This window comes from Streptomyces fradiae (assembly GCF_041270065.1).
GTDB lineage: Bacteria > Actinomycetota > Actinomycetes > Streptomycetales > Streptomycetaceae > Streptomyces.
In genome coordinates this window covers 6,027,021-6,084,691 of the sequence record NZ_CP065958.1, presented here as the reverse complement: position 1 = coordinate 6,084,691, position 57,671 = coordinate 6,027,021, and the positions used below count along the sequence as shown (strand labels likewise).

The following is a 57,671-nucleotide window of genomic DNA, read 5'->3' as shown; positions in this document are numbered from 1 at the left end:
CGTCGGCGAGCCGGCGGGCGAGGTCGCCGGTGTGGTAGATCCGGCGCTCCGGGGTGAAGGGCTCCTCCCCCGTGGTGTGACGTGCGGGGAAGGGGTCCTCGGTGAACTTCTCGGCCGTGAGCTCCGGCCGGTCGAGGTAGCCGCGGGCCACCCCGACGCCGCCGATGCACAGCTCGCCGGGCAGGCCGGGGGGCTGGAGGCCGCCGTGCGCGTCGACCACGTACAGGACGGTGTTGTCGATGGGCAGGCCGATGGGCACCCGGCGGACCGGCTCGTCCGGCGCGGACGGGCAGTCGTGGTACGACACGTCGACCGTCGCCTCGGTGGGCCCGTACAGGTTGACCAGGCGCGGGGCGCCGGGACCGGCATCGGTAGCGGTACCCGCGCCGAACACCCGGTTGAACTGCTCGACGCGCGCCGCCGGCAGGGCCTCCCCGCTGCAGAACACCGTGCGCAGCGAGCCGGCCCGGGCGCGGAGCTCCGGCGAGACCTCCAGGAGGTCGAGGAAGGGGCCGAGCATCGAGGGCACGAAGTGCAGCACGGTCACTCCGCGGTCCTCGATGGTCGCGAGGATCTGCCGCGGGTCGCGCTGGCCGCCGACCGGCAGCAGGGCCAGGCCCGCGCCCTCGATCGCCCACCAGAACAGCTCCCAGACGGAGACGTCGAAGGAGATCGGCGTCTTCTGGAGCAGCACGTCGTCCGCGCCGACCGGATAGGCCCGCTGCATCCAGGCCAGCCGGTTGACGACCGAGTGGTGCTCGACCATGACGCCCTTGGGCCGCCCGGTGGAGCCGGAGGTGTAGATGACGTACGCGAGGTCGCGCGGGCCGGCGTGCGGCGGGAGCGGTCCGTCGGGTCCGGTGAGCAGTTCCGCCACGGTCAGCGGCGGCTTGCCGGCCGCCGCCCCGTGCAGGGTGGTGCCGGAATCGGGGTCGGAATCGGGGTCGGGGTCGACGAGGACGGCGGCGGCCCGGCTGTCCTCCAGGAGCAGCCCGATCCGCTCGGCCGGGTAGCCGGGGTCGACGGGCACGTAGGCGCCGCCCGCCTTCAGGACGCCGAGCAGTGCGACGAGCAGCCGGGGCGAGCGCTCCATCAGGACGGCGACCCGGTCGCCGGTGTCGACGCCGTGCGCGCGCAGCCCGCGGGCCACCTGGTTGGAGCGGGCGTCGAGTTCGGCGTACGTCAGGGTGTGGGCGCCGTCCGCGCTGGTGACGGCGGTGCGGTCCGGGGTACGGGCGGCCTGCGCGGCGATCAGCGCGTGCAGGGTGGTGTCGTCGGCGTACGGGACGCGCGGGCCCCGGGAGTCGTGGACGAGGTCGGCGTACCCGGCCTCGCTCAGCAGCGGCAGGGTGACGGCCGGCTGTTCGGGCCGCTCGACACCGGCGCGGATCAGGGTGAGCAGCTGGTAGGCGACGGCGGTGATGGGCAGGTCCTCGTCGAAGACGTCGAGCGCGTAGTCGAGGTCGAGCCGCAGGTCGGCGTCGTCGTCGAAGGCGTGGATCATCACGGACAGCGCGTCCTGGGCGTGCACGGGTGCCTGGACGGTGGTCTCGGCCGTGACGCCGGGCAGGGCCACGGGGCGCGGGAAGCGCAGATAGGACAGGGTGACGTCGAAGAGGCGGCGGGATCCGGCGCCGGTGGCCGGGAGTTCGCGCAGCACGTCGCCGAGCGCGAGCCGCTCATGGCGGCGCAGGGTGTCGGTGCCGGTGCGGATCCGGGCGGCCAGCTCCGGCAGGCTCGCCCCGGCGTCGACGGCCACACGGACCGGGAGGCTGTTGGCGACCTGGCCGACGACGGCCTTCTCGGCCTCGGACGGGCGGTTGAGGAACGGCACGCCGAGCACGGCCTCGTCGGCGCGGTGCGCCCGGGCGAGGTAGGCGGCGAAGGCGGCGGCGACGAAGGCGAAGGGCGAGCTGCCGAGGGCGCGGATCCGGCGGACCAGGGCGGCGTCCACGGTGACGCTGTGCCGGCCGCGGAGCACGGGCGCCTCGCCGGCGGCGACGGTACGGGTGAAGAGCGCGGGCGCGACCCCGGCGAGGGCCTCACGGTGGTGGGCGCGGTCCTCCTCGTGGGCGGCGGAGGCGCGGTAGGCGGCCTCGGCGTCGAGGAGCGTCGCGACAGAAGGGGTGGGGGTCCCGGCACCGGCAGGCTCCGCGCCGGTCGTACGGCGGAGGTACTCGTCGTGGACCTGGCGCAGCACGAGGTTCAGCGCCCAGGCGTCCGCGATCAAGTGGTGCACGTTCAGGAGGAGATGGACCACGCGCTCGCTCTCGCGCAGCACGGCGGCCGTGAACATCCGCGAACGGCGCAGCGCGAAGGGGCGGTTGAAGGAGTCCCGGCGGCGGGCGGCGCAGGCCGCGGCGGGGGCCGGCGCGTCGGAGTGGTCGGCGTACTCCACCCAGGGGGCGGTGTCCTCGGTCGCGAGCCACTGGAAGGGGACGCCGGCGGTGTCGTCGAAGCGCAGCGAGAAGGCGTCGTTGGCCCGGAGGACGTGCTCCAGGGAGGCGCACAGGACATCGGTGTCCAGCTCCCCGTCCAGCCGTTCGTGGAGGAGGACGTTGAACTGAGGGTCGGCGGCGGTGGCGGATTCGGCAGCCCAGATATCGCGCTGATAGGCGGACAGCGGGAGCTGACGTGAAGTGAGCATCGGCCTTCCTTCGATAATTCAGGCTCAGGGGATTTCGTTGCCCGATGCTCGTGAGCCTACGTTTCACGTGATCCGATCCACCACTACTCGATCGAGTAGTCGCCGACCACTCGATCAGGTAGTGGCCTGCCAAGGGACTATCACGGGGTCCGTCACGTGGTCTGTCACAGTGGCGTGAAGTCGACGGATAATTCCGGGAATTGGCATGGCGATTCGCTAGCATCGCCGCCATGACCCCTTCACCTCCTTCCTCGTTGGCCCGCTCCGTGTGGGGAACCGGCCCTGGCCTGCTGCTCGCGCACGGCGCCGGCAGCGATGTGCGGGACAGCTTCGGTCCGGTGATCGGCACTCTCGCCGAATCCAGGACCGTGGTCGGTCCCGATTTTCCGGGCTCCGGTTCCACCCCTCTCGCGGATCGCGCATTGAGTCTTGACATACTCGCCGACGAAATCGTGGAAAGCGCCGTGCAATCCGGCGTGCACTCCTTCGCCATTTCCGGTTTCTCGATGGGTACGACGGTGGCGGTACGGGCCGCGGTGCGGCATCCGGAACGGGTGACCGCCCTCGTGCTTTCCGCCGGCTTCGCCTTCCCCAATCCCCGCCTGCGGCTCGCGATCGACACCTGGCGGTCCTTGGGCCGGAGCGATCCCGCCGGCCGGGACCTGGCCGCCTATCTGTCCCTGATGGTCGGCGGGCCCGACTGGCTGGACGAGCGCTCCGGCGCGGAGATCGAGGAGCAGCTCGGGCTCTTCGCCGCGGGCATGCCGCCCGGCGCGGACGCCCAGCTGGCGCTGTTCGACCACATCGACGTGCGGCCCGATCTGGCCGCGATCCGGGTGCCCGTCCTGGTCGTCTCCCCGGCCCGGGATCTCCTCATCACACCTCTTCACTCCCGTGAACTCGCGAACGGAATCCCGGGGGCCGAGCTGGCGGTCCTGGACTGCGGGCACGCCATCGCCGCCGAGCGGCCGGCCGAATGGGCCGAGCTGATCCGGAAGTTCCTCGACCGTGTCGACGGCCTCGGGGTGTGACCCCTCCGGCCGGCGGTGGTCGGGTTGGCGGCGCCCCGGGGACGAGGGAATGCCCCGGAGCGCCGCCGGCTCATGGAACCGGTCCCGCCGGTCAGTGGCGCTCGCCGGTCAGAGGCGCCCGGCGGCCGGTGCGCGGCCCACGGCCGTCACCACCAGGGCGCCGGCGGCGAGGGCCGCCCCCAGGTACATGACGGCCTCGATGCCGGAGCCGTCCGCCGCGAGGCCGCCGACGAACGCGCCCAGCGCGATCGAGCCGTTGAACACGCCGACGAACAGGGCGGACGCGGACTCGCGGGCCTCGGGGGCCGCCGCGAGCAGCCAGGTCTGGGTGGACACCGAGACCCCGCCGTACGACACGCCCCAGACCGCGAGCAGCACCGTCGCCGTGACCACCGACCCGCCGATCAGCGGCATCAGGCAGACCGTGGCGGCGAGCACCAGGCTGATCGCCAGGAGCGCGCCGCGCGGAGTGCGCGAGGCGAGAGCGCCCGAGGCGAAGTTGCCGAGCACGCCGGCGACGCCGTACACGAGCAGGAGCGTGCCGATCACGGACGCGCTGGCTCCCGAGATCTCCTCGAGGGCGGGGCGTACATAGGTGTAGGCGGCGAAGTGGCCGGTGACCAGGAGCAGCACCACGCCGAGGCCGGTGGCCACCCGCGGGTTGCCGACGAGCCGCAGCACACCGCCGAGCCGGATCTCCTGCTCGGCGGGCAGCTTCGGCAGCAGCACCGCCAGGGCCACGAGGACCACGAGCGCGAGACCGGCGACGGTGACGAACGCCGTCTGCCAGTCGGCGAGTTCGCCGATGTACGTGCCGGCCGGGACGCCGAGCACGGAGGCCACGGCGATCCCGCTGAAGACCAGCGAGGTGGCCGGGCCGACGGACTTGCCCGGGACGAGCCGTACCGCGAGACCGGCGGCGATGGCCCACACTCCGCCCATGCCGATGCCGACCAGGACCCGGGCCGCGACCATCACGGCGAAGTGCGGGGACCAGGCTGCCAGCAGATTCCCGATGATCAGCACCGCCATCAGACCGCACAGCACCGGGCGCCGGTCGAAGCGGCCGAGCGCCGGGGTGAGCAGCGGCGCGGACACCGCGCCCACCAGACCCGTGATGGTCAGGGTCAGTCCTGCCGTGCCCTCGGTGACCTTCAGCGCCTCGCCGATGGGCGTGAGCAGCCCCACCGGCAGCATCTCGGACGTGACCACGGTGAACGTCGCGCCGGCGACGGCGATCACGGCGGGCCAGCCGCCGCCCCGGGGTTCCGGAGCCTCCGGGGTCACCCCTGCGATTTCCTCTGTCTGTGCCATGAGTTCAGCCAACCCGCCGCGACCTGCGGGAACAACGCCCAATCCCTCATGCTTCGATGAGCCCGGCTACTTGATCGATTCCCCCGGCCCGCCTGGCGGACCGGCCGCCCGCCCGGGTAGACAACGTCAGGGACCGCGGCGCAGAAGGGGAGACCATGAGCAGTCTGGACATCCGCGAGCTGGAGGCCTTCCTCGTGCTCGCCGAGGAGCTGCATTTCGGCCGGGCGGGCGAGCGGCTCTATCTGTCCCAGAGCCGGGTCAGCCAGCTGCTCCGCTCCCTGGAGAGCCGGATCGGCGCCCCGCTGGTGGAGCGGACGAGCCGCCGGGTGGGCCTGACGCCGCTGGGCGAATCCTTCCTGTCCTCGCTGCGTCCGGCGTACGAGGCGCTGCGGAGCTCCGTCGACGAGGCCCGGGCGGCCGCCCGGAACGTCGACGGGGTGCTGCGGATCGGCTTCCAGGGCACGGTGGACGACTATCTGGCCCGGGCCATCACCGGGTTCGAGGAGCGCTATCCGCAGTGCGCGATCGAGGTGGCGGAGATCGCGCTGTCCGATCCGTTCGGGCCGGTCCGCCGCAAGGAGGTGGACTGCGCGGTGGTCCTGCTGCCGGTGGCGGAGGAGGACCTGCTGCTCGGGCCGGTGTTCTCCCGGCAGCCGCAGACCCTGGCGGTCTCCGCCCGGCATCCCCTCGCGGGGCGCGCGGCGGTGTCGGCCGAGGAGCTCGCGGACTGCCGGCTGATCGGCATCCAGGACTCCGCCCCCGAGTACTGGCGCCTGGCCCAGGCTCCCCGCGAGACGCCGGAGGGCCGGCCGATCCCGGCCGGCCCCCTGGTCAACACCCTGCAGGAAGGTCTCTCGCTGACGGCCGCGGACCGCGGCGCGATGCTGCTCTGCCGCTCGACCGCCGAGTACCACGGCCACCGCGGATCCATCGCCTTCGTCCCGGTCGAGGGCCTCCCGGACTCCCTCCTCGGCGTGGTCCTGCGCCGCCGGACCGGGACCCCGCAGGCACAGGCCTTCGCGGAGGTGGTCGCCGAGACCCTCGCCGAGGAGCGGGGCTGAAACCTGTCCGGTGTACGGCTCAGCGGGCGAGCGCTCCGGCGGGCTCGGCCGTCCGGGCGGAACGGGTGAGCAGATACGGCGCGACGAGCAGCACGGCGGACAGTGCGGAAGCCCCGGCGAAGAGCAGGAAGTTGGAGCTCACGCCGTAGCCGCCGTCGAGCAGCCAACCGGCCATGGTCGGCGCGATCACGGCACCGATCCGGCCCGCGCCGAGCGCGAACCCGAGGGCCGTGCCGCGCAGGATCGGCGGGTAGTGCCCGGCGACCGCCGAGATGATCAGGCACTGGGTGCCGTGGGTCCCGACGCCGGCGAGGATCAGCGCTCCGTACACGACGAGGATCGAGGACGGATACGTCACCAGGGAGGCCAGCCCGATCGCGGCGCAGGCGGCGCCGATGATCGCGCTGCGCAGCGGGCCGATCCGGGTGGCCACCCACGCGGTGATCGCCGAGCCCGCGACCGCGCCCAGGTTGAGGGCGAGCAGATAGGTGAGGGGGTTGCTGCCGAGGTCGAAGCGCGGCTCGCTCGCGGTCAGCTTCGGCAGCCACGTACCCAGGCCGTACCAGGCGAACAGGGTCGCGACCGTCGCGGCGCCGAACAGCAGCGTCGCCGGCAGGAACGGCGGGCGGAGCACGGTGCTCAGGGCGGGGCGGTACGTGGCCGGGGCGGCGGTCGCAGCGGCATCCCCGGCCGGGGCGTCCTCGGCCGCGCCGAGCCCGTACCGCGCCTCGACGGCCCGGGCCTCGTCGACACGGTTCTTGCTGCGCAGCCAGACGGCCGACTCCGGCAGCCAGCGGCCGAGGGCGGCCACGAGCAGGAAGCCGCTGAAGGCGAAGAGATAGAGCGCCTCCCAGCCGAGCGCCGGCAGGGTGGGGATGCCGATGATCGCGGCGAGCGCGCCGCCGATGGGGACGCCGGACATCATCGCGGTGGCGCCGACCGAGCGGAACCGGGCCGGGACGAACTCGGCGGCGAGCGCGTTCGCGGACGGCACCAGACCGCCGAGGCCGAGGCCGGCGACGAAGCGCAGCACGCCGAAGACCTCCGCGTTCGGCGCGAGGCCGCACAGGCCGGTGAACAGCGTGAACCAGGTGACACAGGCGAGGATGGTGCGCCGCCTGCCCAGCCGGTCGGCCAGGTTGCCGGCGAACAGCGCGCCGACGAGCATGCCGGCGAACGCGAGGCTGCCGATGGTGCCGGCCTGGCCGGGGGTGAGCTGCCAGCCCGGCTCCTTGAGCAGGGCCGGGATGGTCGTGCCGTAGACGATGAGGTCGTAGCCGTCGAAGACGACGATCAACCAGCAAAGGCCGATGACGAGGGCGGCGGGTCTCCAGGGCGCGGCCGCTTCGACGGGGCCGCTCTTCGCTGTGCTCATGGTCACAAGGTGCCTGCGGGCACCCCGACGGAACAGAAGATTCCGCAGAGCAGAATCTGCGGAGAACACGCCGTGAAGCAGGGGTCCGGCCGTGCACCGGCGGGCCGGGCGGGGCGAGCCGGGCGAGTGGCCTCAGTTCATCGTGACCGGCAGGACGTCCGGCGACAGGGCCGCCGCGCGCGCCGTCGCGCTCGTCATCCGCTTGCGGTGGTGGCGCCGGCACAGCACTTCGTAGCCGACCTCGTCGCCCGCGTTGACGTCGCCGACCACGACCTGCGCGCCCTCGACGACCATGGCGCCGCCGACGGTGCGCGCGTTGTGCGTGGCCCGGGCGCCGCACCAGCACAGGGCCTCGACCTGGAGCACCTCGACCCGGTCGGCGAGTTCCACCAGGCGCTGCGAGCCGGGGAACAGCTTGGAGCGGAAGTCGGTGGTGATGCCGAAGGCGAAGACGTCGAGCTCCAGGTCGTCGACCACTCGGGCGAGCTGGTCGATCTGCTCGGGGGCGAGGAACTGCGCCTCGTCGCAGATGACGTAGTCGCAGCGCCCGCCCTTCGACAGATGGGTGACGAGGTACGCGTAGAAGTCGAAGCCCTCGGCGGCCTCGACGGCGTCGGTGACCAGGCCGAGGCGGGAGGACAGCTTGCCCTCGCCGGCCCGGTCGTCCCGGGTGAAGATCATGCCCTCGAGGCCGCGGGCCGAGCGGTTGTGTTCGATCTGAAGAGCGAGGGTGCTCTTTCCGCAGTCCATCGTTCCGGAGAAGAACACCAGCTCGGGCATGGGAGGTCGAGGACCTTTCGAAATCGGGGGACGGTGGGGAAGGAGAGGGGGCCGCGGGCCTCAGGTACGCACTTCGAGCAGCGGCACCAGCTGCTCCTCCGGGGTCATCGAGCCGTGCATGCCGGTCATGGCGGACTCGTTGGGCTCGTTGACGGAGGCGGTGATGGCGAGGGGGCCCTGGGCGGCGGCGACCACGTCGCCGATCCGTCCGTACACCCGCTCGTCGATCGTGTCGCCGAACCAGCCGAGCGCGACGGCCTCCTCGCGGCTCGCCACCCAGAAGCGGTCGCCGATGACCTCCTGCCAGCAGGTCAGGACGTCGGACGCGGCGCCGGGGACGGCGTAGACGTGCCGGGCGCGGCCCTCGCCGCCGAGCAGCGCGACACCGGCCCGCAGCTCCCAGTCCTCGTCGAAGTCGAGCCGGTGGTCCTCGTCGAAGGGGATGTCCACCATGCCGTGGTCGGCGGTGACGTAGAGCGCGGAGCGCGGCGGGAGCTGTTCGGCGAGTCGCTGGACCAGCCGGTCGACGAACATCAGCTGGCCGCGCCAGGCGTCGGAGTCGATGCCGAAGCGGTGTCCGGCGCCGTCGAGTTCGCTGTAGTACGTGTAGACGAGCGAGCGGTCGCCGGCGGCCAGCTGCTCCGCTGCCAGGTCCATCCGCTCCTCACCGGAGAGGCGCCCGTGGAAGGTGCCGCCGCTCAGCGCGATCTTGGTGAGCGGGGTGTCCTGGAAGGCGGGCGAGGAGACCTGGGCGGTGTGGATCCCGGCCTGGTCGGCGAGCCGGAAGACCGTGGGGTACGGCTGCCAGACCTGCGGCGGCGTCCACGGCTTCCAGCGCAGCTGGTTCATCAGTTCGCCGGTGTCGGGGTTGCGCACGGTGTAGCCGGGCAGTCCGTGGGTGCCGGGGAAGCGTCCGGTGCCGACGGAGGCGAGCGAGGTCGCGGTGGTGGCGGGGAAGCCGGCGGTGATCGGGTGGCCGGTGCCGCCGCGCGAGGTGCCGAGCAGCGAGGTCAGATAGGGCGCCTCGTCGGGGTGGGCGAGGATCTGTTCCCAGCCGAGCCCGTCGATGAGGAAGACGCAGTTGCGGTCGGCGGGCGCGAGCTCCGTGATCCGCGGGGTGCAGCCGGGCACGCCCTGTCCGGCGACCAGGGTCGGCAGCAGGTCGCCGAGCGAGCCGGTGCCGTACTCGGGGAGCGGCGCGGTGGCGGGGTCGAGCGGCTCCGGCTCGTCAGGCCAGCCGTGTGCGACGGCGGTGGGCTGCACCATCAGCGGGCGGCCGGGGTCGTCGCGGTGGCCTCGGAGAGCGCCTGGGCGAAGGCGAGGGTCTGCTTGACGGTGTCCGGGCCGTCGCCGGCGTCGCTGACCCGGAGGCTGAGGTCGTCGGCGGTGGAGCTGCCGGTGTAGCCGTGGTCGGCGTCGCAGTTGGGGTCGCCGCAGGCGGCCGGCTCCAGGTCGATCCGGGAGACGGCGCCCCAGCCGATGGTGAGGACGACCTCGCGGGGCAGGGTGCCCGGGGTGTACGCCTCGGGGTTGGCGACGACGCGGCTGACGACGATGGAGGAGATCCGGTCGAGCTTCACGGACTCGGTGGAGGTCGTGGCGTACGGCGTCGGGGAGCTGTTGTCGGCGGACTGCTCGTCGGTGTGGCTGACGATGAAGCGGTTGGCCGTGAGGACGAGGACGGTGACGTGCCGCCGGACCTCGTTGGCGTCGAAGGTGGTCTCCTGGTGGACCACGTACGACGTGACGGCCTCGCCGCCGACGGCGGCCTCCACCGCCTCGGCCACGAGGGCCGGGTAGTAGCCGCTGCGCTCGATCGCCGCGCGCAGCCCCTGGGTCGTCGTACCGGTCTTCGCCATGGACTCCATCCTACGGGGCTGCGGGGCCCCCTCCGGCCGCTGCGGGCCGCCCGTGGCGCCGGTCACGACGGGCCTTCGTAGACGGGGAGGCTGCGCGGGCCGAGGTCGGTGCGCGGCGGGGGTGGGGCGAGGCGGAGGGTGGCGCCGAGGACGGAGAGGCCGCGCGGGGCGACGACCACGGGTTCGAGGGAGACGGCGACGACCTCGGGGTGGTCGTCGACGAGGCGGGAGACGCGCAGGAGCAGCTCCTCCAGGGCGGGGGTGTCGACGGGGGCGGAGCCGCGCCAGCCGAAGAGGAGGGGGGCGGTGCGGATGGAGCGGACGAGTTCGGCGGCGTCCCGGTCGGTGGCGGGGACGAGCCGGTGGGAGGTGTCGCCGAGGAGTTCGGAGGCGGCGCCGGCCAGGCCGAAGGAGAGGACGGCGCCGACGGCCGGGTCGATGGCGGAGCGCACGACGGTGTCGACGCCGCGCGGCACCATGGCCTGGACGACCGGCTGGAGCTCCGCGGGCTTGCCGAGGGTCTCGGTGAGCTCGGCGTAGGCGGTGCGGAGTTGTTCCTCGGTGGCCAGGTCGAGCCGGACCCCGCCGAGGTCGGGGCGGTGGCGCAGGTGGGGTGCGGTGGTCTTGAGGGCGACCGGGTAGCCGAGCCGGGCGGCGGCCCGTACGGCCTCGTCGGGGCCGGGCGCGGGGAGCGTGGGCAGCACCTCGATGCCGTAGTGGCCGAGCAGCGCGCGGGTGGTGTCGGCGGCGAGGGTGACGCCGCGCGGGTCGGCGTCCGGCCCGCCGAGGGCCCGCTCGACGAGCGCGGCGGCGCCGGCCTCGTCGATCCGGTCGAACTCGGGGACCCGGCCGGGGTCGGCGGCCTGGCGGCGCCACTGGGCGTAGCGGACGGATTCGGCGAGCGCGCGGACGGCGCGTTCGGCGGCGGGGTACGCGGGGATGACGCCGGGCTCGGGGGCGTATGGGGGTGCGGCATCCGGAGCGGCGGACTCCGTTGGTACGGATTCCTGCGGTACGGATTCCGGCGGTACGGGAGGGGCGGCGGGCCCGGTGGGCGGCGCGGGCGCGGCGGTCGGCGCGGAGGCCGTGGGCGCGGGCGCCGCGCGGCGGGCCGGGGCGGTGCGGGTGGCCTCGGACAGGGCCTCGGCGAGGGCGCCCATCTCGACGTGCACGACGACCACGGGCTTGGCGGGTCCGGGCGCGGCGGCGACGGCGGAGCGCAGGGCCGCGGCGAGGACCTCGCCGTCGCCGGACTCGGTGGCCCCGTTCTCCCCCACCCAGGGGATCGCGGTGACGACGACGGCGTCGCAGGCGTCGGAGGCGAGGGCGGCGGTGAGCGCGGCACGGAAGTCGGCGGGGGTGGCGCCGGTGGTGAGGTCGAGCGGCCGCTGCGGGCGCAGGCCCTCGGTGAGGCAGGCGTCGTAGGCGAGCAGGCCGAGGGACTCGGAGTTGCCGAGGATGGCGACGCGGGGGCCGGCGGGCAGCGGCTGCTCGGCGAGGAGCAGGCCGGCGTCGACGAGTTCGGTGACGGTGTCGACGCGGATCACCCCGGCCTGGCGCAGCAGCGCGGAGACGGTGGCGTGCGGGATGCGGGTGACGGGGACGCGGTGGCCGGGCGGGGCGCTGCCGCTGTGCCGGGCGCCCTTGACGACCACGACGGGTTTGACGGCGGCGGTGCGGCGGGCGAGCCGGGTGAACTTCCGGGGGTTGCCGATGGACTCCAGGTAGAGGAGGACGACGTCGGTGGCCGGGTCGTCGTACCAGTGCTGGAGGAGGTCGTTGCCGGAGACGTCGGCGCGGTTGCCGGCGGAGAGGAAGGAGGAGAGGCCCGCGCCGCGCCGGTGGAGTCCGGCGAGCAGGGCGATGCCGATGGCGCCGGACTGGGTGAAGAGCCCGATCCGGCCGGCGGCCGGCATCTGCGGGGCGAGGGAGGCGTTCAGCCGGACGGACTCGGCCGTATTGATGATTCCGAAGGCGTTGGGCCCGATGATCCGCATGCCGTACGAGCGGGCCTGGCGGACCAGGGCGCGCTGGCGCTCGCGGCCCTCGGGGCCGCTCTCGGCGTAGCCGGCGGAGAGCACGACGAGGCCGCGCACGCCGTGCTCGCCGCAGGCGGCGACGGCTTCGGGGACGCGCTCGGCGGGGACGGCGACGACGGCGAGGTCGACGGGCGCGCCGATGGCGGCGACGGAGTGGACGGCGGGCACGCCGTCGATCTCGTGCGGTCCCTCGCCGAGGGCGGCGTTGACCGCGTGGACGCGGCCGGTGTAGCCGGCTTCGAGGAGGTTGCGCAGGACGGTGCGGCCCACGCCGCCGGGGGCGCGGCCGACGCCGATCACGGCGACGGAGCCGGGGGCGAGGAGGCGCTGTACGGAGCGGGCCTCGGCGCGCTGTTCGCGGGCGCGCTGGACGGCGAGGGAGCGGTCGGTGGGCTCCAGGTCGAGGTGGAGGCGGACGGCGCCGTCCTCGAAGCTGCGCTTCTGGGTGTAGCCGGCATCCGTGAAGACCTTGATCATCTTGCTGTTGGCGGGCAGCACCTCGGCGGCGAAGCGCCGGATGCCGCGCTCGCGGGCGACGGCCGCGATGTGTTCCAGGAGGGCCGAGGCGACGCCCCGGCCCTGATGGGCGTCCTGGACGAGGAAGGCGACCTCGGCCTCGTCGGCCGGGGAGGAGGCGGGGCGGCCCTGCTCGTTGATCCGGTCGTAGCGCACGGTGGCGATGAACTCGCCGCCGACGGTCGCCGCGAGGCCGACCCGGTCCACGAAGTCGTGGTGGGTGAAGCGGTGCACGTCCTTGGCGGACAGGCGCGGGTAGGGCGCGAAGAAGCGGTAGTACTTCGACTCGTCCGAGACCTGCTCGTAGAAGCTGACCAGCCGGTCGGCGTCGTCGGCGGTGATCGGCCTGATCCGCGCGGTGCCGCCGTCCCGGAGGACCACGTCCGCTTCCCAGTGGTCCGGATACGCGTGCTCCGGCCGCTCCGACTGCTCAGACCCGCTCTGCATGGGGCTCAGCCTACGGCTGAGGTCGGACAGTGGCACGGGTCGCGCGGCCCTGGGGTGCCGGGCAAGGTAGGGAAGGCCGAACGGCCGTCAGGCCGGGGCCGAAGGTCGGTACGGGAGCACGCCGCCACCCGTGAGAGACTGGTCTAGACAACCGCTGAAAGTTGAAGGGCTACCACCATGGCTGAGCGCCGCGTCAACGTCGGGTGGGCCGAGGGCCTGCACGCCCGCCCCGCCTCCATCTTCGTCCGTGCCGCCACGGCATCCGGCGTCCCCGTGACGATCGCCAAGGCCGACGGCAACCCGGTCAACGCCGCCTCCATGCTCGCGGTGCTCGGCCTGGGTGCGCAGGGCGGCGAGGAGATCGTGCTCGCTTCGGACGCCGACGGCGCCGAGGCCGCGCTCGACCGCCTGGCGCGACTGGTCGCCGAGGGCCTGGACGAGCTCCCCGAGACGGTCTGACCCGCCGCCTCCCCGACGACGGATCGCGCGAACGGCCGCGTCACCGGTTCTCCCGGCGGACGCGGCCGTTTCGTCTCTCCCGGGCCCGCCCGGAAATCCGCAGCGGAATTCTCACGGGCACCGAATGTCCGGGCAGCACGAAAAAGGCCCAGGAATGACCCGGGAATGACGCAGGAATTCCCGCCTCTTTGTATACGGCGCCTCTGTTAATTCCGCGGTCCCGCACTGTGTACGGCATGTTGCGAAACCCTCACGCGCGCCCGGTCCCCCTGTTTCGGGCGGTGCCGCGGCAGGGCCCGCTCCACGTGCAGCGCGGTCAGCGCCCGGGCCCGCTCGGCGTCCCGGCGGGCCACCGCGTCGACGATCGCCCCGTGCTCGGCCCAGGTCTCGGCGGGCCGCTCAGCCGGCTCGACCGCGTACATCCAGGCGATCTTGTGCCGCAGCTGGGTGAGCAGCGCGGTGAGCGGCGGGCTGCCGGAGGCCTGCGCCAGCGTCTCGTGGAACCAGCCGCCGAGCGCCGCCAGATCCTCGCCGCGCCCGCCCCTGGCCCGCTCCTGCCCGAGCCTGACCAGGCCGCGCAGCACCTTGAGGTGGGCCTCGGTGCGCCGCTGGGCGGCCCGGGCGGCGCCCAGCGGCTCCAGCAGGGACCGCATGTCGAGCAGGTCGGCGGCCTCCTGCTCGCCGGGCTCGGCGACCTGGGCGCCGGCGTGCCGGCGGGTCACCACGAAGCCCTCGGACTCCAGGGTGCGCAGCGCCTCGCGGACCGGGACGCGGGAGACTCCGTAGCGGCGGGCCAGCTGTTCCTCCGTCAGCCGGGCGCCCCGCGCGTACACCCCGGAGACGATGTCGTCCCGGATCGCCGTGCATACCGAATGCGCGGGAATGCGCATGTCCGACCTCCGTTTTCCGCCGCGCGACAGCCGTCGAGCACCGCCTGTCCGGCGACTCTATTGCAGGACGCCGGAATTTCCGACGGCGCCCACGGGAAAGGGACGCAAAAAAGCCCCGGCTCGTTTCGAGCCGGGGCTTTTCGCCGGATGCGGGCTTTACACCGGATGTGGGCTTTTCGCCGGTCGCGACCGTCAGACGTTCACGCCGCGGGCGCGGAGGTAGCTGATCGGGTTGATGTCGGAGCCGTACTCCGCGGTGGTGCGCGCCTCGAAGTGGAGGTGCGGGCCGGTGGAGTTGCCGGAGGAGCCGGAGATGCCGATCTGCTCGCCGGGGGTGACCTTCTCGCCGACGGAGACGGTGAGGGCGGAGAGGTGGCCGTACTGGGTGTACGTGCCGTCGTTCATCCGGATCACGATGTTGTTGCCGTACGCGCCGCCCCAGCCGGCCTCGACGACGGTGCCGGAGCCGACGGAGACGACCTTGGTGCCGTAGGCGGCGTGGAAGTCGATGCCGGAGTGGCTGCCGGAGGACCAGAGCGAGCCGCCGGTCTTGTAGCCGGTGCTCACGTACGAGCCGGCCACGGGGAGCTGGAAGGAGGCGAGGCGCTTGCGCTCGGCCTCGCGGGCCGCGCGCTCCTTGGCCTCGCGGATCTCCTTGGCGCGGGCCTCGGCCTTGCGCTTGGCCTCGGCGGCGGCGCGGACGCGGGCGGCCTCCTCGGCGGCGGCCTTCTCCTGGGCGGCGGCCTGCTCGTCGACCCGGTCGGTGAGGGACTCGTCGAGGACGACCTGGGTGAGGCCGGTGTCCTCCGGGGATGCGCCTTCCGTGTCGGCGGCGAGCGCCGGGGAGGCCAGGGTGCCGATGACACCGGTGGTGGCGAGTGTCGCGACGCCGGCGAAACCGGCGCTGCGGCGCGCCAGCCGACTCGGGGCACGGTGCTTCCCGGTGGCACGGGTGAACGCCATGTAGTGGCTGATCCTTTCCTTCCCTCTCGCCTACCGGGTTAGCTGACGGGTTCGGAGCAGGAAGGTCTCCTACGGGCCCCTCCGCGCGGAGCGAAGGCGTCCGATTCACCCCAGGGACTGCGTGTGGGTCCCCGGCTCCCCAGGCTCGCGCCTTGCGGGGACTCGGCGATGACTGTCCGTTGCCGCGGATGCGGCGTCGAGCGGTGGCCGGACAGCCGCATCGACGCTAGGCCGATCGTCTTTCAATAACCAAACGGACACGGGTTTTTGTAAGACATGCCACAGGGCATTCACTTACACTCGGCAGCAATACGGACAAAGGGGAGGACCCCGACGAACCAGGTCGTCGGGGTCCCGTGACGGCGTCTCAGGCAGCCCGGTGCAGTCCGGTGCAGCTCGCGGGCAGCCGGTGACAACGGCTCAATCAGCCGGTGACGACGCTCACTTCACCGATGCCCAGGGCCCGCACCGGCTCCGCGATCTGCGCCGCGTCGCCGACGAGCACGGTCACAAGCTGGTCCACCGGGAAGGCGTTGACCACCGCGGCGGTCGCCTCCACGGTGCCCGTGGCGGCGAGCCGCGCGTACAGGTGCGCCTGGTAGTCGTCCGGGAGGTGCTGCTCGACCTGGTCGGCGAGCGTCCCGGCGACGGAGGCGGCCGTCTCGTACTTCAGCGGGGCCACGCCCACCAGGTTCTGCACGGCGACGTCGCGCTCCGCGTCCGTCAGACCCTCGGCCGCCAGCGTGCGCAGCACCTTCCACAGGTCGTCGAGGGCCGGGCCGGTGTTGGGGGTGTCGACCGAGCCGCTGATGGCGAGCATCGACGCCCCGTTGCCCTCGCCGTCGGAGCGCAGCACCTGGCCGAACGCCCGTACGCCGTAGGTGTATCCCTTCTCCTCGCGCAGGACGCGGTCCAGGCGGGAGGTGAGGGTGCCGCCGAGGCAGTACGTGCCGAGCACCTGGGCCGCCCAGACGCTGTCGTGGCGGTCGGCGCCGACGCGGCCGATGAGCAGCTGCGTCTGGACGGCGCCCGGCCGGTCCACGATGACGACCCGTCCCGTGTCGTCGGCGGTGACCGGCGGCATCGGGCGCGGGGCGGCGGGCTTGCCGCTCCAGGCGCCCAGGGTGTCGGCGAGCACCTGGTCCAGGTCGACGCCGGTGAGGTCGCCGACCACGACGGCGGTGGCGGCGGCCGGGCGGACGTGCGCGTCGTAGAAGGCGCGGACGGCGGCGGCGTCGATCGCGGCGACGGTCTCCTCGGTGCCCTGGCGCGGCCGGGACATCCGCGAGGCGGCCGGGAACAGCTCCTTGGAGAGCTGCTTGGCGGCGCGGCGGGCCGGGCTGGCCGTCTCGTGCGGGATCTCGTCGAGGCGGTTGCGCACCAGGCGTTCGACCTCGGTCTCGACGAACGCCGGGGCGATCAGGGCCTCGGAGAGCAGGCCGAGCGCCTTGGGCAGCCGGGAGACCGGGACCTCCAGGGAGACCCGTACGCCCGGGTGGTCGGCGGCCGCGTCGAGGGTGGCTCCGCAGCGCTCCAGCTCGGCGGCGAACTCCTCGGCGGTGTGCTGGTCGGTGCCCTCGGACAGGGCCCGGGCCATGATGGTGGCGACGCCGTCGAGGCCCTGGGGCTCGGCCTCCAGCGGCGCGTCGAGGAAGATCTCGACGGCCACCACCTGCTGGCCGGGGCGGTGGCAGCGCAGCACCGTGAGCCCGTTGTCGAGCGCGCCGCGCTCCGGGGCCGGGAAGGCCCAGGGCTTGGCCTCGCCGGCCTGCGGCTGCGGGTGGAAGGTCATGCTCGTCAAAGACGCGGCAGCGTCGGTCACTGGTCCGCTCCCTCTTCCTCGTCGCTGTCGGTCTCCTCGGCCGTGCCGCCGACCGGCTCGTAGACGAGCACGGCGCGGTTGTCGGGCCGCAGCTGGGCGGCGGCGACCTCGCGGACCTCGTCGGCGGTGATGTCGAGGACCCGGTCGACGGCGGTCAGGGCCAGCTGCGGGTCGCCGAACAGCACGGCGTAGCGGCAGAGTTCGTCGGCGCGGCCGGCGACGGTGCCGAGCCGGTCCAGCCACTCGCGCTCCAGCTGGGCCTGGGCGCGCTCCATCTCCTCGGCGGTCGGGCCCTCGGCGGCGAACCGGGCCAGCTCCTCGTCCACGGCGGTCTCGATCTGCGGGACCTCGACGCCTCCGGAGGTCTTGACGTCCAGCCAGCCGAGCGAGGGCGCGCCGGCGAGCCGCAACAGGCCGAAGCCGGCGGCGACGGCCGTGCGGTCGCGGCGGACCAGGCGGTTGTGCAGCCGGGAGGACTCGCCGCCGCCGAGCACGGTCAGGGCGAGGTCGGCCGCGTCGCACGCGCGCGTGCCGTCGTGCGGCAGCCGGTAGGCGGCCATCAGCGCACGGGCCGGGACCTCCTCCTCGACGACCTCGCGCAGCTGCCCGCCGATGACCTCGGGCAGCGAGCCGTCGCGCGGCTCGGGCTTGCCGTCGTGGCCGGGGATGGAGCCGAAGTACTTCTCCACCCAGGCGAGGGTCTGCTCGGGGTCGATGTCGCCGACGACCGAGAGGACCGCGTTGTTCGGCGCGTAGTACGTGCGGAAGAAGTTCCGCGCGTCCTCCAGGGTGGCGGCGTCCAGGTCGGCCATCGAGCCGATCGGGGTGTGGTGGTACGGGTGACCGTCCGGGTACGCGAGGGCGGTGAGCCGCTCGAACGCGGTGCCGTACGGCACGTTGTCGTAGCGCTGGCGGCGCTCGTTCTTGACGACGTCCCGCTGGTTCTCCATGGACTCGTCGTCCAGGGCGGCGAGCAGCGAGCCCATCCGGTCGGCCTCCAGCCAGAGCGCGAGCTCCAGCTGGTGGGCGGGCATCGTCTCGAAGTAGTTGGTGCGCTCGAAGCTCGTGGTGCCGTTGAGCGAGCCGCCCGCGCCCTGCACCAGCTCGAAGTGGCCGTTGCCGTGGACCTGCTTCGAGCCCTGGAACATCAGGTGCTCGAAGAGATGGGCGAGACCGGTGCGGCCCTTGATCTCGTGCCGGGAGCCGACGTCGTACCAGAGGCAGACCGCGGCGACCGGGGTCAGGTGGTCCTCCGAGAGCACCACGCGCAGGCCGTTGGCCAGCCGGTGCTCGGTCGCTGTCAGGCCGCCGGAGCCGGCCTCGGCCGCAGCCGTGTGACCCATGGGCATGTGTCCCCTTCGATCGCGATCGGGAAAAAGTCCTGCCACTGTATGCAAGCGCGCCGACACCTGGCGAAGTTCCCGGCCCTCCCGGATGTCCCTCTTCCGGGTCGCGGTCGGCGTTGTCGGTGCCACGGTCCACAATGGTCCGCGTCAGATCAACCTTGTTGGTGAAGGAGCCGCAGCCGCGATGGCCCGCCGCAGCACGAAGACACCGCCGCCGGACGACGCGTTCGAGGAGCGAATCCTCGACATCGACGTCGTTGACGAGATGCAGGGCTCCTTCCTCGAGTACGCGTACTCGGTGATCTATTCGCGTGCGCTGCCCGACGCCCGCGACGGCATGAAGCCGGTGCAGCGGCGCATCGTCTACCAGATGAACGAGATGGGCCTGCGGCCCGACCGGGGCTTCGTCAAGTGCGCCCGGGTCGTCGGCGAGGTCATGGGCAAGCTGCACCCGCACGGCGACGCGTCCATCTACGACGCGATGGTGCGCATGGCGCAGCCGTTCTCCATGCGGGTGCCGCTGGTCGACGGCCACGGCAACTTCGGCTCGCTCGGCAACGACGACCCGCCGGCCGCCATGCGGTACACCGAGTCGAAGATGGCGCCGGCGGCGCTGCTCATGACGGAGTCCATCGACGAGGACACCGTCGACTTCGCGCCGAACTACGACGGCCAGGAGCAGGAGCCGGTCGCGCTCCCCGCCGCGTATCCGAACCTGCTGGTCAACGGCGCGTCCGGGATCGCGGTCGGCATGGCGACCAACATGCCCCCGCACAACCTGGGCGAGGTCGTCGCCGCCGCCCGGCACCTGATCCGCTATCCGAACGCGGACCTGGAAGCGCTGATGCGCTTCGTGCCCGGCCCGGACCTGCCGACCGGCGGCCGGATCGTCGGCCTGTCCGGCATCAAGGACGCCTACGAGTCGGGCCGCGGCACCTTCAAGATCCGCGCGACCACCACGATCGAGACGGTGACGGCCCGCCGCAAGGGCATCGTCGTCACCGAACTGCCCTTCACGGTCGGCCCCGAGAAGGTCATCTCCAAGATCAAGGACCTGGTCGGCTCCAAGAAGCTGCAGGGCATCGCCGACGTCAAGGACCTCACCGACCGCGCCCACGGCCTGCGCCTGGTCATCGAGATCAAGAACGGCTTCGTGCCGGAAGCCGTCCTGGAGCAGCTCTACAAGCTGACGCCGATGGAGGAGTCCTTCGGCATCAACAACGTGGCGCTGGTCGACGGCCAGCCGCTCACCCTGGGCCTCAAGGAGCTCCTGGAGGTCTATCTCGACCACCGCTTCGAGGTCGTGCGGCGCCGCTCCGAGTTCCGCCGCGGCAAGAAGCGCGACCGGCTCCACCTGGTGGAGGGCCTGCTCGTCGCGCTGCTCGACATCGACGAGGTCATCCGGCTGATCCGGGAGAGCGAGAACTCCGCGGAGGCCAAGGCGCGCCTCATGGAGCGCTTCTCGCTGAGCGAGATCCAGACGCAGTACATCCTGGACACCCCGCTGCGCCGGCTCACCAAGTTCGACCGCATCGAGCTGGAGACCGAGCGCGACCGGCTCACCGGCGAGATCGACGAGCTGACCGGGATCCTGGAGTCCGACTCCGAGCTGCGCAAGCTGGTGTCGGCGGAGCTCGCGGCCGTCGCGAAGAAGTTCGGCACCGACCGGCGCACGGTCCTGCTCGAGTCGGCGGGCGCGCCGGTCGCGGCCACGTCCCTGGAGGTCGCGGACGACCCGTGCCGGGTGCTGCTCTCCTCCACCGGCCTGCTGGCCCGTACGGTGACGGAGACGCTGCCGGCCGCGCACGACGGCAAGCGGACCAAGCACGACGTGATCGTCTCCTCGGTGGCGGCCACCCAGCGCGGCGACATCGGCGTGGTGACCTCGGCCGGCCGGCTGCTGCGGGTCGCCGTGATCGACCTCCCCCAGCTGCCCGACACGGCCGCCGCGCCGAACCTGGCGGGCGGGGCGCCGCTCGCGGAGTTCGTCTCCCTGGAGGCGGACGAGACGGTGCTGTGCCTGACCACCCTCGACGAGGAGTCGCCCGGTCTCGCCCTCGGCACCCTGCAGGGCGTGGTCAAGCGCGTCGTGCCGGACTACCCGGCGAACAAGGACGAGCTGGAGGTCATCACCCTCAAGGACGGCGACCGGATCGTCGGCGCGACCGAACTGCGCACCGGTGACGAGGACCTGGTCTTCATCACCTCCGACGCCCAGCTGCTGCGCTACCAGGCCTCCCAGGTGCGGCCGCAGGGCCGTCCGGCGGGCGGCATGGCCGGCATCAAGCTGGCGGCCGGCGCCGAGGTGCTGTCCTTCACGGCGGTGGACCCGGCCGCGGAGGCGGTGGTGTTCACGGTGGCCGGCTCGACCGGCACGCTGGACGCCGAGACCGGTTCCTCGGCGAAGCTGACCCCGTTCGACCAGTACCCGCGCAAGGGCCGCGCCACCGGCGGTGTGCGCTGCCAGCGCTTCCTGAAGGGCGAGGACCTGCTGGTCTTCGCCTGGGCGGGCGCCACCCCGGCCCGCGCCGCCCAGCAGAACGGCACCCCGTCCGAGCTCCCGGAGCCGGACCCGCGCCGCGACGGCTCGGGCACGCCGCTGGCGAAGCCGGTCGAGGTGGTGGCCGGCCCGACGGGCTGACCGGCAACCGGCACGTACGCCGACGCCCCTGGTCTCGCGCCTAGCCGCGCGGGACCGGGGGCGTCGTCGTACGGTCAGTCCCGCGGACCGTAGGTGGCCGCGATGCCGGCGACGATGATCCGCAGGCCCTCCTCGAAGCCGCTGTCGTAGTCGCCGAAGAGCTCCGCCCCGGCCTGGGCGGCGAGCGGGTAGGCGGCCATCCGCTGGGCGCGCTCGGCCACGTCGAAGCCCTCGCGCCGCTCGCCCGGCACCGGTTCGGTGCCCTGTTCCTCGGTGACGAAGCCGAGGGTGAAGAGGTACGCGGTGGTGCTCGCCCGCACCGCGTCGCGCAGCGAGAACCCCGCGTCGACCAGCGCGCCCAGCTCGCGCTCCATGTCCGCGGCGTGGTCGGTCCCGGTGAACCGGGCGCCGCTGTAGACCTTGGCGCCGTCGCGGTAGCGCAGCAGCCCGGCGCGCAGGCCCCGGTTGACCGCCAGGATCCGCTCCTGCCAGCTCACGTCCCCGGCGGGCCGGGCGGCCGGGTCGGCGACCATCTGGCGGTACATGACCGTCGCCATCTCGTCCAGCAGCGCCTGCTTGTTCTTGAAGTGCCAGTACAGCGCCGGGGCCTGGACGTGCAGTTCCTGGGCGATCGCCCGCAGCGTGAGGCCTTCCAGGCCGCGCTCGTTCAGCAGGCGCAGGGCGGTCTCCGCCACCTGCGCCGGATCCAGCCGGGTCGTCTTCTTGCTCGCCACCGGCTCACCGTATCCCCTTGACAATTTAACAGCGTTAAGGAGATGCTCCGGACGTCGGAACTTAACACCGTTAAGGACGGGGATACGGTCATGGACAAGAGCACGGACACGGGTGCGGACACGGGTGCAGACACGGAGGTCGTCATCGTCGGAGCGGGCCCGACCGGGCTGGTCCTGGCGATCGACCTCGCCCGTCGGGGCGTGCGCGCACTGCTGGTGGAGCAGGCCGAGGGCCTCTTCCCCGGCTCCCGGGGCAAGGGGCTGCAGCCGCGCAGTCTGGAGGTGCTCGACGACCTGGGCGTGCTGCCCGCGGTCCTGGCGGCGGGCGCGCCGTACCCGCTGATGCGCGGCTGGGAGGGCGCCGAGCCGCAGGGCGAGTGGGACATGATGGCCCGCTCGGAGCCGACCGAGCAGGTCCCGTACGCGAACGTGCTGCTCGTCCCGCAGTTCCGCACCCAGGAGCTGCTGTACGAGCGGCTGCGCGAGCTGGGCGGCTCGGTCCGGTTCGGCACGGCCCTCACCGGCTTCCGGCAGACCGGGGACGCGGTCGAGGCGGAGCTGTCCACCGGGGAGACGGTGCGGGCGGCGTATCTGGTGGCCTGCGACGGCGGCCGCTCCACCGTGCGGCGCGCGCTCGGCATCGGGATGACCGGGGAGACCGTCGACCCGCGGCCGATGCTCGTCGCGGACGTGCGGCTCGCGCCCGGCACCGTCGTCGACCGCGGCAACTGGCATCTGTGGGCCACGGCGCCGGGCGGCGGCGTGGCGCTGTGCCCGCTGCCCGGTGGTGAAGCCCGTGACGAACCCGGTGACGAACTCTTCCAGCTCGTGGCCGGGTTCGAGGACGAGTCGGCGGTCGTGGACACCTCGCCGGAGGGGGTACGCGCGCTGCTCACGGCCCGCACCCCGCTGGCGCCGGAGGACGTGGCGGAGGTCCGCTGGTCCTCGGACTTCAGGGCCCGGGCGGCGATGGCGGACCGGTTCCGGGACGGCCGGATCTTCCTCGCCGGGGACGCGGCCCATGTGCACTCCCCCGCCGGCGGCCAGGGCCTCAACACGAGCGTCCAGGACGCCTACAACCTGGGCTGGAAACTCGGCCGGGTGCTGCGGCACGGCGCCCCGGCCGCGCTGCTCGACTCCTACGAGGCCGAACGGCAGCCGGTCGCCGCCGACGTCCTCGGCCTCAGCACCCGCCTCCACCGCGCGAGCACCGCCGGCCGCGCGGCCCAGCGCGGCTCCGAGGTCCAGCAGCTCGACCTCGGCTACCGGGACTCGCCCTGGTCCGTGGAGACCCGCCCCGGTCTCCCCGAGGACGCCCTGCGCGCGGGCGACCGCGCCCCGGACGGTCCGTACGGAGCCGGCCGCCTCTTCGACCTCTTCCGCGGCCCGCACCTCACCCTGCTCGCGGTCGGCGTCCCGCTCCCGCCTCTCCCCGCCTCCCCGTCGCTGCGCACGGCGCACCTTCCGGCGTACGAGGCGTACGGCACCGGCCTGTTCCTGATCCGCCCGGACGGCTACGTCGGCTGGGCGGGCCCGGACGCCGAAGGCCTGGACGCGCACCTGGCGAACCTGGGCGAGGCGCCGGTCGGGGCGCGGGTCTAGGCCCAGGCCCGCACTAGGGCGTGTCTTCCCTCGGCTCCTCGTCGGGCTGCGGCACGTACCGCAGGACGCCCCACATGCTGTGCTCGTCGGGTGCGTCGTCCGGTCCGTCCAGCTCGCAGCCGGCGAGTTCCTTGCGCAGGGCGGCGGCGTCGATGCCGCTGCCGATGAGGACCAGCTGGGTCAGCCGCTCCTCACCGGCCGGCCAGGGCTCGGGCCGGAAGCGCAGGAAGCGCCCGACCGCGTGGACGGTGTAGCGGTTGGCCGGATCGGCGGCGCCGAAGTCGACGAAGCCCTTGATCCGGTAGAGGCCCTCCGGGCGCGAGTCCAGGAACGCCATGAGCCGGCGCGGGTGCAGCGGGACCGGTGTGCTCAGGGAGAGGGTGTCGTAGGCGGCGTGCGGGTGGGCGTGCTCCTCGTCCTCGGAGCCGTACAGGATGTCCTCGATCGACATCTGCCCGGCGATCTCGCCCTCGGGCACCACCCGGTCGAACAGCAGCTCGGGGTCGATCCGCCCGTACGCGGCCTCGACGACGGCGCCGCGCGGGGCGAGGGCGGTGACCGTCTCCCGTACGGCACGCAGCTCCTCCGGCGCCACGCCGTCGGCCTTGTTGACCACGACGAGGTCGGCGACGGCGAGGTGGCGGTCGGTCTCCGGGTGCCGTTCCCGGGTCGCCGCGAACTCGGCGGCGTCGACCACCTCGACCAGACCGCCGTACACGATCCGCCGGTTCTCGCTGGCCAGCAGCATGCGCACGAGCTCCTGCGGCTCGGCGAGACCGCTCGCCTCGATCACGATCACGTCGAGCCGCGCCTCGGGCCGGGTCAGCACCTCCAGGTACTCGTCGAGCTCGCTCGCGTCCACGGCACAGCACAGACAGCCGTTCCCGAGCGAGACCGTGGACCCGACCTGCCCGGCCACGGTCATGGCGTCGATCCCGATGTCGCCGAAGTCATTGACCATGACCCCGATCCGCGTCCCCCGCGCACTGCGCAACAGATGGTTGAGCAGGGTGGTCTTCCCCGCCCCGAGAAACCCGGCCAGCACGATGACGGGAATCTGCTGGGTGGGCTGGCTGGTCAAGGGTCACGCCTCCGGGCCGTCGATGCCTGCACCTGCGAAGCCTCCAGAATAGGCGGGCGCCTGCGCGGGGCCGTGTTCTGCGCCCCGTCTCAGCCGAGCCCGCAGGCCCCGGCGTGCGGGGCCCGCGCGCCGACACGAGGCGAGCCGGCCCGCCGCGACACGGACCTGTCCGTGTTCCACGGACGGCGGAACGGACCCGGCGCACGGAGACCCACCGATCCCGCCGGGACCGCGAGGTCGGAGCCTTCCGAGGCGGGCGCGGTGCCTGCCCGAGGGCCGCCGACCGCGCCCCCGCACCTGAAAAGCCCGCCGGTCCCGTCAAGGCCGGGCGGCAGCAGCGCGCCGCGACGCAGCCGGGCACCGCCCCGGCGGGCGCCGCATTTCCGGTCGGCGCCCCCGTCCCCGTACCGTTTCAGCCATGAGCCCCGCACCGTCCTCCCCCGCGCGGCCGCCCGGCCGCCGGCGCAGGATCGGGTGGCCGCGGCGGGTGTTCTCGCAGGTGCTGCTGATGCAGCTGGCGATCGCGACCGGGGTGACGGTGCTGGCCACCGGGCTGTTCCTGGCCCCGTTGAGCGCGCAGCTGGACGACCAGGCGATGCGCCGCGCCCTGGCGATCGCGCAGACCACGGCCTCGCCGGAGATGGCCGCGGGCCTCGCGACCAGCCGCCCGACGCCCGACGGCCCGGTGCAGGCGGAGGCCGAGCGGATCCGGCGCTCCACCGGAGCCGAGTACGTGGTCGTCATGGATACCGCCGGTATCCGGTGGTCGCACACCGACCCCGCCCAGATCGGCCGCCGCGTCTCGACCGACCCCAGCGCCGCGCTCGCCGGGCACGCCGTGATGGAGATCGACAGCGGCACCCTCGGCCGCTCCGCGCGCGGCAAGGCGCCGTTGCGGGACCGGCGCGGGGAGATCGTCGGCGCGGTGTCGGTCGGCATCGAGTACGACAGCGTGCGCGACCGGCTCGTGGCGGCGATCCCCGGGCTGCTGCGCTACGCCGGCGGCGCCCTGGCGGCCGGCGCGCTCGCCGCGTATCTGATCTCCCGCAGGCTCCAGCGGCGCACCCACGACCTGGCCTTCTCCGACATCTCGGCGCTGCTCGCCGAGCGCGAGGCGATGCTGCACGGCATCCGCGAGGGCGTCGTCGCGCTCGACGGCGCGGGCAGGATCCGACTGATGAACGACGAGGCGCAGCGGCTGCTCGGCATCGGCCCCGAGGCCACCGGCCGCCCCCTGGAGGAGGTACTCGGCGCCGGCCGCACCACCGAGGTGCTCGCGGGCCGGGCCACCGGCGAGGACCTGGTCACGGTGCGCGGCAGCCGGGTGCTGATCGCCAACCGGATGCCCACCCACGACGGCGGCGCCGTCGCCACCCTCCGCGACCGCACCGAACTCGAACGCCTGGGCCGCGAGCTGGACTCCACGCGCGGCCTGATCGACGCGCTGCGCGCCCAGGACCACGAGCACGCCAACCGCATGCACACCCTGCTCGGACTGCTCGAACTGGAGATGTACGACGAGGCCGCCGACTTCGTCACCGAGGTCGTCGGCGTGCACCGGGCGACGGCCGAACAGGTCACCGAGAAGGTCCACGACCCGCTGCTCGCCGCGCTGCTCGTCGGCAAGGCCGCCGTGGCCGCCGAGCGCGGCGTCTCGCTGCGCGTCGCGCCCGGCTCGCTGCTCCCGGACCGCCTGGTCGACCCGCGCGAACTGGTCACGGTCGTCGGCAACCTGGTCGACAACGCCCTCGACGCCGCCTCCGGCACTCCCCACGCGCGCGTGGAGGTGGATCTGCGCGCCGACGGCCGCGCGGTGGTCCTCAGGGTCGGCGACAGCGGCCCCGGCGTGCCCGGGGAGCGGCGCGAGCTGATCTTCACGGAGGGCTGGAGCACCAAGGAGCCGCCCGCCCACGGCAAGCGGGGCCTCGGGCTGCCGCTGGTGCGCCGGCTCGCCGAGCGGCGGGGCGGCAGCGCCGTGGTCGGCACCGGCCCGGACGGCGGCGCCGAGTTCACCGTGCTGCTGCCGGACGCGCTCGTCGAGGCGCACGGCGAGCTCGCGCCGGTGGCCCCGGAGGAGGCGCGGTGATCGACGTCCTGGTCGTCGACGACGACGTACGGGTGGCCCAGGTCAACGCCGCCTACGTGGCCAAGGTGCCGGGCTTCCGGGTGGCCGGCGTCGCCCACTCGGCTGCGGAGGCGCTGGCCGCGCTGACCGCGCCCGCGCCCGCCGTGGACCTGGTGCTGCTCGACCACTACCTGCCGGACGGCAACGGTCTCGCGGTGGTACGCGAGCTGCGCGCCCTCGGCCGCCAGACCGACGTGATCATGGTGACCGCGGCGCGTGACGTGGCGACCGTCCAGGCGGCGATGCGGCACGGGGCGCTGCAGTACCTGGTGAAGCCGTTCGGCTTCGCCGGCCTCCGGGCCAAGCTGGAGGCGTACGCGGCGCTGCGCCGCACCCTCGACGGCGGCGGCGAGGCGGAACAGGCCGAGGTGGACCGGATCTTCGGCGCCCTGTCCGCCGGCCCCGTCGTCCCGGACCTGCCCAAGGGCCACTCCCCCACCACGGCCGAGCTGGTGCGGCAGGTGCTGCTCGCCGCGGACGGGCCGCTGTCGGCGCAGGAGATCGCCGAGCGGGCCGGGGTGAGCCGCCAGACCGCCCAGCGCTACCTCAAGCTCCTGGAGCGCACCGGCCGGGTGCGGCTCTCCCTGAAGTACGGCGAGACGGGCCGCCCCGAGCACCGCTACGCATGGGCGGGCCCGGCAACGGCCCGCTGAGGCGCCGGGGGGCCGGGCCGGGGCCGGGAGGGCCGGGCCGGGGCCGGGAGGGCCGGGCCGGGGCCGGGAGGGCCGGGGCCGGGAGGGCCGGGCCGGGAGGCGCCCGGCTGCCCGGACGCCCCTTTACCCCGCCCGCGCGCCTGCGCCGAGACCGAGGCGAGCGCCGTCCTTGTCCCCCGGCCGCGCGCCTGCGCCGTACCGCGCCGGGACGGACACCTCCGGCAGGTCCGGCGAGCCGGAAGACGGCGGCCGACACGCCTCGCGCGGTGTGCTCGCCGCCGCCGACACCGATGCGGTCACCGCGATCCGCGTTCCCCTGGGCGGCGCTGCGGCGCGCGACCGGACTCGGGGCCACGCGCGGGCACCGACCGGGCCGCGCCGGAAGGCGGCAGGTCCGGCGGGCCGGACGAGGCCTCGGCTCGCCGCACGCGGTGCGCTCGCCGACACCGACGCGATCACCGCGATCCGCGTTCCCCTTGGTGGCGCTGCGGCGCGTGACCGCACTCGGGGCGCGCGCGGTCACCGACCGGGCCGCGCCGGCAGGCGGCAGGCGGCAGGCCCGGCGGGTCAGCCGACGGCCTCGACACGCCTCGCGCGGCGAGCCGTCAGACCGCTCCCGCGCCCGTGAGCGCCCGTACCTCCGTCTCGGCGTGCCGGGCCTCGTCCGGGGGTTCCGGGGAGGTCACGGTGCCGAGCCAGCCCGCGAGGAAGCCCAGCGGGATGGAGACCACCCCGGGGTTCTGCAGCGGGAAGAGCTGGAAGTCGACGCCGGGGAACAGCGATTCGGGGCTGCCGGAGACGACCGGTGAGACCACCACGAGCAGCACGGCGGGGACGAGGCCGCCGTACACCGACCAGACCGCGCCCCGGGTGGTGAAGCGCCGCCAGAACAGCGAGTAGAGCAGCGCGGGCAGATTGGCGGAGGCGGCGACGGCGAAGGCGAGGCCGACCAGGAAGGCCACGTTGAGGTCGCGGGCGAGCAGGCCGAGGCCGATCGCGGCGACCCCGATGCCCGCGGCGGCGAGCTTGGCGACGGCCACCTCGCTGTGCTCCTTGGCGCTCCCGCGGCGGCGCAGCGAGGCGTAGAGGTCGTGCGCGACGGAGGCCGAGGAGGCGAGGGTGATGCCGGCGACCACGGCGAGGATGGTCGCGAAGGCGACGGCGGCGACGACCGCGAACAGGACGGTGCCGCCGGTGGATCCGGCCCCGCCGCCGAGGTCGAGGGCGAGCAGCGGCACGGCGGTGTTGCCGGCGGCGTTGGAGGCGCGGACGGTGTCGGGGCCGACGAGGGCGGCGGCGCCGAAGCCGAGGACGATCGTCATCAGGTAGAAGCCGCCGATGAGGGCGATGGACCAGACGACGGAGCGGCGGGCGGCCCGCGCGGTGGGCACGGTGTAGAAGCGCGAGAGGATGTGCGGCAGTCCGGCGGTGCCGAGGACGAGCGCGAGGCCGAGGCTGACGAAGTCGACCCGGGCGGTCCAGTCGCCGCCGTAGCGCAGCCCGGGCGCGAGGAAGTCCCGGCCGTGGCCGCTGCGTTCGGCGGCGGTGCTGAGCAGCTGGTCGACGTCGAAGTGGAAGCGCAGCAGGACCAGCACGGTGAGGGCGATGGTGCCGGCCATGAGCAGCACGGCCTTGACGATCTGGATCCAGGTGGTGGCGCGCATGCCGCCGAGCGACACGTACACGACCATCAGCGCGCCGACGCCGATCACGGTCCAGGCGCGGGCGGCGTCGCTGGTGCCGCCGAGCAGCAGGGCGACCAGGCTGCCGGCGCCGACCATCTGCGCCACCAGATAGAGCACGGAGACGGCGACGGAGGAGGTGCCGACGGCGATCCGGACCGGTCGCTCGGCCATCCGGGCGGCGACGACGTCGGCGAGGGTGAAGCGACCGCAGTTGCGGACGAGTTCGGCGACCAGCAGGAGCACGACGAGCCAGGCGACGAGGAAGCCGACGGAGTAGAGCATGCCGTCGTAGCCGAAGAGCGCGATGAGGCCGGAGATGCCGAGGAAGGAGGCGGCGGACATGTAGTCGCCGGCGATGGCGAATCCGTTCTCCAGGGGCGAGAAGAGCCGTCCGCCGGCGTAGAACTCCTCGGCGGAGCCGTGCCGGTTGCGGCTGACCCAGGTGGTGATGCCGAGGGTGACCGCGATGAACGCGCTGAACAGCAGCAGCGCCAGGGTCTGGTGGTCTCCGGTCATCGCCGCACCCCCCGGGTCATCTCCTGGGTGTCCCAGCGCAGTTCGAGCGCGGCCCGGTCCCGGCGCAGCCGGGCGTGCCGGGCGTAGGCCCAGGTCAGCAGGAAGGTGGTGGCGAACTGGCCGAGTCCGGCGACCATGGCGACGTTGACCGCACCGGTCACCGGGCGGGCCATCAGACCGGGGGCGGCGGTGGCGGCCACGACGTACGCCAGGTACCAGAGCAGGAAGGCGAGCGAGGCCGGGAAGACGAAGCGGCGGTATCGGCGGCGCACTTCCTGGAAGGCGGGGCTCCGCTGGACCTCCAGATAGACGTCCGCGGCGCTGTGGCCGTCGGCCGGGGCCGGGGCCTGCTGGTGGGGGACGGCGCCGGGCGGCGTCCCGTCCCCGTCATGCTCGCCCCAGCCGGCGGCGAGCTCGTCGTACCAGGGGTCGTCGATCCGCACCTCCGCGGATCCGCTCCCGTCGTGCTTCTCCACCGGTGAACTCTCCTTGTCAGCGAACCGTTTCGGCCGCGTGCCCAAGGATGGACAGACTGGGCGGATCCCGGACTCTTCTCCCGTCCTTCTTCACTCCATCAGGTGATGAGGCCCCGGGCACGACTGACCGGCCCGCCGATAAGTCGTATCGGGCGGGCCGGCCGGTGGAGGTGTGCGCGGGCCGGGGTCCGGCCCCGGGTGTCAGGCGTCGATGCGCGAGCGGTCCAGGGTCGCGGCGGAGCTGGTGATGAACTCCTTGCGGGGCGCCACGTCGTTGCCCATGAGCAGGTCGAAGACCTGCTCGGCCGCCTCCAGGTCGCCGATGTTGATCCGGCGCAGGGTGCGGTGGCGGGGGTCCATGGTGGTCTCCGCCAGCTGGTCGGCGTCCATCTCGCCGAGGCCCTTGTAGCGCTGGATGGCGTCCTTGTAGCGGACGCCCTTGCGCTCGAACTCGAGCAGGGTCTGCCGCAGCTCGTTGTCCGAGTACGTGTACACGTACTTGTCCTGGCCCTTCTTGGGCTGGACCAGCTCGATCCGGTGCAGCGGCGGCACGGCGGCGAAGACCCGGCCCTGCTCGACCATGGGGCGCATGTAGCGCTGGAACAGGGTCAGCAGCAGGGTGCGGATGTGGGAGCCGTCGACGTCGGCGTCGGTCATCATGATGACCTTTCCGTACCGCGCGGCGTCGATGTCGAAGGTGCGGCCCGAGCCCGCTCCTATGACCTGGATGATCGCTCCGCACTCGGCGTTCTTGAGCATGTCCGAGACGGAGGATTTCTGGACGTTGAGGATCTTTCCGCGGATCGGCAGCAGCGCCTGGAACTCGCTGTTGCGGGCGAGCTTGGCGGTGCCGAGCGCGGAGTCTCCCTCGACGATGAAGAGCTCGCTGCGCTCCACGTCGTCGCTGCGGCAGTCGGCGAGCTTGGCGGGCAGCGAGGAGGACTCCAGGGCGGTCTTCCTGCGCTGCGCCTCCTTGTGCTGGCGGGCCGCGATCCGGGTACGGGCGGCGGCGACGGCCTTCTCCAGGACGGCGCGGGCCTGGGCCTTGGCGTCCCGCTTGGTGGAGGTCAGGAAGGCCTTCAGCTCGCGGGCGACCACGGTGGCCACGATCCGGCGGGCCGCGGAGGTGCCGAGCACCTCCTTGGTCTGACCCTCGAACTGCGGCTCGGCGAGGCGCACGGTGACGACGGCGGTGAGGCCTTCGAGGGCGTCGTCCTTGACGATGTCGTCCTCGGCGACGCGCAGCAGCTTGGCCGAGCGCAGCACCTCGTTGACCGTCTTGGTGATCGCCTGCTCGAAGCCGGACACATGGGTGCCGCCCTTGGGCGTGGCGATGATGTTCACGAAGGAGCGGACCGTGGTGTCGTACCCGGTGCCCCAGCGCAGGGCGACGTCGACGCCGAGCTCGCGGGTGACCTCGGTCGGGGTCATGTGGCCGCGGTCGTCGAGGACCGGGACGGTCTCCTTGAAGGTGCCCTGGCCGGTGAGGCGCAGCACGTCGCAGACGGCCTTGTCCTGGGCGAGGAACTCGCAGAACTCGCTGATGCCGCCGTCGAAGCGGAAGGTCTCCTCGCTCTTGCCGATGCCCTCCAGGTCGCGCTCGTCGCGGACCACGATGGTGAGGCCGGGGACGAGGAAGGCGGTCTGCCGGGCGCGCTGGTGCAGCGTGTCCAGGGAGAGCTTGGCGTCCTTGAGGAAGATCTGCCGGTCCGCCCAGTAGCGCACGCGGGTGCCGGTCCGGGTCTTGGGAACGCGCTTGCCCTTGAGGAGGCCGCCGGACGGGTCGAAGGGGCTGTCGGGGCCCTGCTCGGTGAACATGCCGGGGACGCCGCGGCGGAAGCTGATGGCGTGCGTGGCGCCGTTGCGGTCGACCTCGACGTCGAGGCGGGCGGAGAGCGCGTTCACCACGGAGGCGCCGACGCCGTGCAGACCGCCGGAGGCCGCGTACGAGCCGCCGCCGAACTTGCCGCCGGCGTGCAGCTTGGTCATGACGACCTCGACGCCGGACAGACCGGTCTTGGGCTCGACGTCGACGGGGATGCCGCGTCCGTTGTCGCGGACCTCGACGGAGCCGTCGTCGTGGAGGATGACGTCGATGTGGTCGCAGTAGCCGCCGAGGGCCTCGTCGACGGAGTTGTCGATGATCTCCCAGAGGCAGTGCATCAGGCCGCGGCTGTCGGTCGACCCGATGTACATGCCGGGTCGCTTGCGGACGGCTTCGAGCCCTTCGAGGACGAGCAGGTGCCGAGCGGTGTAGTTGGAACCGTCACGGTCTGCGGTCAGCAGCGCACTGGACGGCACGGACGTCTCGGCGGTCACGCGGTTCGCTCCTCGCTGAATTTGAAATCTGGCCCGGTGGGTAAGGCACGGCGGCCCGCACCGGTTCAGAGGGTACAGAGCCCTGGTAGAGCCGTTGTCACGCCACCCTCCTGAATCTTCATGCTAGTCCAGAGTCGTATGGATGTTCGATCCCTCGATGGGGTGACGCGAACATCACGTTCCCTTCCAGGCATGAACCATTTAGGCTCCGGGCACGTCCTCATGAACAACCGGCAACCCGCCGGGAGGGCACGACCACACACAGCAATGCGAAACCCGTAGAGCGAAGCAATACGGCTCATTCGCCGCCAACCGGCAGCAGACAGCCACCTTGGGAAAAAGTTTCGAGGAAAAGCCACGAGCGGGAACGTTTTCGGCCTGGTTGGATGTTGACCCTGGTACGACAGCTCGTCGAGCTAGAGAAGAGGCGACGTGACTACTGTTCTGACCCCCGCGAGCCCCCTGACGGCCGCTGACCGCTGCGACCGCTGCGGCGCCCAGGCTTACCTGCGTGTCGTCCTTGTCAGCGGCGGTGACTTGCTCTTCTGTGCCCACCACGGGCGCAAGTTCGAGCCGGAACTCAAGAAGATCGCCGCAGAGATACAGGATGAGACGGACCGGCTCACCGACGTGCCGGCCCGCACCCAGGGCGACGACCACTGACGCCTCGCATCCCCGACGAGCCACGGGCCGGTTCCTGACGACCGGCCGACGGGCGGCCACCCCCGCAGTCTCAGGGGGGTGGCCGCCCGTTCTCGTACGCGCCGTTCTCGTACGCGCCGTTCTGGTACGTGCCTTCAGAAGTGCCGCGGCAGCAGCGCCGAGACCCGGGTGTAGACACCGGGGTTCTCCGCCTGCCCGCAGCCGCTCCCCCAGGACACCAGGCCGATCAGCCGGCCCCGGGCCACCAGCGGCCCGCCGCTGTCGCCCTGACAGGCGTCATGGCCCCCGCGGGGATCCCCCGCGCACAGCATGGTGTCGCCGCGGTACGCGGCACCGTCGCCGCCCGGATACGCCCGCTCGCAGGCCGTGTCCGGCAGCACCCGCACCCGCGCCGAGCGCAGCGACATCGCGTACGTCCCGTTGCCCGTCGTGTCGCCCCAGCCGTACACGTTGGCCGCCGTGCCCTCCGCGAGCGCAGCGTCGCCCGGGCGGGCGGGCTCGATCGCGTACGACTCGGGCAGCGCCCTCGCGAGCGTGAGCACCGCCAGATCGCCCGAGTTGGTCGACGGGTCGTAGTCCGGGTTCACCCAGGTGTCCGCCACCCGCACCTCCCGGCCGCCGTGCCCGCGCAGCGAGGTGCGTCCGGCGATCACCGAGAAGTCGGACAGCTGCCCCGGCGTCCCGCCGAGCACCTCGCGGCCCAGGCAGTGCGCGGCGGTGAGCACCTTGGTGGGGGCCACCACGACGCCGCCGCAGAACTGCCCCGCCCGGGTACCCCCGAACCGGTCACGGCTGGACAGGGCCACGACCCACGGCGACTCGGTGATCCCGGCCGGCTGCCCGCCGACCACGACGCTGTCGGCGTGCGCGGTCCCGGCCGTGCCGAGCGGCCCGGCCGCCGCCGCGATCAGGCCCAGGACTCCGGTCAAGGCACGGGTGATGGGACGACGCATGAAGCCTCCTGACTCTCCGCTGACATCTTTTCACCCAGCGTCGTCCAGGCCTGCCCACCGCGCACCCGCACTCACGCGCGAAGGACCCGGCCCCCCGAACGGGGAACCGGGTCCTTCGTACGCCTGTCGCGTCCCTGGCGGGACGGGCGATCAGTCGAGGTAGTCGCGCAGCACCTGCGAGCGGGACGGGTGACGCAGCTTCGACATCGTCTTCGACTCGATCTGACGGATGCGCTCACGCGTCACGCCGTAGACCTTGCCGATCTCGTCGAGCGTCTTCGGCTGGCCGTCGGTCAGGCCGAAGCGCATGGAGACGACGCCGGCCTCGCGCTCGGAGAGCGTGTCGAGGACGGAGTGCAGCTGCTCCTGGAGCAGCGTGAAGCTGACCGCGTCGGCCGGGACGACCGCCTCGGAGTCCTCGATGAGGTCACCGAACTCGCTGTCGCCGTCCTCGCCCAGCGGGGTGTGCAGCGAGATCGGCTCGCGGCCGTACTTCTGGACCTCGATGACCTTCTCCGGGGTCATGTCGAGTTCCTTGGCCAGCTCCTCCGGGGTGGGCTCGCGGCCCAGGTCCTGGAGCATCTGGCGCTGCACACGGGCGAGCTTGTTGATGACCTCGACCATGTGCACCGGGATACGGATGGTGCGGGCCTGGTCGGCCATGGCGCGGGTGATCGCCTGACGGATCCACCAGGTGGCGTACGTGGAGAACTTGTAGCCCTTGGTGTAGTCGAACTTCTCGACGGCGCGGATCAGACCCAGGTTGCCCTCCTGGATCAGGTCCAGGAAGAGCATGCCGCGGCCGGTGTAGCGCTTGGCCAGCGAGACCACCAGACGGAGGTTGGCCTCCAGGAGGTGGTTCTTGGCGCGGCGCCCGTCCTCGGCGATGATCTCCAGCTCGCGCTTGAGCTTGGGGGCGATCTTGTCGGAGTTCGCCAGCTTGTCCTCGGCGAACAGACCGGCCTCGATGCGCTTGGCGAGCTCGACCTCCTGCTCGGCGTTGAGCAGCGGGACCTTGCCGATCTGCTTGAGGTAGTCCTTCACCGGGTCCGCGGTGGCACCGGCGACGGCGACCTGCTGAGCGGGCGCGTCGTCCTCGTCCTCGTCGGACAGGACGAAGCCCTTGCTCTCGCCCTCGGACTCCTCCTCGTCCTTGCCGGGAGCGACGTCCTCGAGCAGCTCCTCGCCCTCGAGCAGCTCTTCGTCGTCCTTCTTCGCCGCGGTCTTCTTGGCGGCGGTCTTCTTGACGGCGGCCTTCTTCGCCACCGTCTTCTTCGCGGCGGTCTTCTTGGCCGCGGCCTTCTTGGCCGGCGCCCCGGCCTCGTCGGCCGGATCCGCGCTCTCGGCCGCCGGGGCCGCGGTGGCGGCCGAGACGGTCTTCGTCACGGTCGTCCTGGCGGTGACGGTCTTGGTGGCGGTGCGCTTGGCCGGGCTCTTCGCTGCGACGCTCTTGCGGGCGCGCTTCGGCGACTCCGCTGCACTGACCATCAGCGTCACACCCTCTTCCTCGAGGATCTGATTGAGGCTGCGCAGAACATTCTTCCACTGGGTTGGCGGAATCTGGTCGGCCTCGAAGGCCCGACGCACGTCATCGCCGGCGATCTGCCCATCAGCCTTTCCCCGCTCGATGAGCGCCATCACAGACTCGGACTCGGCGATCTCCGGCGGGAGCGTACGGGATGTGCTGGCCGACACGAACAACCTCTCGGAACGATGGAAAACGGCTTCCGGCCCCGCCCTGGATCAGGCTGGGACCGACGACCGTCGGCCGGGAATGTGCCGACGGCGCGGGCTGGACCGGGGAACTGCACAGCGCCGTGAGCGGCTGCTGTATTCCTTCCTCGGCTGTCACCTCTTAGGTCATCGCGCGGCTTCGAAGAGTGTTACGCCCAATCCGCGTGGCCCGAGTCACACCTCATTTGCGGCGAATCCGCCATGAAACATCCGGAACGGCCCGAGATCGCGCCGCCCGACCCCGGCGCGCCCGGGGACGACGGTGGTCCCCGGGCTCCGCTCGGGTCCGGCGGCACGCGCTGCGTGCGTCTCGGCGCTGCTGGTCACGGTCGGCGGATCAGTTCCCGCGCGGGGCCGGCACGACGCGCCCCTCCTCGGGGTGGACGGTCAGCAGCTGCCGCATGGCGGCCTCGGCGCCGTTCGCGTCGCCGGCGGCCAGCGCGTCGACGATCCGGGCGTGGTGCGCGAGGCAGCTCTCGCTCGGCCGGTCACAGCCGGTGGCGGGGGCGCCGGAGACCTGGAGGGCGGCGCCGACGATGCCGGACAGGTGCTCCAGCATGCGGTTGCCGGCGAGCTGGATCAGCAGGGCGTGGAACTCGGCGTCGGCGCGCGAGAAGGTGATCCCGTCACCCTGCGCGTACGCGTGGCTCATGATCTCGACCATGTCGGCGAGGCGCTGCTGGATGTCCTCGCGGCCGTGACCGGCGGCGAGCCGGGCGGCCAGCGGCTCGATGGTCCAGCGCAGCTGGTTGAGCTCGCGGCGCTGGTCGTCGCGCTGCGGGCCGAAGGCGCGCCACTCGATGATGTCGGGGTCGAGCAGGTTCCAGTCGCTGACCGGACGGACCCGGGTGCCGACGTTGGGGCGGGCGCTGACCAGGCCCTTGGCCTCCAGTACGCGCAGCGACTCGCGGACCACGGTGCGCGACACCTCGAAGCGCTGGCCGATCTCCTCGGGGACGAGGGGGCGGTCGGCGCCGAGGTCGCCGGAGACGATCATCTGGCCGAGCTGCTGGACGAGCTGGCCGTGCAGTCCGCGCCCGCGGCTGCCGGCGGCCCGGCGGCCGACCCGGCCGAGCTCCTCCGTCGCCTCCCAGACGGGCGGTCCGACGCGGTCGGCTCCGGGCGCCTCCGCGTAGGGGTAGCGGTCGAGGTCGCCCGGGGCGCCGAGGCCGGACTCGACGGGGCGGGCGGAGGTCATCATCGTGTGCGCAAGGGTAGTCACGCATCCTTTGTCGGCGTGGCTCCCGTGCCCCTTGAGGTCTTTGGTGAAAAGCACACGAAAGGGTGATCGGCACCCCCTGGGCAATTGACGATTTATCGGACATTACGGGCAATTTCCAAGGGAGTTGCCGATGAAACGGAAGCTTTCAGTCCGATTGTGATCACCAACGCGCCCTGCCGTGACGGCCCGTGAGCACATAGGCGCACAGCAGGACCGTCAACGTCAGGGTGAGAGCCACCCCGACGGGCTGCCCGACCACCCGCAGCGCCCCCATCACCCAGCGGTCGGCGGCCGAGGACCACTCCACGCTGGCGAACTCGCGGATCCGGGCCGGGAGTCCGGCGACCGAGCGGCGGGGCGCGCCCGCGAGCATCCGCTGCAGCGGCGGCGCGAAGACCACGGGCACGGCGAGCACCGCCGCCACACCGGCGGCCGCGGCCCGGAACACCCCGGCGCCGAGCAGCCCGGCCCAGGCACAGCCGATCACCAGGCCGAACCAATTCGCACACAGGGTGGGCCAGTTGTGCGGTACGGGGATCAACTCACCGCCGTAGACGAACCGCACGGCCTCCAGATCGGCCACGACGGCCAGCACCGCGAGGACCGCCCCGACGCCCGCCGCGACCGCCAGCTTGGCGAGCAGCAGCCCGAGCCGGCGCGGCACCGCGCCGCGCCCGGTGGTGAGCGCCGGATAGCGGTACTCCTCGCCGAAGGAGAAGGCACCGAGCAGCCCGGCCCCCAGCGCGGCGGGCGGCAGCGGCGAGATCCCCGGCCAGCCCGCCAGAACGGCGGGCAGCGGCGTGCGCCCACTGCGCGCGAGCAGTACGGCGAGGGTGACGGACACCAGCAGAACACCGGCCGCGACGAGCGGCGTCGAGGGCACGCCGAGCAGCCGGCGGATCTCGTAGCGCAGGGGGCGCAGGGGGGAGCGATGGGGCGCGCGATGTTTGCGGTACGCGCGGGGCGCGGGCTCGGTGCCGGTAGGTGCGGGCTCCCCGGGTACGGGCTCCGCCGGCGCGGCCGCGGCGGGCTCCGGGGGGTGCGGGGGGTGAGGGGCGGTGCGGGTCTCTCGGGTGTCGCCGGTCTCGTCGGCGAGCCGGTGGAGCAGGACGCCGTTGCGGAAGGCGCTCTCGCCGACGGTCGCGCAGTCGCTGCCGTAGACGGAGAGCCGGTTGCCGCCCTCGGTCACCACCTCCACCGGCCGCCGGGCGGACCGCGACTCCTGGGTGAGGAGGGCGGCGAGCCGCGCGGCGTGCGGGGTGCGCACGGCGACCCGGGGGCGCAGGCGGGTGCGGGCGAACTCGGCGGCGTCCTGGTCGGCGGCGAGCCGCCCGCCGTCGAGGGTGACGACCCGGTCGGCGTTGCGGGCCGCGTCCTTGGGGTCGGCCGTGGTGTAGAGCACGGTGCCGCCCTCGTCGGCGTGGGCGCGCAGGAGTTCGTACAGCCAGGCGCTCTCCCGTACGGAGAGTCCGGCGGCGGGCTCGTCGAGGAGCAGGGTGTGCGGGTCGCCCAACAGGGCGGAGGCCAGGCCCAGTCGGCGGTCCATGCCGAGCGAGAGGGTGCCGACGCGCTGGTCGTGCAGGCCGGTGAGGCCGACGGCCCCGAGCATGTCCTCCGCGCGCGAACCGGGCACCCCGGCGGCGGCGCACAGCATGCGCAGCTGACTGCGCAGGGTGCGGGAGGGATGGCCGGGCACGTCGCCGAGCAGGACTCCGACCTCGCGGGCGGGGTGGGCGACGCGGTGCAGCGGGCGGCCCCGGAAGTAGGTGACGCCACGGCCCGGTTCGAGCTGGAGCATGAGGCGCAGGGCCGTGGTCTTGCCCGCGCCGGCCGGTCCGAGCAGGGCGGTGACGGTGCCCGGCCGGGCCTCGAAGGTGAGGTCGTCCACGACGGCCGGGCGGCCCGGGCGGGGGGTGCTGGTGAGTCCGATGGCCTGGAGCATCGCTTCTCTCGCGGGTAGGTGAGACCGCTCCGCGGCAGGGCGGCTATCCCAGCAAGATAACGCCATATTTCGGACTTTTGGCGCAGGGTTGGCGCCTCGGGGCGGCCCCGCGACCGCCCGTCAGACCTCCGGGCGGAGCATCGGCGGGTTCAGCAGTGTCGCCCCACCAGCACGGAACAGCTGGGCGGGGCGCCCGCCCTGACGGGTCGTGGTCCCGCCGGCCGGCACGAGGAAGCCGGGCGTGCCGGTCACCTTGCGATGGAAGTTGCGCGGGTCCAGGGCCACACCCCAGACCGCCTCGTACACCCGGCGCAGCTCACCGACCGTGAACTCGGGCGGGCAGAAGGCCGTCGCGAGCGACGAGTACTCGATCTTCGAACGGGCCCGCTCCACCCCGTCGGCCAGGATCCGCGCGTGATCGAACGCCAGCGGCACCGGCTCGCCCTCCCGCTCCGCCGTCCCGTCCTCCCCGAGCAGCTCCTCCACCGGCGCCCAGCGCGCGCTGTGCGCGTCCCCGCCGGCCCGCGGCGCCGGCAGGTCCGGGGCGAGCGCGAGATGGGCCACGCTCACCACCCGCATCCGCGGATCCCGGTCCGGCGCCCCGTACGTCGCCAACTGCTCCAGGTGCGCCCCGTGCCCCGGCACCGGCTCCGGGTCCCCCGGGTCGTGCACGCAGAGCCCCGTCTCCTCCACCAGCTCACGCGCGGCGGCGGAGTCCAGATCCTCGTCGTCCCGCACGAACCCGCCGGGCAGCGCCCAGCGCCCCTGGAACGGCGCCTCCCCCCGTCTCACGATCAGCGCGCACAGCGCATGGCGCCGCACGGTGAGGACGACCAGATCGACGGTGACAGCGAAGGGCGGAAAGGCCGACGGGTCGTAGGGAGACATGCCCGCGATCATAGTCGTCTCCCTGACGATAAACACGCCCGCCGGAAGGATCCGCCCCCACTTCTTCCCCGGGGGGGCTTCCCCCCTCCCCTCCCCCGCTTCACGATCCGGGGCATGCTGCCCCTCCCACCGCTCCATGGGGAGCACGGCTCGATCAGCCTCGACATCGAAGCCGAGGACGGGATGGCCGTGGGCGCCTTCCGGGTCCATCAGCCCGGACCCGTGCCCAAGCGCCGCCCGATCTCCCGCAGGAAGCCGCACAGCGCATCGGCAGCCGGCCCAGACCCGCAGATCCGGGCATCCCACGACGGCCGGTCGGAACAACACGCCCTCCGCCCGGGGCACGAGAGGCTCGGTGTCTCCCAACGACTACTGGCAGGCCCAGTCCTTGTGCGCGACAGGACCGGGACCGGTCTGGCGGTACACCCGCTTCGAGGCCCGTCCTCTCACACACCCAGCTGCAGACCCGGCGCCGCCTCCTCCACCATGCCCAGGCCCAGGCGGCCGACGCGGGCGGCGAAGGGGGCGCCGGCGAGGGTGAGGGCGGAGAGGCGGAGTTCGCCGAGGGGGGCGGAGCGCAGGGGGTGGAGGGTGACCGTGCGGCCCGGGGCGTCGGGGCGGATGCCCAGGGCGGCGGTCAGGAGGTGGACGCCGGAGGCGGCGGCGACGGCGGCGGGCCGGCAGGCGGCCGGGTGCGGTACCGGCGGGGCGCCGGGGGTGCGCCGCTCCCCCGCGTACATCTCCGGGAGCCGCAGGTCGAAGGCCTCCGCGGCGTCCAGCACGCCGCGCAGCAGCGCGGCGGCCTCGCGCTCGTGCCCGGCGGCGGCGAGCCCCGCGACGGCGACCGCCGTCTCGTGTACCCGCACCGCGCCCGAGCGGTGCCCGAACGGGTTGTACCCGGGCTCCTTCTCGCCGAGGCCCCGCAGCCCCCAGCCGGAGTCGAGCGCCGGGGCGACGAGCAGCCGGGCCAGGCGCTCGGTCTGCGCCTTGTCGAGCAGCCCGGGCGCCTGCCGTCCGGCGGCGGTGAGGCCGGTGTCGAGGAGGTGTGCCGCCCAGCCGCCCAGGTGGGGCAGCGGGCGTCCGTCGGGGAGCCGGGCGAGCAGCGGACGCCCGCCGGCCGGGTCGTCCAGCCAGAACCGGTCGCGGAACCGCTCGCGCAGCGCCCGGGCCCGTTCCCGCCAGGCGTCCCCGCCGGGCCGACCGCAGGAGTCGAGGAGGTCGGCGCCGAGCACGGCCGCGCGGTGCGCGTGGGCCTGGGTCTCGGCCCGCGCGGGTCCGGCGGGCCACGGGTCCGGCACGAACCCGTGGTCGTCGAAGGCGCCGCGCAGCCAGTCGAGGCAGCGCTCGGCGGCGGGCAGCAGTTCCGCGAGGTCCTGCTCGGGCAGGCCCCAGCGGCGGGCCTCGGCGAGCACGGCGGGGAAGGCGAGGGTGGCCTCGACGCCGGTGCAGCGGGGCGGGAGGAGCGGGCCCGCGTCCCTGAGCGGTCCGGGGATGCGCCCGGACTCGGGTCCCAGGCCGGGCAGTTGGGTGCGGGCGAGGGCGCGCAGGGTGGTGGCGGCGAGCCGGGTGCCGAGCGGGAGGGCCATCCGGGCGGCCCACAGGGCCTCGGCGGTGACGGGCCCCAGGCGCCAGGGGACGCCGGCGGCGAGGTGCACGTCGGCCGGGTGCGCGGGGTCGCGCTGGAGGAGTGCGCGCAGATCGGCGACGCAGGCCCGCAGCAGGGGTCCGAGGCGGGGGTCGTCGCCTTCGGCGACGGCGTCGGCGAGGACGTGTCCGCCGGGCCTGCCCGCGCCGGGCGCCCGGGTCCGGCCGGCGCGTTCGCAGCGGACCCGGAGGGTGAGGACGAAGGGGGCGCCGGCGGCGGGTTCGGCGTCCCAGCGGAGGAGTCCGGCCGCGCCGAGGGCGGCGCTGGGCGCGGGGTCGGCGAGGACGCTGACGGCGGTGCCGTCGGGGGCGGTCCAGCGGAGGCCGGTGCCGTGGACGCTCGCGGTGAGCTCGGGGCCGGGCCGGCCGGCCGCCACCGAGCCCAGGTCCGCGAGATCCGTGCCCAGAGCGAGCTCCACCGGGATCCGCGCCGGCCGGGGCGCGGAGCTGCGCAGGGTGATGCGTTCGGTGCCGTCGGCGTCGCGGGTGCGCTCGACGAGGAGTCCGGGGTCGGGGCCGAGGTCGCCGGGTGCGCGCAGGACGCCGAGGAACTCGGCGCGTTCGGCGCCGTCCGCGCGGCCGCGGAGCGGGACGGGTGCGCGGCCGGCGACGCGCAGGACGGAGCGGGCGAGGAGCCGGCGGCCGTCCTGGAAGACGCCTTCGAGGCCGGTGCCGGTGAGTTGGCCGTGCCGGGCGCTGATGGCGAGGGCGGGCAGGGCGACGCCGACGAGGGTGTCGTGCACGGCCTGCGGTTCGCCGGGGTGGGGCGGATGTCCGGCGGCGGGTCCGGGGGCCTGGGCGGGGCTGGGGGCCATGACGGGTCTGCGGCGCTCTCTGTGGGGTCCGGGCGGTGCGGCCGGGCCCGGGCGGGGCCGTGGCCCGGTCCGCGCGGGCGGTCCCGGCGGTCCGCTCGTCCGGCCGTGGAACGGCGGTTCCGCTCCTGCGCGACCGCCACAGAGGTGAACGCCGCCGCGGGTCGGCGGGTCACGGCCGTCATGCCCCGCTCCTCGCCCGGCCGGTCCGGCGGGTGCGCCGCACCACGGGCCGCCGGGGCGGCCGGGGTTCGGCCCGGCGGCGCCGGGCGGCCTGGGTGGTGCGCAGCCCGGCCTGCCGTGCGGCGCGGCGGGCCGTCTGCCGGGCCCGCTGCCGGGTGCGGACCTCCGTCGGGGCGGCCTCGGCCGGAGCGGGGGCGCCGGGCGCCTCGGCGGCGAGCCGGGTGTCCCGTTCCTGGCGCAGGCAGGCGCGCAGGGCCTCCGGGTCAAGGCCCTCGTTGCACGCCTGGTGAAGGAGCCGGGCGAAGAGGTACTCGGGGTCGGCCTCCAGGGCGAGTCCGAGGGCGACCCGGGCGGAGGGCTCGTCGCCGGTGGACCAGGCGACCCAGCCGGCCAGGGTCAGCGGGGCCGCCGCGTACTCCTGATAGGGCGGGACGCACCGCCGGGACACCGCCCGCCAGAGCCGGAGGGCGGGTGCGGCTTCCGGGCCCTCCATCCACTCGGCGGCCTGGTCGCGGGTGTCGCGGTCCTGCAGGCCGAGGATGAGGGTGGCGGCCTCGTCGGGCGAGAGCAGCGCGTCGTCGCGTTCGTCGCCTGTCGCCGGGCCGGTCAGGGACGCCTTGAGCGCGGGCGGCAGGGCGGTGCCGCCGGCGTGGGGCCGGGGTGCCGGGCCGCCGGGTGCGGCGGCGAACCGTGTGAGCAGGCGCCGGGCGAGGCCGAGGGTGGTCTCGCGGGTCTCGCGGCGGCCGAGGCCGCTGGCGGGGGTGTCGAGGATCCTGGGCACGATGACGGTCGCCGCCTCGTTGAGCGCGGCGCGCTGCGCCGCGTCGTCCTCGGTGCGGGGCTTCAGCCGGGCCTCCATGTCCTTGAGGGTGCCGCGGACCTGGATGCCCGCGTAGGCGGCGGAGGCGGCCATCACGGAGGTGCCGGAGAGGGCGAGGGGCGTGCCGTCGGGCGGGCAGCAGCGGGCGTCGGGGCAGCAGTAGGAGAAGTAGAGGCCGTCGGAGATGCAGAGGGCTTCGGGGACGGGGATGTCGAGCGCGCCGCAGGCGGTGCGGAGGCGCTGGGCGAAGGGGCGCAGTCGTTCCATGACGCGCTGTGCGGTCTCGCCCGGGCGGGGTTCCTGGCAGAGGAAGACGACGATGGCGTCGGGCCGGTCGCCGCCGCGCCGGCCGGCGCCCTCGACGAGGCATGCGGCCAAGTACTCGGCGGTGGCGGGCCATTCGCGCGGCGAGCCCGGGATGCCGACCCTGACCCGGCCGCCGAAGCGGCCGCGCTCGCCGTGGAGTGCGACGAGGACGACGGAGTCGCTGGGGTGGAAGCCGAGCATGAAGGGCAGTGCGTCGGCGAGCTCGGCGGGGCCGCGGAGGGTGATCTGCTGGGGTGCGGAGGACCCGTGGGGGTCGTGGGAGTTGTGGGGGTCGCGGGATTCGTGGGATCCGTGGCGGTTCGTGTTCATGGTCACGACGGTCCCGTGATTTCCCCGATCGCGAAACCCCTGTGGATAACTCCCGGTTGGGGCTTTCGGGAGGTTTTCCACAGGGGTCGGCGGGGTGGTCGCGCCGGGCGGCCGGATGCGCTTCGATGAGAGGTCAGCCCGCCGCGGCCAGCACCAGGGGCAGCACGGGTCCGCTGCCGGAGCGGCGGAGCAGGCGGGCGGCGACGGCGAGGGTCCAGCCGGAGTCGGTGGAGTCGTCCACGAGGAGGACCGGGCCGGGGGTCTCGCGCAGGGCGGCGGTCAGCTCCTCGGGCACGGCGAGGGCGCCGGACAGGGCCCTCAGGCGCTGGGCGGAGTTGCTGCGGCGGGCCGCGTGGGCGCCGTCCTCCGTGACGTACGTGAGGGTCCCGAGGAAGGGCAGCCGGCCGACGGTGGCGATGCCCCGGGCCAGCGAGCCGACCAGCTGCGGCCGGGTCAGCGAGGGCAGGGCCACGACGCCCACGGGGCGCTCGGGGGCGTCCGGGGCGCCGGAGGCCCAACCGGCGGGCGAGCGGGCCCAGTCGGCGAGGACGGCGACGGCGGCCCGCAGCACGTCGTCGGGGACGGGGAGGTCCGGGGTGCGCTCGGCGAGCAGCGGGCGCAGCCGGTTGCCCCAGCCGATGTCGGAGAGGCGGCCGAGGGCGCGGCCGGGGGCGCACTGTTCGCCGGCCGGGATGCGGCCCTTGAGGTCGACGCCGAGGGCGGGCATGCCGGTGGGCCACATGCGGCGGGGTTCGATCTCCACGCCGGGGCGGTCGAGTTCCTTCTCGGCGGCGGTCAGGGTCTCGGTGGAGACGGCGGAATCGGCCCAGGGGCCGGCGCAGTTGTCGCAGCGGCCGCACGGCACGGCGCCCTCGTCGTCGAGCTGGCGGCGCAGGAACTCCATGCGGCAGGCGTTGGTGCCCACGTAGTCGCGCATGGCCTGCTGTTCGGCGGCGCGCTGCCGGGCGACCCAGGCGTAGCGCTCCGCGTCGTACGTCCAGGGGGCGCCGGTGGCGATCCAGCCGCCCTTGACCCGCTTGACGGCGCCGTCCACGTCGAGGACCTTCAGCATGGTCTCCAGGCGACTGCGGCGCAGGTCGACGGCGGCTTCGAGGGCGGGCACGGACAGCGGCCGGCCGCCGGCCCCGTCGAGCGCGGCGAGGGTCTGGCGGACCTGGGCCTCGGGCGGGAAGGCGGTGTCGGCGAAGTAGCGCCAGATCGCCTCGTCCTCCTTGCCGGGAAGGAGCAGCACGTCGGCGTGGTCGACGCCGCGGCCGGCGCGGCCGACCTGCTGGTAGTAGGCGATCGGCGAGGACGGCGAGCCGAGGTGGATCACGAAGCCCAGGTCGGGCTTGTCGAAGCCCATGCCGAGGGCGGAGGTGGCGACGAGCGCCTTGACCTTGTTCTGGATGAGGTCGGACTCGGCCTGCAGCCGGTCGGCGTTCTCGGTGCGGCCGGTGTAGGAGGCGACCGCGAAGCCGCGCTGGCGGAGGTAGGCGGTGGCCTCCTCGGCGGCCGCCACGGTCAGCGCGTAGACGATCCCGGAGCCGGGGAGCTCGTCGAGGTGTTCGGCCAGCCAGGCCAGCCGGTGGGCGGCGTCCGGGAGGCGGACCACGCCGAGGCGGAGGCTCTCCCGCTCCAGGGTGCCGCGCAGCACCAGGGCCTCGCCGGCGCCGGTGCCGAGCTGTTCGGCGACGTCGGCGGTGACCCGCGCGTTGGCCGTGGCCGTGGTCGCGAGGACCGGCACGCCGGGCGCGAGTTCGGTGAGCATCGCCCGCAGGCGCCGGTAGTCGGGCCGGAAGTCGTGTCCCCAGTCGGAGATGCAGTGCGCCTCGTCGACCACGAGAAGGCCGGTGGTGGCGGCGAGCTTGGGCAGCAACTGCTCACGGAAGTCGACGGAGTTGAGCCGCTCCGGGCTGACGAGCAGGACGTCGGTCTCGCCGCGCTCGACCTCCTGGTGGATGGTGTCCCACTCCTCCGGGTTGGCCGAGTTGATGGTGCGTGCCCTGATACCGGCCCGCTCCGCCGCCTCGACCTGATTGCGCATCAGGGCGAGCAGCGGGGAGACGATCACGGTGGGTCCGGCGCCGCGGCGGCGGAGCAGCGCGGTCGCCACGAAGTAGACCGCGGACTTGCCCCAGCCGGTGCGCTGGACGACCAGCGCGCGCCGGCGGTCCTCGACGAGGGCGGCGACCGCCTGCCACTGGTCCTCGCGCAGTCTGGCCGAGCCCGACGGATCGCCGACGAGCTCCGCGAGGACGGTGTCTGCTTCGGTCCGGAGGTCCAGGTTGTCCATGCCCCCCATGCAACCCGATGGGACTGACAATCGGCCACTTCACCCCGCGTGACGGCCGGTGACCCGGTGGTCGCCGCGTTGCACGTCGATCGGTGGAACAGAGCGTGAACAATGGGCAACTGGGCAGGGATATGAGAGTCATACCGGTGGATTCCAGTCAGCGGCGCCAATTGCTCGTTGCCGCCCGCGCACGGGCCAGGGAAGAATTGGTCATCCACCCCGCACGCCCAACGCGGCCCGTTGGCCGTGCCGTGGTGCGCCCTCATCCGACCCTGCCCGCGGAGCGGGCGCGTATCCGAAGGGAGGATCGTGACCCTCGGATTCGCTCCGCCCTCGACCGCTCCTACGAACTCGTCGTCCGGGTCGGCCAGCCGCCTCGCTCGGATGCTCGAACCGGCCGAGTGGGCCTCGGCCGGGATCCCGCTCCTGCGTAATCCGCGCGAGGTCGTCAGCGGCCTGCACTCCCGTCACCGTCCCACGCCGTCCACGGCCGTGGTCGCGGTGCTCGACCACGAGGAACGGCTCGCGGCCAGCGCTTCGTTCGCCCGCCGGGCCGCTCCGGCGGACGGCTGGGAATTCCGCAACGCGCTCCTCGCGCAGCTGCGCCGGGTCATCCCGCACGACCTGCGCCGGCGTGCGCCGGTGCGTACGGCGGTGCTGCTCTACTGCCGCGAGGGCGACGAGCGCTGGACCGAGGAGGACGGCGCCTGGATGTGGGGTCTGCGTGACGCGTGCACCCTGCACGGGCTGCGCTGCGGGGCGTACATCACGCTGACCGGCGGCGGCTGGCAGGTGCTCGGCGAGGGACGGGGCGGGCGCCGGCCCAGTTCCGACTCGAAGCCGGCGCCGCTGGGCGAGGACCCCGCGCTCGACCGGCTGATCCCGCGGATCGCGAGCGGCGCCCCCGAGCCGCTGCGCCGGGCGGCGGCCCGCTGAGCGTCCGGCCGGGCCCGGGGCTTCCGGGGGACGGCCGGTCCGGTGGGACGGTACGGGGCGCGGTCCGAGCGACCGTGGCCCCGCCCGGCCCCGTCTCCGTACGAACGGCGCCGGCTGCTCCGTACGCCACCCGCCATGTGCGCGGGCCGGCCCACGCCCCGCCCCTTCCGCACCCGGGAGAGGGCACGGCAGGGGCTCGGACGGGGCCTGGACGGACAGATCAGACGCCGGCGCCGAGCGCGGCGGTGACCCGCTGCGGGTCGCCGCAGACGATCAGCAGGGCGGTCGCCCGGCGCATCGCCTCGGGCAGGCGGCGGGCGACGTCCGCGTCGGAGCCGCCGTTGACCGCGACGACCACCACGGGCCGGGCGGCGGCCCGGTCCACGGCGGCGGCGTCCGCGAAGAACACGTCCTCACGGGCGTCCTGCTGCGCCCAGTAGGCGGCCTCGCCGAAGGACAGCTCGTGCGCCGCCCAGGGGTGCTGCTCGCCGGTGGTGAGGACCAGGACGTCGCCGGGGGCGCGGCCGTTCTCCAGGAGCAGGTCCACCGCTTCCTCGGCGGCGTCGACGGCTCCGTCGACGGGCGCGGGGATCAGCTGGACCTGCGGCTCGTTCCGCGGTTCGGTCCGCTGGTCGGAACGATTCTCCGCACGGGCGGAGGAAGCCGTTCCGGCAGCGGGCGGACGCGGCGCCGGCGGGGCCGGCCTGGCCGGACCGGGGCCGGGACGCCCGGGTCGCGGAGAGGCGGCGGAACGCGGGCCGGGTACGGGTCGTGGGGTCGGCACGGGGCGGCCTGCGGCCGCGGTCGCGCGGGGACCCTGGGCACTCTCGTGAATCTGAGGCTCCTCGGGGATGAGAGGCATGGGTGGATGTCTATCAAACGCCGTCGCACCGAGCTCGGGCGGGTGGGCGCACAGGGGCGCCCCGGCTCCTTGCGCAGGTCCGGCGGACAGGTTTCCCCGTGACTCCGCCGGACATGCCGGAAGCCGAAGTTCAGAAGTCGAAGCCGAGTTGTCCCCCGCTTTCGAGTGCGGCGGCCTCGGCCGAGAGGCGGACCTTCTTGAGGTGCCGCCAGCGTGGCATGGCGTCGAGATAGGCCCAGGAGAGCCGGTGGTACGGGGTGGGCCCCAGCTCTTCAAGGGCGGCCTTGTGGACCGGGGAGGGGTAGCCCGCGTTGGCGTCGAAGGCGTACGCCGCGTACAGGTCCGAGGCGCCCTTCAGGCCGGCCATCAGGGTGTCGCGGCGGACCTTGGCGATCACGGAGGCGGCGGCGACGGCGACGCAGGACTGGTCGCCCTTGATCACCGTGCGGACCTGCCAGGGGCTGCCGAGGTAGTCGTGCTTGCCGTCGAGGATCACGGCGTCGGGGCGGACCGGCAGGCCCTCCAGTGCGCGGATCGCGGCGAGCCGGAGGGCGGCGGTCATGCCGAGTTCGTCGATCTCGGCGGGCGAGGCGTCGCCCAGCGCGTACGCGGTGACCCAGCCCTCGAGTTCGGCGGCGAGCGCGGTACGGCGCTTGGGCGTGAGGAGCTTGGAGTCGGTGAGCCCCTCGGGCGGGCGGCGCAGGCCGGTGACGGCGGCGCACACGGTGACGGGACCGGCCCATGCCCCGCGTCCGACCTCGTCGACCCCGGCAACGATCCTGGCGCCGGTCGTGGCCCGGATCGAACGCTCGACGGTGTGTGTGGGTGGTTCGTACGGCATGGCGCTGACAGGTTACGCCGATGGATACCTCCCTCGGTACCCGGATTCCCCCCAGGCATTCCCGCCCGGCCGGAACCGGCCGCCGGACGGGCCGGGATTCGCGGCGCTCCGATGCCGCTCGCTTCGCTGTCGCACACCCTGGCGGGGTACGCCGAACAGTCCGGGAGCAGCGCCGGATACGGGTCTGACGGCGCCGGGCGGCCGGCCTCCGGTCGCAGGCGTGAATCCCGGAGGCCGGCCAGCGGGACGGCGGCCACTTGTGTGAAATGGCCGCCGGGAGCGCCGGGTTGGGGGTCGGCGGGGAGAGCCCTCAGGGGGCGTACGGGTCGGTGTCCGGCGCGTAAGGGTCGGCGTCCGGGTCGTACTCCTCGTCGCGGGTGGGCTCGCCGCAGAAGACGGAGTTGGTGGCGGGGCGCCGTTCGAGGATGTCGCGGGCGCGGGCCTCGGAGCGGCTGGTCGCGAACCAGGGCTCGTCCTCCGTCCGGTCGAAACGGTCGTCGAGTTCGCCGAGGGCGCAGTCGCGCAGCCGCTCGGGGAGCCGGTCGAGGGCCGGTGCGGCGTCGGCGGAGAGTCCGGCGAGATAGTTCACGTCGATCTTGTGGTCGCGCTCGTACCGCTGGACGTTCTGCTCGGCGATCACGGCGTCCGGCTGGATCAGCCCGAAGGCCAGGACGAAGCCGGCGGCGCTCGCGGCCAGGGCGCGGGGCAGCAGCTTGGCGCCCCAGATCCCGGCCGCCATGATCAGCAGGATCGCGACCCCGAGCCAGATCTCCATGGCGGACACCGAGATGCGCAGCCGGGTGAGGCCGTACGCGTCCACGTACAGCTCCATGCGGCGCAGCGCGGAGGCGACGACGACCAGGGTGAGGACGCACAGGGTGCCGAGGACGGAGCGGACGAGTCGGGTGTCGCCGGGGGTGCCGCGGGGTGCCCAGCGCAGGGCGAGGCCGATCACGGCGAGGGTGAGCAGGGTGGCGAAGAGCAGCTGCCAGAAGCCCTGGCGGGCGTATTCGGAGTAGGTGAGCCCGGTCTCGCTCAGGACCTTGTCGTAGCCGCCGAAGAGCACGGCGAGCTGGACGGCGTTGAAGGCGGCGAAGAGCAGACAGAGGACGACGAGCGGGAGCGCCCATTCCAGGCGGGCACGGGGGCGGCCCGGGCTGAAGCTGAGCCGGTCCCAGCGCAGCGGGGCGGCGGCGGTGCGGGCGACGGCGATCGCGCCGAACAGGCCGAGCAGGAAGCACAGCAGCCGCCAGGGCGCCTGGTCGAGCGAGATGTCCGGCATGAGGCCGCCGAGGAGGTCGGCGAAGGCGGCGTCGGCGCCGGCGAACAGCGCGCCGAACACCACGAGCAGGCCCAGGGCGATCAGGATCGGGCGCAGCAGCGCGCCGAAGCGGCCCTGCGCTCCGCCCGCGCTGTGGCGCATCCCCTGCCAGGTCCACGGCATGCCGCTGCCCACGGAATCGAAGAGTCCGACGGGCCCGAAGAGCATGCTGGGCCAGCCTCGGCCGCCGTGCAGCGCGTAGCCGGTGAGGCCGAGGGCGGTGAGGACGGCGAGGAAGGTGGGCCAGCCCGCGTCGCTGAGGACGGGTACGACGAGCAGCGCGGCGCCGCCGAGGGCCCACACCAGCGTCCACGGGCGCAGCCGGCGGCCGGCCGCGCGGGCGGCGAGGGCGCCGGCGGCGGTGGCGGGCACGGCCACGAGGAGCAGGTTGGCGCCCGCGCCGCCGCTGAGGAGCAGGGCGGCGGCCAGGGCGGTGGCCAGGATCGCCCAGAGCGTCGGCGAGGTCGGCCGGGCCGGTGCCGGGGGCCTGAGCTTGCTTGGCGGCGGCTTCCGGTGCGGCGCCCAGGCCTGGTACGGCGCGTACGCCCCGGGCGGGTACGGCCCCTGCGGGTACCCGCCGTGCGGATGCACCCCCGGCGGCGGCGCGACCGCGGTGGGCTGGCCCGCCGGACTGGTCGGACCGCCGGCGGGCGGACCGCTCGGCGGCGGGCTGCTGGGCGGCGGGCTGTCCTTGGGCTGTGCGGACGGCTCGTGCTGCCCGGACGGCTGTGCTGCGGATGGTGTGTCGGTCACGGGACCCCCTCCCGGCCGGGTGCGCCGGGCCGTGCGGCCCACGGCGTCCCGGGTGTCTCGTCGGCACGCTGCTTGTCATGATCAGCGCTGCGAGTGGCCGACTTTAACGGCGGTGCGCCGCACCGGACCGGTCCTGCCACAGCTGTGGCAGGACCGTGACACTGGCGGAGCGGCCGCGTCCGGAAGGACCGGGGCCGGGTGGGCCCTACGAGCGGGCCGTGGCGGGCACCCAGTCGGGCAGGTCCTCGGTCTGCTCAAGCCAGGCGGCGGGCGGGGTGCCGCCCGGGCCGGCCGCGACGACGCCGCAGGCGATGGCGCAGGTGGTGTCGACGTCGCCGCCGACCCCGGCGGTCGTCCAGAACACCCGCTCGAAGTCGCCGAGGCCGCGGGCCGCGGACCAGAGCGCGAACGGCACCGTGTCGTGGGCGCTGGTGCGCCGGCCGCTGCCGAGGACCGCGGCGACGGTGCCGGCGTCGCCGTAGTCGAGCATGTCGCGGGCCCGGCGCAGCCCGGCCCCGACGGCGCTGCGCGGTACGAGGGCGATGACGCCGTCGAGCAGCGCCTCGGGGGTGGGCGGGCCGGCCGGGTCGGCGACGAGGGCGGCGGCCGCGGCGACGGCCATGGTGCCGACGACGGCCTCCCGGTGCTGGTGGGTGGTGTACGCGGAGATCTCGGCCTGGTGGGTGGCCTGCTCCGGGTCGTCGGCGTACCAGGCGCCGAGCGGCGCGATCCGCATGGCGGCGCCGTTGCCCCACGAGCCCTGCCCGTTGAAGAGCGCCGCCGCCAGCTGCCGCCAGTCCCCGCCCTCGCGCACGAGCCGGAGCATCCGGTTGACGGCGGGGCCGTAGCCGCGGTCGAAGTCGTGGTGGTGGGCGAAGGACTGGGCCAGGGCGTCCTGGTCGATGCGTCGGTGGCTCGCGAGCACGGCGAGGACCGAGCAGGCCATCTCCGTGTCGTCGGTCCACTGCCAGGGACCGGTCGGCGGCTCGTGCCGCTTGAGCAGGGGATAGTTGGCGGGAACGAAGTACTGGGAGCCCAGGGCGTCTCCCACGGACAGCCCGCGCAGGCTGGCCAGGGCGCGTGCGAAGCGCCGGTCGAGAGCGGAGTCAGCGGTCATCGACCAGCCACTCTATCCGGTGGGGCCGTACGGTTCCGGGGTACGCCAGCGTTCGAAGGGCCGGTCGAGGCGGTATTTCCCGTCCTCGCCGAGCAGCAGGGTGCGGGTCTCCGCGTTGCCCGGGTTGGACAGCGACTCGAACTCGGCGACCGACCAGTGGAACCAGCGCATGCAGAACAGGCGCATGGTCAGTCCGTGGGTGACGAGCAGGACGTTCGGCGGGTGGTCGGGGGCCTCGAAGGAGCGGTAGAGGCTCTCCAGGAAGGCGCCGACCCGGTCGTAGACGTCGGCGCCCGACTCGCCCTGGGCGAAGCGGTAGAAGAAGTGGCCGTAGGCGTCCCGGTAGACCTTCTGGAGGCGCACGTCCTCGCGCTCCTGCCAGTTGCCCCAGTCCTGCTCGCGCAGCCTCGGCTCCTCCCGGACCCTGACCAGGCCCGGGTCGAGCCGGAGGGCGCGCAGCGTCTCGTGGGTGCGGCGGTACGGGGAGACGTAGACGCTGACCCGTTCCTCGCCGAACACCGTCCGCAGCCGCTCCCCCGTCGCCTCGGCCTGGAGCCACCCGGTGTCGGTGAGCCGGAGGGCGTGGTCGGGCTCCCGCTCGTACACCGTGTCGTCCACGTTGCCCTCGGATTCGCCGTGCCGTACGAGGACGATGCGCCGTGGTCGTGCCATGGCTCGACCCTAGACAAGGCTCCTCCGGGCGGCTCAGCCGGCCAGGCGTCCGGCGTCCATCCGGCGTATGCCGCCGGTGAAACGGCGCCGCAGCGCACGGTCGTGGGAGACCACGACCACGGCTCCCGGCCACTGCTCCAGGGCCTGCTCCAGCTCCTCGACCAGACCGAGGGCCAGGTGGTTGGCCGGCTCGTCGAGCAGCAGCAGGTCGGCGGGGCGGGCGAGCAGCCGGGCCAGGGCGAGACGGCGGCGCTGCCCGGCCGAGAGCCGGCCGACCGGCACCGTGAGGTCGGCGGGGCGGAACAGTCCGTACGAGAGGAGCAGTTCGGCCCGCTCGTCCTCGGGGAGGCCGAGGCCGCGCCCGAAGGCGGCCAGGAGCCGCTCGGCAGGGCGGCCGCCTGATATCTCCTGGGCCAGGTGGCCGATCCGGCCTCGGCGGGTCACCTGCCCGGCGTCGGGTTCGACGAGTCCCGCCATGACCCGGAGCAGGGTGGACTTGCCGGCCCCGTTGCCGCCGTGGACGAGCAGCCGCTCGCCGGCGGAGACGGTCAGCGCGTCGACGGCGAGCCGGTCGCCGACGCGGACGCCGGTGAGCTCGACGAGCCGCCCCTCGGCCCGGCCGGCGACGGGCCGGGCGGTGAAGGCGAGCGGGCGTGGGGGCTCGGGGACGGGCTCCTCGTGGAGGCGGCGCAGCCGTTCCTGGGCGTTGCGGACGCGTCCGGAGACGGAGGCCTGCACCCGGCCGCCGGCCCGGTCGTAGGCCATCTTGTTGTTGTCCTTGATGGCCCGTCCCAGGGCGACGCCCTGGGCGGTGGTGCGGGTGTACTCCTCCAGCCGGGCCGTCTCGGCGCACCATTCGGCGTGGGCCTGCTCCCAGCGGCGGCGGGCGGCCGCCCGTTCGGCGCGGAAGCCGGCGTATCCCTCGCCGTACCGCACGACCGTGCGGCGGTCGGCGTCGACCTCCAGGATCGCGGTGGTCACCCGCTCCAGGAAGACCCGGTCGTGGGAGACGGCCACGACCGTGCCGCGGTGGGCGAGCAGGGCGTCCTCCAGCCAGTCGAGCGCGTGGGCGTCGAGATGGTTGGTGGGCTCGTCGAGGAACAGCAGCTCGGGCGCGGCGGCGAGGGCGCAGGCGATGCCGAGGCGGGCCTGCTCCCCGCCGGAGAGGCTGCCGAGCACGCGCTCCCGGCCGATGTGGTCGAGGCCGAGTCCGTGCATCGACTTGTCGACTCGTGCGTCCGCCTCGTATCCCCCGCGCAGCTCGTAGGCGGTGAGCAGCTCCCCGTACTCCGCCAGGGCGCGCTCGTCCGCCGTGCCCAGTTCCGCTTCGAGGGCGCGCAGCCGGCGCTCGGTGCCGCGCAGCTCCGCGAGCGCGTCGTCGATCGCGTCGGCCACGGTGGCCTGCGGCGGGAGCTCGGGGGTCTGGGCGAGGAGCCGGGCGCCGCCGTCCGCGACGGTGACGGCGGAACCGCTGTCGGGCGCGTCGAGCCCGGCGAGTATCCGCAGCAGGGTGGACTTGCCCGCACCGTTCTCCCCCACGATCCCGATCCGCTCGCCGGGGCGCACGGTGAGGGAGACCTGATCGAGCAGCAGCCGTTCGCCGCGGGTCACGGTCACGTCCTGAAGAGAGATCTGCGTGGGCAAGGGGCGCCTCCTAGTGAGTGGCGGAACGAACCAGCGCGACACCGGCAAACGCAACCAGCGTCGCATTACGTAGAGTGTGGCACACTCGAACCCACTAACGCAACAGGAGTAGCAATTGAATGATCCGCAGAGCGCCACGGAGCCCTCGGCCGCACCCGCCCCCGGCAGCCGGCGCCCCGGCGGCCGGACCGCCCGCACCCGCGCCGCCGTCCGCGACGCCGTCCTGACCGGACTCGCCGAGCACGGCTATCCCGCCCTCACCGTCGAGTACGTGGCGGAGCACTCCGGCGTGCACAAGACGACGCTCTACCGCCGCTGGGGCGGGATCGAGGGCATGCTGGCGGACGCGCTCGCCCTCGCCGGCGAGGACCGGTGGACGGCGCCGGACACCGGCGACCTCGACGGCGACCTGCGCGCGCTCGCGCACGAGGTGGCCGAGGCCTTCGCCGACCCGGCGCAGGCCGCCGCACCGACGGCGTTCGTCGCCGCCGCCTTCCAGTCCCCGCGCGCCGCGGACGCCCTGCGGGCCTTCTACGAGGAGCGGTTCCGGCGTTGCGAGACGGTGGTCGAGCGGGCGGTGACGCGCGGCGAGGCGCCCGCCGGGACAGACGCGGGCGCGGTGGTGCGCGCCGTCTCCGCGCCGCTCTTCCTGCGCCTGTTCGTCACCCGCGAGCCGGTGGACGCCGCCGTCGCCGACCAGGCGGCGGACACGGTCCTCGCGGCGGTCCGGGCGGGCGCGTTCGTGCCGCAGCCGGCCGGAGCGGAGGGCGGCGCCGGGCAGTCCTAGGCGGTGTCGCCCGGATCAGGCCGGAGAGCCCCGGCCCGCCCGGGCCTCGGGCCTCAGGCCTCAGGCCTCAAACGTCAGCCCCCAGACCCCAGACGTCAGGGCTCAGACGTCGGGGTTCAGACCTCAGACCGCCCAGGTCGGTTCGAGCTGCACCACGTCGCCGCTCATCGCGGCGACGTCGGCCTCGGTCTGCGCCCGCAGGCCGAGGCGTTCGATGCGCTCCACGCGGTACTTCCCGTGCTCCGCCGCCGAGTTCCACATCGACAGGACCAGGAACTCGTGCCCGGGCGCCTCGCCGAACAGCCCGCGGAGCATGCCGGGGGAACCGGCCATCGCCGGGTTCCAGACCTTCTCCTGCATGAGCGCGAAGTGCTCCACGCGCTCCTCGTGCACCCGGCAGTGCGCGACCCGCGCCACGTCGGCGTCCGCGAACCGCGGCTCGAAGCCGGTCTTCACGTCGAAGCGATGGTCGAACAGCTTGACCTGCGCGTTCCGGTAGGTGCCGACCTGCGCGGCCGCGAGCCGATCGTGGGAGCGGGCCATGAAGGAGTCGTAGAAGGCACGGCTCTCCCAGAACGCGAAGACATGGGCGACGTCCGGCCGCCGCCGGCTCCATCCCCCGCCCTGCCCCCGGAATCCCGGCTCACCGAGCAGCCCCGCCCACTTCCGCTGCCCCCGCTCGAACCCTCGACGGTCCACCACGGTGCAGCGAATCCACTTGACCAGCACCGCGCCATGGTACGGGGCGGAGCGACGCGCCGTCAGACCTCCGCGGAGTACGCCCGCTGCACCCGCACCAGGCCCGCGGCCTCCTCGTCGTCCAGTTCGATTCCGAACTCCCCGGCCAGCACATCCGTCAACTCGTCCGGCCCCACCCGGCGTTCCTCGCGCGCCCCGTCCACGCCCACCGAGGTCAGACCGTCGCGGACCAGCGCCCGCCGCACGACCGCGTTGGGCCGATGGGCCACCACCTGGCCGATGAAGCGCGAGCGCGGATGACTGGAGCTGTAGTGGTTCATGAGCTCGAAGTCGACCGGGTACAGCGCGTGCGGGGCGAAGGAGTAGAGGTCGGTCCACCCCTCCGGGCGAAGCGCACGCAGCACGTGGACGCCCTCCGCCTCCGCGCCGACGCGGTCCACTCCGACCCGCTCGACTCCGACCCGCTCCACGCGGACGCCGAAGACCCAGCCGTCCTGCTCGACGCGCGCGCCGTCGGTCAGCGGCACCGGCTCCAGCGGGCCCTGCCAGCCGAACCCGGCGTCCGCGAGCCAGGGCTGCCCGTCGACCGTGACGACGAGCAGGGCGTGGGTGATCGGCGTCAGCGCGTCGCCGCGGGTACGGTTCCGGGCCCCGCGCCCGGCCACCGCGAAGCCGATCCGCTCCAGGGCGGCGGCAAGCAGCGAGTTCTGCTCGTAGCAGTAGCCGCCGCGACGCCGGCCGACCAGCTTGGCCTGCAGGCTCTTCACATCGAGCGGGACCCGGCGCCCGAGCGCCACGTCCAGGTTCTCGAACGGCAGGCTCTCCACATGCGCGCGGTGCACGGCGCGCAGGGTCGCGAGATCGGCGGCGACCTCCCCCGAGTACCCGATCCGCGCCAGATATGCGTCCAGATCCAGCTCTTCCCCGCCCCACATACGACACTCCCCCTCCACTGATGACATGTTGATCACATGACACCATGAACAGCTCGTCAGGAACCGTACAAAGAAAGGGGATTGACCGTGAGCGGGCTCAACAAGGGGGTCGGCAAGGTCGAGGTCGCGCTCAAGTGGGACCCCAGTCCGGCCGGTTCCCCCGCGCACGACCTCGACCTCGTCGCGGCGGTCTACGCGGCGGACGCCCCGTACGGCCCCCCGGCCTATCTGGTGCACTTCGACAGCCGCTCCCCGGACGGCACGATCACCCTCCAGCGCGACAGCCGTACGGGGCAGGGCTTCGGCTACGACGAGGCGATGACCGTGGAGCTCACCCGGCTCGCCGAGCGGTACGCGCGCGTGGTGGTGGGCGTCGCCATACAGCAGGGCGGCGGGCGGCTGACGTTCGGGCAGGTCGCGCGGACCGGCGTACGGGTGCGCGAGGGCTACACCGATCTGCTGGTCGACGCCCTCGACTCGGTGGCGGACGCGACCGCGGCGACGATCGCCGAGTTCGTCCGCGACGGGCTCGACGGCGCGACCGGCGCGACCGGCGGCGCCAGCGGGGCCGGCGACGGCTCCGGGGAGTGGCTGTTCCGGCCGCTGCTGCAGGGCTTCGACATCGACCCGAGCACGTTCGGCGCCGTCATGGGCGAGCGCCGGGCCTGACCTGGACGGCCAGGGGGCGAGGTGACCTGCCCCTCGCCCCGCCCGCCCTCCCTCAGCCGCCCTCCCTCAGCCTGCCCAGCCCGGGACCGTCGGCAGCACCCGCTCGGCGACCCTCAGGAGCGCCGCGTCGTCCGGCATCCCCATGTCCCGGCGCCAGATGACGAGTTCGTACGATCCGCCGCCGTCCTTGGCGTCCTTGGCGACCAGCAGGTGCCGGGCGATGCCGCCGGTGCCCGACTCGGCCTTGCCCTTGCCGCCGAG

The 57,671-nt window shown here is 73.8% G+C and carries 44 protein-coding genes and 1 riboswitch (2 of these 45 cut by a window edge); of the genes, 11 read left to right on the top strand and 33 right to left on the bottom strand.

The genetic code is table 11. The features are described 5' to 3' along the window. Positions 1 to 2,647, bottom strand: the 5' portion of a protein-coding gene (locus tag JAO84_RS27780) for an amino acid adenylation domain-containing protein (protein WP_370415265.1). The gene continues 4,676 nt to the left of window position 1, outside the view; the window shows 2,647 of its 7,323 coding nt (coding positions 1–2,647); the start codon lies at positions 2,645 to 2,647; its stop codon lies off the left edge, out of view. 230 nt (positions 2,648 to 2,877) lie between these two features. Here JAO84_RS27780 and JAO84_RS27775 point away from each other — a divergent pair, with 230 nt between their 5' ends. After that, complete coding sequence (locus JAO84_RS27775; RefSeq protein WP_370415264.1) at positions 2,878 to 3,678, top strand: alpha/beta fold hydrolase; 801 nt, start codon at positions 2,878 to 2,880, stop codon at positions 3,676 to 3,678. Between the two features lie 108 nt (positions 3,679 to 3,786). Here JAO84_RS27775 and JAO84_RS27770 read toward each other — a convergent pair whose 3' ends face one another. Further along, positions 3,787 to 4,992 carry an MFS transporter gene (locus JAO84_RS27770; protein WP_370415263.1) on the bottom strand — a complete coding sequence of 402 codons (1,206 nt, stop codon included), beginning with the start codon at positions 4,990 to 4,992 and terminating at the stop codon, positions 3,787 to 3,789. Positions 4,993 to 5,147: 155 nt separating this feature from the next. On the opposite strand from JAO84_RS27770, the gene JAO84_RS27765 reads away from it, so the two are divergent. After that, a complete protein-coding gene (locus JAO84_RS27765) occupies positions 5,148 to 6,053 on the top strand; it encodes a LysR family transcriptional regulator (RefSeq protein ID WP_370415262.1) in 906 nt (301 codons plus the stop codon). Positions 6,054 to 6,072: 19 nt separating this feature from the next. Here the strand turns inward: JAO84_RS27765 and JAO84_RS27760 are convergent, their stop codons facing one another. From JAO84_RS27760 to JAO84_RS27740, 5 genes are all read right to left on the bottom strand, one after another. Further along, the gene (locus JAO84_RS27760; protein WP_370415261.1) at positions 6,073 to 7,428 is read right to left on the bottom strand and encodes an MFS transporter; all 1,356 of its coding nucleotides are present in this window, start codon (positions 7,426 to 7,428) and stop codon (positions 6,073 to 6,075) included. A gap of 132 nt (positions 7,429 to 7,560) precedes the next feature. Then, entirely contained in the window at positions 7,561 to 8,208 is a 648-nt protein-coding gene (locus JAO84_RS27755; protein WP_265864921.1) for a thymidine kinase, read from the bottom strand. Between the two features lie 60 nt (positions 8,209 to 8,268). Next, positions 8,269 to 9,474: an alkaline phosphatase family protein gene (locus tag JAO84_RS27750; RefSeq protein WP_370415260.1), complete on the bottom strand. Its 1,206-nt coding sequence runs from the start codon at positions 9,472 to 9,474 to the stop codon at positions 8,269 to 8,271. Then, on the bottom strand, positions 9,474 to 10,067 hold the full coding sequence (locus JAO84_RS27745; protein ID WP_265864919.1) for a DUF5998 family protein: 594 nt from the start codon (positions 10,065 to 10,067) through the stop codon (positions 9,474 to 9,476). The genes JAO84_RS27750 and JAO84_RS27745 overlap by 1 nt, the downstream gene beginning before the upstream one ends. Positions 10,068 to 10,129: 62 nt before the next feature. Beyond that, a complete protein-coding gene (locus tag JAO84_RS27740) occupies positions 10,130 to 13,069 on the bottom strand; it encodes a GNAT family N-acetyltransferase (protein WP_370415259.1) in 2,940 nt (979 codons plus the stop codon). Positions 13,070 to 13,246: 177 nt separating this feature from the next. Between JAO84_RS27740 and JAO84_RS27735 the strand changes: the two genes are divergently transcribed. Beyond that, entirely contained in the window at positions 13,247 to 13,528 is a 282-nt protein-coding gene (locus JAO84_RS27735) for an HPr family phosphocarrier protein (RefSeq protein WP_356073485.1), read from the top strand. Between the two features lie 206 nt (positions 13,529 to 13,734). Here the strand turns inward: JAO84_RS27735 and JAO84_RS27730 are convergent, their stop codons facing one another. From JAO84_RS27730 to JAO84_RS27715, 4 genes are all read right to left on the bottom strand, one after another. Further along, positions 13,735 to 14,418 (bottom strand): GntR family transcriptional regulator, encoded by a 684-nt coding sequence (locus JAO84_RS27730; protein ID WP_370415258.1) that lies wholly within the window; start codon positions 14,416 to 14,418, stop codon positions 13,735 to 13,737. 192 nt (positions 14,419 to 14,610) lie between these two features. Beyond that, the gene (locus JAO84_RS27725; protein ID WP_265864915.1) at positions 14,611 to 15,381 is read right to left on the bottom strand and encodes a M23 family metallopeptidase; all 771 of its coding nucleotides are present in this window, start codon (positions 15,379 to 15,381) and stop codon (positions 14,611 to 14,613) included. Between the two features lie 12 nt (positions 15,382 to 15,393). Beyond that, a riboswitch (cyclic di-AMP (ydaO/yuaA leader) is annotated at positions 15,394 to 15,559 on the bottom strand. 246 nt (positions 15,560 to 15,805) lie between these two features. Then, positions 15,806 to 17,173, bottom strand: a complete 1,368-nt coding sequence (locus JAO84_RS27720) for a M16 family metallopeptidase (protein ID WP_370416884.1) — start codon at positions 17,171 to 17,173, stop codon at positions 15,806 to 15,808. Between the two features lie 26 nt (positions 17,174 to 17,199). Next, positions 17,200 to 18,546 carry a pitrilysin family protein gene (locus tag JAO84_RS27715; RefSeq protein WP_265864914.1) on the bottom strand — a complete coding sequence of 449 codons (1,347 nt, stop codon included), beginning with the start codon at positions 18,544 to 18,546 and terminating at the stop codon, positions 17,200 to 17,202. A 187-nt stretch (positions 18,547 to 18,733) separates the two neighbouring features. Here JAO84_RS27715 and JAO84_RS27710 point away from each other — a divergent pair, with 187 nt between their 5' ends. Next, the gene (locus JAO84_RS27710) at positions 18,734 to 21,190 is read left to right on the top strand and encodes a DNA topoisomerase (ATP-hydrolyzing) subunit A (protein WP_370415257.1); all 2,457 of its coding nucleotides are present in this window, start codon (positions 18,734 to 18,736) and stop codon (positions 21,188 to 21,190) included. Positions 21,191 to 21,264: 74 nt separating this feature from the next. Here the strand turns inward: JAO84_RS27710 and JAO84_RS27705 are convergent, their stop codons facing one another. Beyond that, positions 21,265 to 21,924, bottom strand: a complete 660-nt coding sequence (locus tag JAO84_RS27705) for a TetR/AcrR family transcriptional regulator C-terminal domain-containing protein (protein ID WP_370415256.1) — start codon at positions 21,922 to 21,924, stop codon at positions 21,265 to 21,267. Between the two features lie 90 nt (positions 21,925 to 22,014). Between JAO84_RS27705 and JAO84_RS27700 the strand changes: the two genes are divergently transcribed. Then, on the top strand, positions 22,015 to 23,526 hold the full coding sequence (locus JAO84_RS27700; RefSeq protein ID WP_370415255.1) for an FAD-dependent monooxygenase: 1,512 nt from the start codon (positions 22,015 to 22,017) through the stop codon (positions 23,524 to 23,526). A 13-nt stretch (positions 23,527 to 23,539) separates the two neighbouring features. Here JAO84_RS27700 and JAO84_RS27695 read toward each other — a convergent pair whose 3' ends face one another. Further along, complete coding sequence (locus tag JAO84_RS27695) at positions 23,540 to 24,607, bottom strand: GTP-binding protein (protein WP_370415254.1); 1,068 nt, start codon at positions 24,605 to 24,607, stop codon at positions 23,540 to 23,542. A 418-nt stretch (positions 24,608 to 25,025) separates the two neighbouring features. Here JAO84_RS27695 and JAO84_RS27690 point away from each other — a divergent pair, with 418 nt between their 5' ends. Together JAO84_RS27690 and JAO84_RS27685 are read left to right on the top strand one after the other, a co-directional pair. After that, on the top strand, positions 25,026 to 26,693 hold the full coding sequence (locus JAO84_RS27690) for an ATP-binding protein (protein WP_370415253.1): 1,668 nt from the start codon (positions 25,026 to 25,028) through the stop codon (positions 26,691 to 26,693). Then, positions 26,690 to 27,385 (top strand): response regulator, encoded by a 696-nt coding sequence (locus JAO84_RS27685; protein WP_370415252.1) that lies wholly within the window; start codon positions 26,690 to 26,692, stop codon positions 27,383 to 27,385. The genes JAO84_RS27690 and JAO84_RS27685 overlap by 4 nt, the downstream gene beginning before the upstream one ends. 605 nt (positions 27,386 to 27,990) lie before the next feature. Here JAO84_RS27685 and JAO84_RS27680 read toward each other — a convergent pair. From JAO84_RS27680 to JAO84_RS27670, 3 genes are all read right to left on the bottom strand, one after another. Then, the gene (locus tag JAO84_RS27680) at positions 27,991 to 29,586 is read right to left on the bottom strand and encodes a cation acetate symporter (protein WP_370415251.1); all 1,596 of its coding nucleotides are present in this window, start codon (positions 29,584 to 29,586) and stop codon (positions 27,991 to 27,993) included. Continuing rightward, positions 29,583 to 30,062, bottom strand: a complete 480-nt coding sequence (locus JAO84_RS27675) for a DUF485 domain-containing protein (RefSeq protein WP_265864905.1) — start codon at positions 30,060 to 30,062, stop codon at positions 29,583 to 29,585. The genes JAO84_RS27680 and JAO84_RS27675 overlap by 4 nt, the downstream gene beginning before the upstream one ends. 201 nt (positions 30,063 to 30,263) lie before the next feature. Beyond that, positions 30,264 to 32,381, bottom strand: a complete 2,118-nt coding sequence (locus JAO84_RS27670) for a type IIA DNA topoisomerase subunit B (protein ID WP_370415250.1) — start codon at positions 32,379 to 32,381, stop codon at positions 30,264 to 30,266. 432 nt (positions 32,382 to 32,813) lie between these two features. Between JAO84_RS27670 and JAO84_RS27665 the strand changes: the two genes are divergently transcribed. Then, the gene (locus JAO84_RS27665) at positions 32,814 to 33,044 is read left to right on the top strand and encodes a hypothetical protein (RefSeq protein ID WP_265864903.1); all 231 of its coding nucleotides are present in this window, start codon (positions 32,814 to 32,816) and stop codon (positions 33,042 to 33,044) included. A gap of 134 nt (positions 33,045 to 33,178) precedes the next feature. Here the strand turns inward: JAO84_RS27665 and JAO84_RS27660 are convergent, their stop codons facing one another. The 8 genes from JAO84_RS27660 to JAO84_RS27625 all read right to left on the bottom strand — a co-directional run bounded on the left by JAO84_RS27660 (position 33,179) and on the right by JAO84_RS27625 (position 46,174). Further along, entirely contained in the window at positions 33,179 to 33,997 is an 819-nt protein-coding gene (locus tag JAO84_RS27660; RefSeq protein ID WP_370415249.1) for a serine protease, read from the bottom strand. 150 nt (positions 33,998 to 34,147) lie between these two features. Next, positions 34,148 to 35,692 (bottom strand): RNA polymerase sigma factor, encoded by a 1,545-nt coding sequence (locus tag JAO84_RS27655; RefSeq protein WP_265864901.1) that lies wholly within the window; start codon positions 35,690 to 35,692, stop codon positions 34,148 to 34,150. A gap of 376 nt (positions 35,693 to 36,068) precedes the next feature. Beyond that, the gene (locus tag JAO84_RS27650; RefSeq protein WP_308404080.1) at positions 36,069 to 37,007 is read right to left on the bottom strand and encodes a FadR/GntR family transcriptional regulator; all 939 of its coding nucleotides are present in this window, start codon (positions 37,005 to 37,007) and stop codon (positions 36,069 to 36,071) included. 106 nt (positions 37,008 to 37,113) lie between these two features. Next, entirely contained in the window at positions 37,114 to 38,895 is a 1,782-nt protein-coding gene (locus JAO84_RS27645; protein WP_370415248.1) for an ATP-binding cassette domain-containing protein, read from the bottom strand. A gap of 120 nt (positions 38,896 to 39,015) precedes the next feature. After that, positions 39,016 to 39,783, bottom strand: coding sequence for an NUDIX domain-containing protein (locus JAO84_RS27640; RefSeq protein ID WP_370415247.1), 768 nt, complete (start codon positions 39,781 to 39,783; stop codon positions 39,016 to 39,018). Positions 39,784 to 40,229: 446 nt separating this feature from the next. Next, positions 40,230 to 42,242, bottom strand: a complete 2,013-nt coding sequence (locus tag JAO84_RS27635) for a glycogen debranching N-terminal domain-containing protein (protein ID WP_370415246.1) — start codon at positions 42,240 to 42,242, stop codon at positions 40,230 to 40,232. Between the two features lie 178 nt (positions 42,243 to 42,420). After that, a complete protein-coding gene (locus JAO84_RS27630; RefSeq protein WP_370415245.1) occupies positions 42,421 to 43,878 on the bottom strand; it encodes a DUF4192 domain-containing protein in 1,458 nt (485 codons plus the stop codon). A gap of 133 nt (positions 43,879 to 44,011) precedes the next feature. Next, the gene (locus tag JAO84_RS27625; RefSeq protein ID WP_370415244.1) at positions 44,012 to 46,174 is read right to left on the bottom strand and encodes a RecQ family ATP-dependent DNA helicase; all 2,163 of its coding nucleotides are present in this window, start codon (positions 46,172 to 46,174) and stop codon (positions 44,012 to 44,014) included. A gap of 309 nt (positions 46,175 to 46,483) precedes the next feature. On the opposite strand from JAO84_RS27625, the gene JAO84_RS27620 reads away from it, so the two are divergent. Beyond that, positions 46,484 to 47,110, top strand: a complete 627-nt coding sequence (locus JAO84_RS27620) for a hypothetical protein (protein WP_265864894.1) — start codon at positions 46,484 to 46,486, stop codon at positions 47,108 to 47,110. Positions 47,111 to 47,330: 220 nt separating this feature from the next. Here the strand turns inward: JAO84_RS27620 and JAO84_RS27615 are convergent, their stop codons facing one another. The 6 genes from JAO84_RS27615 to JAO84_RS27590 all read right to left on the bottom strand — a co-directional run bounded on the left by JAO84_RS27615 (position 47,331) and on the right by JAO84_RS27590 (position 54,320). Beyond that, the gene (locus JAO84_RS27615) at positions 47,331 to 47,972 is read right to left on the bottom strand and encodes a hypothetical protein (RefSeq protein WP_370415243.1); all 642 of its coding nucleotides are present in this window, start codon (positions 47,970 to 47,972) and stop codon (positions 47,331 to 47,333) included. Between the two features lie 130 nt (positions 47,973 to 48,102). Then, the gene (locus JAO84_RS27610) at positions 48,103 to 48,813 is read right to left on the bottom strand and encodes a ribonuclease HII (RefSeq protein WP_370415242.1); all 711 of its coding nucleotides are present in this window, start codon (positions 48,811 to 48,813) and stop codon (positions 48,103 to 48,105) included. A gap of 310 nt (positions 48,814 to 49,123) precedes the next feature. Continuing rightward, positions 49,124 to 50,887, bottom strand: a complete 1,764-nt coding sequence (locus JAO84_RS27605) for a DUF4153 domain-containing protein (RefSeq protein WP_370415241.1) — start codon at positions 50,885 to 50,887, stop codon at positions 49,124 to 49,126. Between the two features lie 205 nt (positions 50,888 to 51,092). Beyond that, positions 51,093 to 52,004, bottom strand: a complete 912-nt coding sequence (locus JAO84_RS27600) for an ADP-ribosylglycohydrolase family protein (RefSeq protein ID WP_265864890.1) — start codon at positions 52,002 to 52,004, stop codon at positions 51,093 to 51,095. Between the two features lie 12 nt (positions 52,005 to 52,016). Next, the gene (locus JAO84_RS27595; protein ID WP_370415240.1) at positions 52,017 to 52,676 is read right to left on the bottom strand and encodes a histidine phosphatase family protein; all 660 of its coding nucleotides are present in this window, start codon (positions 52,674 to 52,676) and stop codon (positions 52,017 to 52,019) included. A 33-nt stretch (positions 52,677 to 52,709) separates the two neighbouring features. After that, positions 52,710 to 54,320 carry an ABC-F family ATP-binding cassette domain-containing protein gene (locus tag JAO84_RS27590; RefSeq protein WP_370415239.1) on the bottom strand — a complete coding sequence of 537 codons (1,611 nt, stop codon included), beginning with the start codon at positions 54,318 to 54,320 and terminating at the stop codon, positions 52,710 to 52,712. A gap of 115 nt (positions 54,321 to 54,435) precedes the next feature. Between JAO84_RS27590 and JAO84_RS27585 the strand changes: the two genes are divergently transcribed. After that, positions 54,436 to 55,107, top strand: coding sequence for a TetR/AcrR family transcriptional regulator (locus JAO84_RS27585; protein ID WP_370415238.1), 672 nt, complete (start codon positions 54,436 to 54,438; stop codon positions 55,105 to 55,107). Positions 55,108 to 55,230: 123 nt separating this feature from the next. Here JAO84_RS27585 and JAO84_RS27580 read toward each other — a convergent pair whose 3' ends face one another. Next, a complete protein-coding gene (locus JAO84_RS27580) occupies positions 55,231 to 55,836 on the bottom strand; it encodes a YdbC family protein (RefSeq protein WP_265864886.1) in 606 nt (201 codons plus the stop codon). A gap of 32 nt (positions 55,837 to 55,868) precedes the next feature. Then, positions 55,869 to 56,741, bottom strand: a complete 873-nt coding sequence (locus JAO84_RS27575) for an arylamine N-acetyltransferase (protein WP_370415237.1) — start codon at positions 56,739 to 56,741, stop codon at positions 55,869 to 55,871. An 87-nt stretch (positions 56,742 to 56,828) separates the two neighbouring features. On the opposite strand from JAO84_RS27575, the gene JAO84_RS27570 reads away from it, so the two are divergent. Then, positions 56,829 to 57,410, top strand: a complete 582-nt coding sequence (locus JAO84_RS27570; RefSeq protein WP_370415236.1) for a TerD family protein — start codon at positions 56,829 to 56,831, stop codon at positions 57,408 to 57,410. A 66-nt stretch (positions 57,411 to 57,476) separates the two neighbouring features. On the opposite strand, the gene JAO84_RS27565 is transcribed toward JAO84_RS27570, so the two are convergent. Next, positions 57,477 to 57,671, bottom strand: partial view of a DUF6215 domain-containing protein gene (locus tag JAO84_RS27565; RefSeq protein WP_370415235.1) — the 3' end only. Its footprint extends 498 nt past the window's final position; 195 of the gene's 693 nt are visible here — the last part of the coding sequence; its start codon lies off the right edge, out of view; the stop codon is at positions 57,477 to 57,479.

Excerpts from the sequence above, each read along its gene's own strand:
- JAO84_RS27775 (WP_370415264.1), top strand. The coding sequence starts at position 2,878 with ATGACCCCTTCACCTCCTTCCTCGTTGGCCCGCTCCGTGTGGGGAACC.
- JAO84_RS27770 (WP_370415263.1), bottom strand. The coding sequence starts at position 4,992 with ATGGCACAGACAGAGGAAATCGCAGGGGTGACCCCGGAGGCTCCGGAA.
- JAO84_RS27765 (WP_370415262.1), top strand. The coding sequence starts at position 5,148 with ATGAGCAGTCTGGACATCCGCGAGCTGGAGGCCTTCCTCGTGCTCGCC.
- JAO84_RS27760 (WP_370415261.1), bottom strand. The coding sequence starts at position 7,428 with ATGAGCACAGCGAAGAGCGGCCCCGTCGAAGCGGCCGCGCCCTGGAGA.
- JAO84_RS27755 (WP_265864921.1), bottom strand. The coding sequence starts at position 8,208 with ATGCCCGAGCTGGTGTTCTTCTCCGGAACGATGGACTGCGGAAAGAGC.
- JAO84_RS27750 (WP_370415260.1), bottom strand. The coding sequence starts at position 9,474 with ATGGTGCAGCCCACCGCCGTCGCACACGGCTGGCCTGACGAGCCGGAG.
- JAO84_RS27745 (WP_265864919.1), bottom strand. The coding sequence starts at position 10,067 with ATGGCGAAGACCGGTACGACGACCCAGGGGCTGCGCGCGGCGATCGAG.
- JAO84_RS27740 (WP_370415259.1), bottom strand. The coding sequence starts at position 13,069 with ATGCAGAGCGGGTCTGAGCAGTCGGAGCGGCCGGAGCACGCGTATCCG.
- JAO84_RS27735 (WP_356073485.1), top strand. The coding sequence starts at position 13,247 with ATGGCTGAGCGCCGCGTCAACGTCGGGTGGGCCGAGGGCCTGCACGCC.
- JAO84_RS27730 (WP_370415258.1), bottom strand. The coding sequence starts at position 14,418 with ATGCGCATTCCCGCGCATTCGGTATGCACGGCGATCCGGGACGACATC.
- JAO84_RS27725 (WP_265864915.1), bottom strand. The coding sequence starts at position 15,381 with ATGGCGTTCACCCGTGCCACCGGGAAGCACCGTGCCCCGAGTCGGCTG.
- JAO84_RS27720 (WP_370416884.1), bottom strand. The coding sequence starts at position 17,173 with ATGACCTTCCACCCGCAGCCGCAGGCCGGCGAGGCCAAGCCCTGGGCC.
- JAO84_RS27715 (WP_265864914.1), bottom strand. The coding sequence starts at position 18,546 with ATGGGTCACACGGCTGCGGCCGAGGCCGGCTCCGGCGGCCTGACAGCG.
- JAO84_RS27710 (WP_370415257.1), top strand. The coding sequence starts at position 18,734 with ATGGCCCGCCGCAGCACGAAGACACCGCCGCCGGACGACGCGTTCGAG.
- JAO84_RS27700 (WP_370415255.1), top strand. The coding sequence starts at position 22,015 with ATGGACAAGAGCACGGACACGGGTGCGGACACGGGTGCAGACACGGAG.
- JAO84_RS27690 (WP_370415253.1), top strand. The coding sequence starts at position 25,026 with ATGAGCCCCGCACCGTCCTCCCCCGCGCGGCCGCCCGGCCGCCGGCGC.
- JAO84_RS27680 (WP_370415251.1), bottom strand. The coding sequence starts at position 29,586 with ATGACCGGAGACCACCAGACCCTGGCGCTGCTGCTGTTCAGCGCGTTC.
- JAO84_RS27660 (WP_370415249.1), bottom strand. The coding sequence starts at position 33,997 with ATGCGTCGTCCCATCACCCGTGCCTTGACCGGAGTCCTGGGCCTGATC.
- JAO84_RS27645 (WP_370415248.1), bottom strand. The coding sequence starts at position 38,895 with ATGCTCCAGGCCATCGGACTCACCAGCACCCCCCGCCCGGGCCGCCCG.
- JAO84_RS27640 (WP_370415247.1), bottom strand. The coding sequence starts at position 39,783 with ATGTCTCCCTACGACCCGTCGGCCTTTCCGCCCTTCGCTGTCACCGTC.
- JAO84_RS27635 (WP_370415246.1), bottom strand. The coding sequence starts at position 42,242 with ATGGCCCCCAGCCCCGCCCAGGCCCCCGGACCCGCCGCCGGACATCCG.
- JAO84_RS27630 (WP_370415245.1), bottom strand. The coding sequence starts at position 43,878 with ATGAACACGAACCGCCACGGATCCCACGAATCCCGCGACCCCCACAAC.
- JAO84_RS27625 (WP_370415244.1), bottom strand. The coding sequence starts at position 46,174 with ATGGACAACCTGGACCTCCGGACCGAAGCAGACACCGTCCTCGCGGAG.
- JAO84_RS27615 (WP_370415243.1), bottom strand. The coding sequence starts at position 47,972 with ATGCCTCTCATCCCCGAGGAGCCTCAGATTCACGAGAGTGCCCAGGGT.
- JAO84_RS27610 (WP_370415242.1), bottom strand. The coding sequence starts at position 48,813 with ATGCCGTACGAACCACCCACACACACCGTCGAGCGTTCGATCCGGGCC.
- JAO84_RS27600 (WP_265864890.1), bottom strand. The coding sequence starts at position 52,004 with ATGACCGCTGACTCCGCTCTCGACCGGCGCTTCGCACGCGCCCTGGCC.
- JAO84_RS27595 (WP_370415240.1), bottom strand. The coding sequence starts at position 52,676 with ATGGCACGACCACGGCGCATCGTCCTCGTACGGCACGGCGAATCCGAG.
- JAO84_RS27575 (WP_370415237.1), bottom strand. The coding sequence starts at position 56,741 with ATGTGGGGCGGGGAAGAGCTGGATCTGGACGCATATCTGGCGCGGATC.